This is a genomic window from Brevibacillus fulvus, from assembly GCF_016908525.1.
Classification (GTDB): domain Bacteria; phylum Bacillota; class Bacilli; order Brevibacillales; family Brevibacillaceae; genus Brevibacillus_G; species Brevibacillus_G fulvus.
Genome location: NZ_JAFBEB010000001.1, coordinates 116,206 through 171,499, shown reverse-complemented (window position 1 = coordinate 171,499; position 55,294 = coordinate 116,206). Strand labels below are relative to the sequence as shown.

66 protein-coding genes and 2 riboswitches (1 of these 68 cut by a window edge) are annotated in these 55,294 nt (G+C 50.9%); of the genes, 16 read left to right on the top strand and 50 right to left on the bottom strand.

The window, feature by feature from the left end; genetic code table 11:
* Positions 1-79 precede the first annotated feature (79 nt).
* The 24 genes from JOD01_RS00935 to JOD01_RS00820 form a co-directional block, all read right to left on the bottom strand.
* On the bottom strand, positions 80-901 hold the full coding sequence (locus JOD01_RS00935) for a TlyA family RNA methyltransferase (protein WP_204516341.1): 822 nt from the start codon (positions 899-901) through the stop codon (positions 80-82).
* A 5-nt stretch (positions 902-906) separates the two neighbouring features.
* Positions 907-2,787: a 1-deoxy-D-xylulose-5-phosphate synthase gene (dxs, locus tag JOD01_RS00930; RefSeq protein WP_204516805.1), complete on the bottom strand. Its 1,881-nt coding sequence runs from the start codon at positions 2,785-2,787 to the stop codon at positions 907-909.
* A gap of 184 nt (positions 2,788-2,971) precedes the next feature.
* Positions 2,972-3,868 (bottom strand): polyprenyl synthetase family protein, encoded by an 897-nt coding sequence (locus JOD01_RS00925; protein ID WP_204516340.1) that lies wholly within the window; start codon positions 3,866-3,868, stop codon positions 2,972-2,974.
* Complete coding sequence (gene xseB / locus JOD01_RS00920) at positions 3,868-4,122, bottom strand: exodeoxyribonuclease VII small subunit (protein WP_204516339.1); 255 nt, start codon at positions 4,120-4,122, stop codon at positions 3,868-3,870. Before xseB ends, JOD01_RS00925 begins: the two co-directional genes overlap by 1 nt.
* The gene (gene xseA, locus JOD01_RS00915) at positions 4,103-5,470 is read right to left on the bottom strand and encodes an exodeoxyribonuclease VII large subunit (protein WP_204516338.1); all 1,368 of its coding nucleotides are present in this window, start codon (positions 5,468-5,470) and stop codon (positions 4,103-4,105) included. Before xseA ends, xseB begins: the two co-directional genes overlap by 20 nt.
* Positions 5,471-5,484: 14 nt before the next feature.
* Complete coding sequence (folD, locus tag JOD01_RS00910) at positions 5,485-6,339, bottom strand: bifunctional methylenetetrahydrofolate dehydrogenase/methenyltetrahydrofolate cyclohydrolase FolD (RefSeq protein WP_204516337.1); 855 nt, start codon at positions 6,337-6,339, stop codon at positions 5,485-5,487.
* Positions 6,340-6,428: 89 nt separating this feature from the next.
* A complete protein-coding gene (locus JOD01_RS00905) occupies positions 6,429-7,391 on the bottom strand; it encodes a tRNA (adenosine(37)-N6)-threonylcarbamoyltransferase complex transferase subunit TsaD (RefSeq protein WP_204516336.1) in 963 nt (320 codons plus the stop codon).
* 14 nt (positions 7,392-7,405) lie between these two features.
* Positions 7,406-7,810: a transcription antitermination factor NusB gene (gene nusB, locus JOD01_RS00900; RefSeq protein WP_204516335.1), complete on the bottom strand. Its 405-nt coding sequence runs from the start codon at positions 7,808-7,810 to the stop codon at positions 7,406-7,408.
* Between the two features lie 14 nt (positions 7,811-7,824).
* The gene (locus tag JOD01_RS00895; RefSeq protein ID WP_204516334.1) at positions 7,825-8,037 is read right to left on the bottom strand and encodes a DUF2273 domain-containing protein; all 213 of its coding nucleotides are present in this window, start codon (positions 8,035-8,037) and stop codon (positions 7,825-7,827) included.
* Positions 8,038-8,050: 13 nt separating this feature from the next.
* On the bottom strand, positions 8,051-8,617 hold the full coding sequence (gene amaP, locus JOD01_RS00890; RefSeq protein WP_204516333.1) for an alkaline shock response membrane anchor protein AmaP: 567 nt from the start codon (positions 8,615-8,617) through the stop codon (positions 8,051-8,053).
* 162 nt (positions 8,618-8,779) lie between these two features.
* Positions 8,780-9,202 carry an Asp23/Gls24 family envelope stress response protein gene (locus tag JOD01_RS00885; protein ID WP_204516332.1) on the bottom strand — a complete coding sequence of 141 codons (423 nt, stop codon included), beginning with the start codon at positions 9,200-9,202 and terminating at the stop codon, positions 8,780-8,782.
* Between the two features lie 71 nt (positions 9,203-9,273).
* Positions 9,274-10,626: an acetyl-CoA carboxylase biotin carboxylase subunit gene (gene accC / locus JOD01_RS00880; protein ID WP_204516331.1), complete on the bottom strand. Its 1,353-nt coding sequence runs from the start codon at positions 10,624-10,626 to the stop codon at positions 9,274-9,276.
* Positions 10,627-10,641: 15 nt separating this feature from the next.
* Positions 10,642-11,136 (bottom strand): acetyl-CoA carboxylase biotin carboxyl carrier protein, encoded by a 495-nt coding sequence (gene accB / locus JOD01_RS00875; RefSeq protein WP_204516330.1) that lies wholly within the window; start codon positions 11,134-11,136, stop codon positions 10,642-10,644.
* 217 nt (positions 11,137-11,353) lie between these two features.
* Positions 11,354-11,995 (bottom strand): SpoIIIAH-like family protein, encoded by a 642-nt coding sequence (locus tag JOD01_RS00870; protein ID WP_204516329.1) that lies wholly within the window; start codon positions 11,993-11,995, stop codon positions 11,354-11,356.
* 12 nt (positions 11,996-12,007) lie between these two features.
* Complete coding sequence (gene spoIIIAG, locus JOD01_RS00865; protein WP_204516328.1) at positions 12,008-12,643, bottom strand: stage III sporulation protein AG; 636 nt, start codon at positions 12,641-12,643, stop codon at positions 12,008-12,010.
* Positions 12,644-12,650: 7 nt separating this feature from the next.
* A complete protein-coding gene (spoIIIAF, locus tag JOD01_RS00860) occupies positions 12,651-13,340 on the bottom strand; it encodes a stage III sporulation protein AF (RefSeq protein WP_204516327.1) in 690 nt (229 codons plus the stop codon).
* A 10-nt stretch (positions 13,341-13,350) separates the two neighbouring features.
* On the bottom strand, positions 13,351-14,529 hold the full coding sequence (gene spoIIIAE, locus JOD01_RS00855) for a stage III sporulation protein AE (RefSeq protein ID WP_204516326.1): 1,179 nt from the start codon (positions 14,527-14,529) through the stop codon (positions 13,351-13,353).
* A gap of 13 nt (positions 14,530-14,542) precedes the next feature.
* Positions 14,543-14,932, bottom strand: coding sequence for a stage III sporulation protein AD (gene spoIIIAD, locus JOD01_RS00850; RefSeq protein ID WP_204516325.1), 390 nt, complete (start codon positions 14,930-14,932; stop codon positions 14,543-14,545).
* Between the two features lie 11 nt (positions 14,933-14,943).
* Entirely contained in the window at positions 14,944-15,147 is a 204-nt protein-coding gene (spoIIIAC, locus tag JOD01_RS00845; RefSeq protein ID WP_204516324.1) for a stage III sporulation protein AC, read from the bottom strand.
* A 15-nt stretch (positions 15,148-15,162) separates the two neighbouring features.
* Positions 15,163-15,681 (bottom strand): stage III sporulation protein SpoIIIAB, encoded by a 519-nt coding sequence (gene spoIIIAB, locus JOD01_RS00840; RefSeq protein ID WP_204516323.1) that lies wholly within the window; start codon positions 15,679-15,681, stop codon positions 15,163-15,165.
* Entirely contained in the window at positions 15,675-16,637 is a 963-nt protein-coding gene (spoIIIAA, locus tag JOD01_RS00835) for a stage III sporulation protein AA (protein ID WP_204516322.1), read from the bottom strand. Before spoIIIAA ends, spoIIIAB begins: the two co-directional genes overlap by 7 nt.
* Positions 16,638-16,837: 200 nt before the next feature.
* Positions 16,838-17,335: a CD1247 N-terminal domain-containing protein gene (locus tag JOD01_RS00830; protein WP_204516321.1), complete on the bottom strand. Its 498-nt coding sequence runs from the start codon at positions 17,333-17,335 to the stop codon at positions 16,838-16,840.
* A gap of 84 nt (positions 17,336-17,419) precedes the next feature.
* Positions 17,420-18,442 (bottom strand): NADPH dehydrogenase NamA, encoded by a 1,023-nt coding sequence (gene namA, locus JOD01_RS00825; RefSeq protein ID WP_204516320.1) that lies wholly within the window; start codon positions 18,440-18,442, stop codon positions 17,420-17,422.
* Between the two features lie 147 nt (positions 18,443-18,589).
* On the bottom strand, positions 18,590-18,853 hold the full coding sequence (locus JOD01_RS00820) for a DUF2619 domain-containing protein (protein WP_204516319.1): 264 nt from the start codon (positions 18,851-18,853) through the stop codon (positions 18,590-18,592).
* 182 nt (positions 18,854-19,035) lie between these two features.
* On the opposite strand from JOD01_RS00820, the gene comA reads away from it, so the two are divergent.
* The 3 genes from comA to JOD01_RS00805 are packed head-to-tail and all read left to right on the top strand — an operon-like array spanning position 19,036 to position 21,067.
* The gene (comA, locus tag JOD01_RS00815; RefSeq protein ID WP_204516318.1) at positions 19,036-19,863 is read left to right on the top strand and encodes a phosphosulfolactate synthase; all 828 of its coding nucleotides are present in this window, start codon (positions 19,036-19,038) and stop codon (positions 19,861-19,863) included.
* Entirely contained in the window at positions 19,854-20,570 is a 717-nt protein-coding gene (locus tag JOD01_RS00810; RefSeq protein WP_204516317.1) for a 2-phosphosulfolactate phosphatase, read from the top strand. The genes comA and JOD01_RS00810 overlap by 10 nt, the downstream gene beginning before the upstream one ends.
* Positions 20,571-20,605: 35 nt before the next feature.
* Positions 20,606-21,067 (top strand): DUF441 domain-containing protein, encoded by a 462-nt coding sequence (locus JOD01_RS00805; protein WP_204516316.1) that lies wholly within the window; start codon positions 20,606-20,608, stop codon positions 21,065-21,067.
* Positions 21,068-21,140: 73 nt separating this feature from the next.
* On the opposite strand, the gene efp is transcribed toward JOD01_RS00805, so the two are convergent.
* The 4 genes from efp to JOD01_RS00785 all read right to left on the bottom strand — a co-directional run bounded on the left by efp (position 21,141) and on the right by JOD01_RS00785 (position 23,824).
* A complete protein-coding gene (gene efp, locus JOD01_RS00800) occupies positions 21,141-21,698 on the bottom strand; it encodes an elongation factor P (protein ID WP_204516315.1) in 558 nt (185 codons plus the stop codon).
* A gap of 42 nt (positions 21,699-21,740) precedes the next feature.
* Positions 21,741-22,808, bottom strand: coding sequence for a M24 family metallopeptidase (locus JOD01_RS00795; RefSeq protein ID WP_204516314.1), 1,068 nt, complete (start codon positions 22,806-22,808; stop codon positions 21,741-21,743).
* A 36-nt stretch (positions 22,809-22,844) separates the two neighbouring features.
* Positions 22,845-23,291 carry a type II 3-dehydroquinate dehydratase gene (gene aroQ, locus JOD01_RS00790; protein WP_204516313.1) on the bottom strand — a complete coding sequence of 149 codons (447 nt, stop codon included), beginning with the start codon at positions 23,289-23,291 and terminating at the stop codon, positions 22,845-22,847.
* Between the two features lie 68 nt (positions 23,292-23,359).
* Positions 23,360-23,824 (bottom strand): YqhR family membrane protein, encoded by a 465-nt coding sequence (locus tag JOD01_RS00785; RefSeq protein ID WP_204516312.1) that lies wholly within the window; start codon positions 23,822-23,824, stop codon positions 23,360-23,362.
* Positions 23,825-23,948: 124 nt separating this feature from the next.
* Here JOD01_RS00785 and JOD01_RS00780 point away from each other — a divergent pair, with 124 nt between their 5' ends.
* Positions 23,949-24,887 carry a DUF1385 domain-containing protein gene (locus JOD01_RS00780; protein WP_204516311.1) on the top strand — a complete coding sequence of 313 codons (939 nt, stop codon included), beginning with the start codon at positions 23,949-23,951 and terminating at the stop codon, positions 24,885-24,887.
* A 32-nt stretch (positions 24,888-24,919) separates the two neighbouring features.
* Complete coding sequence (locus JOD01_RS00775; RefSeq protein WP_204516310.1) at positions 24,920-25,267, top strand: hypothetical protein; 348 nt, start codon at positions 24,920-24,922, stop codon at positions 25,265-25,267.
* 106 nt (positions 25,268-25,373) lie between these two features.
* Here the strand turns inward: JOD01_RS00775 and JOD01_RS20020 are convergent, their stop codons facing one another.
* The 3 genes from JOD01_RS20020 to mntR all read right to left on the bottom strand — a co-directional run bounded on the left by JOD01_RS20020 (position 25,374) and on the right by mntR (position 27,183).
* On the bottom strand, positions 25,374-25,550 hold the full coding sequence (locus JOD01_RS20020) for a zinc-binding dehydrogenase (protein WP_420829063.1): 177 nt from the start codon (positions 25,548-25,550) through the stop codon (positions 25,374-25,376).
* Positions 25,551-25,641: 91 nt separating this feature from the next.
* A complete protein-coding gene (locus JOD01_RS00765) occupies positions 25,642-26,589 on the bottom strand; it encodes a patatin-like phospholipase family protein (RefSeq protein ID WP_204516309.1) in 948 nt (315 codons plus the stop codon).
* Between the two features lie 165 nt (positions 26,590-26,754).
* On the bottom strand, positions 26,755-27,183 hold the full coding sequence (gene mntR / locus JOD01_RS00760; protein ID WP_204516308.1) for a transcriptional regulator MntR: 429 nt from the start codon (positions 27,181-27,183) through the stop codon (positions 26,755-26,757).
* 186 nt (positions 27,184-27,369) lie between these two features.
* Between mntR and JOD01_RS00755 the strand changes: the two genes are divergently transcribed.
* Both JOD01_RS00755 and dat read left to right on the top strand, forming a co-directional pair.
* Positions 27,370-28,386, top strand: a complete 1,017-nt coding sequence (locus tag JOD01_RS00755) for a hypothetical protein (RefSeq protein ID WP_204516307.1) — start codon at positions 27,370-27,372, stop codon at positions 28,384-28,386.
* A gap of 79 nt (positions 28,387-28,465) precedes the next feature.
* On the top strand, positions 28,466-29,317 hold the full coding sequence (gene dat, locus JOD01_RS00750; protein WP_204516306.1) for a D-amino-acid transaminase: 852 nt from the start codon (positions 28,466-28,468) through the stop codon (positions 29,315-29,317).
* Positions 29,318-29,437: 120 nt separating this feature from the next.
* Here the strand turns inward: dat and JOD01_RS00745 are convergent, their stop codons facing one another.
* The 4 genes from JOD01_RS00745 to gcvT form a co-directional block, all read right to left on the bottom strand.
* Complete coding sequence (locus JOD01_RS00745) at positions 29,438-30,268, bottom strand: lipoate--protein ligase family protein (protein WP_204516305.1); 831 nt, start codon at positions 30,266-30,268, stop codon at positions 29,438-29,440.
* A 146-nt stretch (positions 30,269-30,414) separates the two neighbouring features.
* Complete coding sequence (gene gcvPB, locus JOD01_RS00740; protein ID WP_239565143.1) at positions 30,415-31,845, bottom strand: aminomethyl-transferring glycine dehydrogenase subunit GcvPB; 1,431 nt, start codon at positions 31,843-31,845, stop codon at positions 30,415-30,417.
* A 22-nt stretch (positions 31,846-31,867) separates the two neighbouring features.
* Positions 31,868-33,220, bottom strand: a complete 1,353-nt coding sequence (gcvPA, locus tag JOD01_RS00735; protein WP_204516303.1) for an aminomethyl-transferring glycine dehydrogenase subunit GcvPA — start codon at positions 33,218-33,220, stop codon at positions 31,868-31,870.
* Between the two features lie 19 nt (positions 33,221-33,239).
* Entirely contained in the window at positions 33,240-34,346 is a 1,107-nt protein-coding gene (gene gcvT / locus JOD01_RS00730; protein WP_204516302.1) for a glycine cleavage system aminomethyltransferase GcvT, read from the bottom strand.
* 115 nt (positions 34,347-34,461) lie between these two features.
* A riboswitch (glycine riboswitch) is annotated at positions 34,462-34,547 on the bottom strand.
* Positions 34,548-34,549: 2 nt separating this feature from the next.
* Positions 34,550-34,643, bottom strand: a riboswitch (glycine riboswitch).
* Positions 34,644-34,864: 221 nt separating this feature from the next.
* Here gcvT and JOD01_RS00725 point away from each other — a divergent pair.
* The 3 genes from JOD01_RS00725 (at position 34,865) to JOD01_RS00715 (ending at position 38,647) form a co-directional block, all read left to right on the top strand.
* Complete coding sequence (locus JOD01_RS00725) at positions 34,865-36,565, top strand: DEAD/DEAH box helicase (RefSeq protein ID WP_204516301.1); 1,701 nt, start codon at positions 34,865-34,867, stop codon at positions 36,563-36,565.
* 14 nt (positions 36,566-36,579) lie between these two features.
* Positions 36,580-37,674 carry a YqhG family protein gene (locus JOD01_RS00720; RefSeq protein WP_204516300.1) on the top strand — a complete coding sequence of 365 codons (1,095 nt, stop codon included), beginning with the start codon at positions 36,580-36,582 and terminating at the stop codon, positions 37,672-37,674.
* 121 nt (positions 37,675-37,795) lie between these two features.
* On the top strand, positions 37,796-38,647 hold the full coding sequence (locus JOD01_RS00715) for a hypothetical protein (RefSeq protein WP_338028499.1): 852 nt from the start codon (positions 37,796-37,798) through the stop codon (positions 38,645-38,647).
* A gap of 41 nt (positions 38,648-38,688) precedes the next feature.
* On the opposite strand, the gene JOD01_RS00710 is transcribed toward JOD01_RS00715, so the two are convergent.
* The 7 genes from JOD01_RS00710 to JOD01_RS00680 all read right to left on the bottom strand — a co-directional run bounded on the left by JOD01_RS00710 (position 38,689) and on the right by JOD01_RS00680 (position 45,108).
* Positions 38,689-38,943, bottom strand: a complete 255-nt coding sequence (locus tag JOD01_RS00710) for a YkuS family protein (protein ID WP_204516299.1) — start codon at positions 38,941-38,943, stop codon at positions 38,689-38,691.
* A 22-nt stretch (positions 38,944-38,965) separates the two neighbouring features.
* The gene (locus JOD01_RS00705) at positions 38,966-39,127 is read right to left on the bottom strand and encodes a YqzE family protein (protein ID WP_204516298.1); all 162 of its coding nucleotides are present in this window, start codon (positions 39,125-39,127) and stop codon (positions 38,966-38,968) included.
* Positions 39,128-39,199: 72 nt separating this feature from the next.
* Positions 39,200-41,041: a stalk domain-containing protein gene (locus JOD01_RS00700; protein ID WP_204516297.1), complete on the bottom strand. Its 1,842-nt coding sequence runs from the start codon at positions 41,039-41,041 to the stop codon at positions 39,200-39,202.
* 161 nt (positions 41,042-41,202) lie between these two features.
* Positions 41,203-41,967, bottom strand: a complete 765-nt coding sequence (locus tag JOD01_RS00695; RefSeq protein WP_204516296.1) for a LamB/YcsF family protein — start codon at positions 41,965-41,967, stop codon at positions 41,203-41,205.
* A gap of 143 nt (positions 41,968-42,110) precedes the next feature.
* Complete coding sequence (locus tag JOD01_RS00690) at positions 42,111-42,461, bottom strand: YlbG family protein (RefSeq protein WP_204516295.1); 351 nt, start codon at positions 42,459-42,461, stop codon at positions 42,111-42,113.
* A 171-nt stretch (positions 42,462-42,632) separates the two neighbouring features.
* Positions 42,633-43,091, bottom strand: a complete 459-nt coding sequence (locus JOD01_RS00685; RefSeq protein WP_204516294.1) for a YlbF/YmcA family competence regulator — start codon at positions 43,089-43,091, stop codon at positions 42,633-42,635.
* Between the two features lie 85 nt (positions 43,092-43,176).
* Positions 43,177-45,108 (bottom strand): hypothetical protein, encoded by a 1,932-nt coding sequence (locus JOD01_RS00680; protein ID WP_204516293.1) that lies wholly within the window; start codon positions 45,106-45,108, stop codon positions 43,177-43,179.
* Between the two features lie 56 nt (positions 45,109-45,164).
* Here JOD01_RS00680 and JOD01_RS00675 point away from each other — a divergent pair, with 56 nt between their 5' ends.
* A complete protein-coding gene (locus JOD01_RS00675; RefSeq protein WP_204516292.1) occupies positions 45,165-45,590 on the top strand; it encodes a protease complex subunit PrcB family protein in 426 nt (141 codons plus the stop codon).
* Positions 45,591-45,646: 56 nt separating this feature from the next.
* Here JOD01_RS00675 and JOD01_RS00670 read toward each other — a convergent pair whose 3' ends face one another.
* From JOD01_RS00670 to JOD01_RS20015, 4 genes are all read right to left on the bottom strand, one after another.
* Positions 45,647-46,057: a hypothetical protein gene (locus JOD01_RS00670; protein WP_204516291.1), complete on the bottom strand. Its 411-nt coding sequence runs from the start codon at positions 46,055-46,057 to the stop codon at positions 45,647-45,649.
* A gap of 62 nt (positions 46,058-46,119) precedes the next feature.
* Positions 46,120-46,809, bottom strand: a complete 690-nt coding sequence (locus JOD01_RS00665; protein ID WP_204516290.1) for a thermonuclease family protein — start codon at positions 46,807-46,809, stop codon at positions 46,120-46,122.
* Positions 46,810-47,219: 410 nt separating this feature from the next.
* Positions 47,220-47,663 carry a CBS domain-containing protein gene (locus JOD01_RS00660; RefSeq protein ID WP_204516289.1) on the bottom strand — a complete coding sequence of 148 codons (444 nt, stop codon included), beginning with the start codon at positions 47,661-47,663 and terminating at the stop codon, positions 47,220-47,222.
* 239 nt (positions 47,664-47,902) lie between these two features.
* Positions 47,903-47,983, bottom strand: coding sequence for a putative holin-like toxin (locus JOD01_RS20015; protein WP_420829066.1), 81 nt, complete (start codon positions 47,981-47,983; stop codon positions 47,903-47,905).
* 236 nt (positions 47,984-48,219) lie between these two features.
* Here JOD01_RS20015 and JOD01_RS00655 point away from each other — a divergent pair, with 236 nt between their 5' ends.
* Both JOD01_RS00655 and ftsW read left to right on the top strand, forming a co-directional pair.
* Complete coding sequence (locus JOD01_RS00655; RefSeq protein ID WP_204516288.1) at positions 48,220-48,564, top strand: YugN family protein; 345 nt, start codon at positions 48,220-48,222, stop codon at positions 48,562-48,564.
* Positions 48,565-48,631: 67 nt separating this feature from the next.
* Positions 48,632-49,786, top strand: coding sequence for a putative lipid II flippase FtsW (ftsW, locus tag JOD01_RS00650; protein ID WP_204516287.1), 1,155 nt, complete (start codon positions 48,632-48,634; stop codon positions 49,784-49,786).
* 52 nt (positions 49,787-49,838) lie between these two features.
* Here the strand turns inward: ftsW and JOD01_RS00645 are convergent, their stop codons facing one another.
* Complete coding sequence (locus JOD01_RS00645; RefSeq protein ID WP_204516286.1) at positions 49,839-50,177, bottom strand: Asp23/Gls24 family envelope stress response protein; 339 nt, start codon at positions 50,175-50,177, stop codon at positions 49,839-49,841.
* Between the two features lie 62 nt (positions 50,178-50,239).
* Positions 50,240-51,877 carry a thiamine pyrophosphate-binding protein gene (locus JOD01_RS00640; protein ID WP_239565102.1) on the bottom strand — a complete coding sequence of 546 codons (1,638 nt, stop codon included), beginning with the start codon at positions 51,875-51,877 and terminating at the stop codon, positions 50,240-50,242.
* 170 nt (positions 51,878-52,047) lie between these two features.
* Between JOD01_RS00640 and sleB the strand changes: the two genes are divergently transcribed.
* A complete protein-coding gene (gene sleB / locus JOD01_RS00635) occupies positions 52,048-52,821 on the top strand; it encodes a spore cortex-lytic enzyme (protein WP_239565140.1) in 774 nt (257 codons plus the stop codon).
* Positions 52,822-52,865: 44 nt separating this feature from the next.
* On the opposite strand, the gene JOD01_RS00630 is transcribed toward sleB, so the two are convergent.
* Positions 52,866-53,120 (bottom strand): hypothetical protein, encoded by a 255-nt coding sequence (locus JOD01_RS00630; RefSeq protein WP_204516285.1) that lies wholly within the window; start codon positions 53,118-53,120, stop codon positions 52,866-52,868.
* A gap of 164 nt (positions 53,121-53,284) precedes the next feature.
* On the opposite strand from JOD01_RS00630, the gene cax reads away from it, so the two are divergent.
* On the top strand, positions 53,285-54,328 hold the full coding sequence (gene cax / locus JOD01_RS00625) for a calcium/proton exchanger (RefSeq protein ID WP_204516284.1): 1,044 nt from the start codon (positions 53,285-53,287) through the stop codon (positions 54,326-54,328).
* Between the two features lie 33 nt (positions 54,329-54,361).
* On the opposite strand, the gene JOD01_RS00620 is transcribed toward cax, so the two are convergent.
* Entirely contained in the window at positions 54,362-54,646 is a 285-nt protein-coding gene (locus JOD01_RS00620; RefSeq protein WP_204516283.1) for an Fpa/YlaN family protein, read from the bottom strand.
* Positions 54,647-54,871: 225 nt separating this feature from the next.
* Between JOD01_RS00620 and JOD01_RS00615 the strand changes: the two genes are divergently transcribed.
* A protein-coding gene (locus JOD01_RS00615) for a molybdopterin-binding protein (protein ID WP_204516282.1) crosses the window boundary here: on the top strand, positions 54,872-55,294 show its 5' portion. Its footprint extends 81 nt past the window's final position; 423 of the gene's 504 nt are visible here — the first part of the coding sequence; the start codon lies at positions 54,872-54,874; its stop codon lies off the right edge, out of view.

Genomic DNA, 55,294 nt, shown 5'->3' with positions numbered 1-55,294 from the left:
ATCTTATTCAATTATACAACTTCTCTTGCATAAAGAAAAAGCCCCGGTTTTCACCGGAGCCTTTTTGTCCCTTCCCGCTTCAAGGACGCAACTCCTGATGGGCCGTCCGTACGACTGCTTCCATCTGTTTCAACCACTCATCAGGAGCCATTCCTTGGTTGGCAGAACCTTTGCCAAGGTGCAGTAAAAACTCGATGTTCCCCTCTCCGCCGGTAATTGGCGAATAGCTGACGCCCTTGATCTCATAGCCGATCGTCGCCGCAAATCCGGCAATATCCTGGAGCACATCGAGATGAACGTCCGGATCGCGAATAATCCCGTTTTTGCCCACTCGTTCCCGCCCTGCTTCAAACTGCGGTTTCACCAGAGCGACCACATCGCCGTTCTCTTTCAAAAAGCGGTAGAGCACTGGCAGAATGATTTTCAGCGAAATGAAAGAGACGTCGATCGAAGCGGCATCCGGCATTTCATGAGGAAACTCCGCCGGATCGAGGTGGCGGAAATTAGTCCGTTCCATAACGACAACTCGTTCATCTTGGCGCAGCGACCAGGCCAACTGCCCGTATCCGACATCAATCGCATAGACCCGTCTGGCGCCGTGCTGCAAGGCACAATCGGTAAATCCACCGGTTGATGAGCCAATATCCATCATCACTTTGCCATTCAAGTCAATCCCGAATGTTTTCAACGCTTTTTCCAACTTGAGCCCGCCGCGGCTGACATAAGGATGCACCTCGCCTTTGACCGTCAACGCTACATCCTCGGCAAACTTCGTTCCCGGCTTGTCACAGCGTTCACCGGCAACCAGCACGAGTCCAGCCATCACCGCCGCTTTCGCTTTTTCTCTGGTTTCATAGAAACCGCGTTCTACCAGCAATACGTCTAGTCGTTCCTTTTTCATGCCGTTTATGCCCTCTGTTTCGTTACAGGTAATATCGCACGAACGCTGGCCGCGATTCGTTCGGCAGTCAAGCCCACTTCCTGCCGCTGTTCCTTGACGCTGCCATGTTCGACGAAGTAGTCCGGTATGCCGATTGTTTCCACCGGTACCGTATGATAACCATTGCGCGCGTAAAACTCCAGAACGGCGCTGCCAAAGCCGCCGCTGACCGCTCCTTCTTCAACGGTAATGATCTCATACCCTTCCTTGGCCAACCGCAGCAACAGTTCTTCATCAAGCGGTTTGCAAAACCGCGCATTGACCAGCATCGGAAAAATCCCTTCGCTGTTCAGCTGATTTACGGCTTGTTCGGCCAGTTCGAAGACATGTCCGAAGGAGAGGATCGCGACCCCCGTCCCTTCTTTGACAATTTCCGCCTTGCCGATCGGCAGGACGTGCATTTCTTCATCCATCTTTACGCCGGTAATGTTCAGCCGCGGATAGCGGAAGGAGATCGGGCCGTCATCATACGCCATCGCCGTTTGCATCATGTGCTGCAGCTCGTTTTCGTCTTTCGGCGCCATGATCACCATATTGGGGATTGCCCGCATGAAGGCAATGTCGTAAACCCCCTGATGGGTTTCCCCATCCGCGCCAACCAGGCCTGCGCGGTCGACCGCGAACACGACATTCAGCTTTTGCCGGGCCACATCATGAATCAACTGGTCGTAAGCGCGCTGCAAAAAAGTGGAGTAGACGGCAAAGACCGGTTTTAGTCCTTGTGTGGCCAGTCCGGCAGCAAATGTGCAGGCATGCTGCTCGGCAATGCCGACATCAAACAGCCGATCCGGAAACCGTTCGCCAAATTTGAGCAAACCAGAGCCGGCCGGCATCGCCGGGGTAACCGCCACAATCCGTTTGTCCTGCTCGGCCAACCGAATCATCGTATCGGCAAAAACCGAAGTATACGTCGGTGCCGACTTGGCAGATTCCCCTGACTCGATCTTGTAAGTGCCGATCCCGTGCCATTTGACCGAATCCGCTTCCGCCGGAGCATAGCCTTTTCCTTTTTTCGTGATGGCATGAATCAATACCGGACCGTTGGTTTGCGAAGCGGTACGCAATGCCGCCAACAACAGTTCGATATTATGCCCGTCGATCGGACCGATATAAGTCAGTCCCAATTCTTCAAACAAAACGCCGGACACCAGCAAATACTTCAGACTGTCTTTGATTCTTTCCGCAAAATGGGCCAGTTTGCCGCCGACCGCCGGAATCGATTTCAACAGACTTTCCAGTTCATCCTTGGCACGCTGATAATTGTTCGCTGAACGTAGTTTGCCCAAATAGTTATGCAAAGCACCGACATTTGGCGCAATCGACATTTCGTTGTCATTTAACACGACAATCAGCTTTTTCTTCTCGTGTCCGATGTGATTCAATGCTTCCAAGGCCATGCCGCCGGTCAGGGCACCATCCCCGATTACGGCAACCACGTTGTGTTTTTCGCCTTTCAAATCGCGGGCCGTGGCCATCCCCATCGCCGCTGACAGCGAGGTGCTGCTGTGTCCAGTCTCCCATACGTCATGCGGACTTTCACTCATCTTGGGGAATCCGCACAATCCCTTGTATTGGCGTAAAGTCGGAAACAAATCGCGACGTCCCGTCAAGATTTTATGTACGTACGCTTGGTGTCCAACGTCCCAAATCAACTTGTCCACCGGACTGTCAAACAGGTAGTGCAAGGCGACGGTTAATTCAACAACCCCGAGGTTGGGCGCAAGATGCCCACCCGTCTTGGCCAAATTCTCCACGAGAAACGAGCGGATTTCACTTGCCAGTTTATTTAACTGCGGAATCGTCAACTTTTTTAAATCTTTCGGGCTATTGATGTTTGCAAGCAACACGTAACCCCTCGCTTTCATCAATATCAGACTCTTGCAGCACTATTTTGATTACTTTTGCACTGGTGCTTGCTTCATTATAAACGTTTCCATACTAAAACTCCACTTTCCAACGAAAAAAGAAGTCCATCTTCAACAAAAATCCCCATTTCAGCCAAATTGTGCCAATGGGGATTTGCCTTTTTTTCTATTTTTTTCGTTTCATCACATATTCTGCTAATGGGAGCAGAGCGGAATGTTCCAGTCCGATTTCCGCCAACGCTGCCTTTGCTTCCGCGATCAGCGCATCCAGCTTCCGCTTTGATTCCTCCATTCCGACCAAAGCAGGGTAGGTGGCCTTTTGCCGCTGTTCGTCGCTGCCAACCGCTTTTCCGAGCAAGCTGGCATCCCCTTCCACATTCAAAATATCGTCTTGAATCTGAAAAGCCAGCCCGATAGCCATCGCGTAGCGGGTCAGCGCCGCCAATTGTGGAGGTGTCGCATCGGCCAGATAGCCCCCGCCGCGCAATGCCGCCACCAGCAAATCGCCGGTTTTGTGGCGATGTATGTACTCCAACTCGGTCAGGCTGAGCGTTCGTCCTTCCCCTTCGATATCGGCCATTTGCCCGCCGACCATGCCGGTGGAACCGGCACGTTTGCCCAGTTCGGCGATTAATTGCACCGCCACTTCCGCTGACACTTCGGGATGCCGCCAATAAGCTTCGGCAATCAAAGCAAAGGCGCGGGTCAGCAAAGCGTCCCCGGCCAATATTGCCGTGGCCTCGCCGAATACTTTATGGTTGGTCGGTTTGCCTCTGCGCAAATCGTCGTCATCCATCGCCGGCAGGTCGTCATGGATTAACGAATATGTGTGGATCATCTCCAGCGCAACCGCATACGGGATGCCCTTTTCGAGCGGCTGATCGAACGCTTCCAGCACAGCGAGAACGAGGATCGGGCGCAAGCGCTTTCCCCCTGCCATCAACGAATAGGCCATCGATTCGTACAGGTGTGGAGGAACGCCATCCCGCTCCAAAAACGCCGGCAATTTCTCTTCGATATAGCTGATTTTTTCCCGAAGGTATGTTTCAATCGACGCTTGCATCAGACTTCCCCTTCCGGACGAAATGGCTTTTGCTTCAATTGGCCGTCCTCTTCCAGCAGTTGCGTGATTTGCGCTTCGATCGCTTCCAGTTTCAAACCGCAGATGCGGGACAGCTTCATTCCCTCTTGATAGAGCATAATTGCTTCTTCCAGCGGGATGTCGCCCGATTCCAGCCGATTGACCACTTCTTCCAGCCGTTTCATTGCCTCTTCAAAGGTAAGTTCCGTTTCCGTCTCATTTTTCTTGCGAGCCATTTGGTTTATCCTCCCGCGTAATTTCTGCTACTCTTGTATCCACGGTGCCATCTTGCAAGCGAATGACAAGCGGCTGTCCCACCGTAACTTGCTTCACCGATTTGACCAGTTCCCCCTCGCGATACACAAGGGAAAAGCCGCGCTGCATCACTTTTAGCGGGCTGAGTGCATCAAGCTGGGCGATTTTGGCGATCAATGCCAGCTCTGCCTGGTTGACCTGTGTCTGCATCGTTTTTTGCAGGCGCTCCTGCAAGCGAACGATCTGCTCTCTTCGCTCATTCACCTTTTGTCCGATCCGGAAGCGTTCCACTCGCTGATGCACCAGCGTCAGCTGTTCCCGGCGGCGATTGAGCAACATCCGCATGGCAGCGGCCAATTCCATTTGCAGCTTGTCCAGACGCTCCCGGGTCTCCTCAAAACGGCGCAGCGGTTGGCGCAACACATAAGACTGGCGCAAACGCTGCAAGCGATTGCGCTGGTCGGCCAATTGGTTCTGCACGGAGCGGCGAAGCCGGCTGTCCAGATCTTTGACCCGCTCCTGCAATTCCAAATAGTGCGGAACAGCCAGCTCTGCTGCCGCCGTCGGTGTAGCCGCGCGAACGTCTGCCACAAAATCGGCGATGGTAAAATCGGTCTCGTGGCCAACGGCAGAAATCACCGGGATGCGTGAGCTGGCAATGGCCCTTGCCACCTGCTCATCATTAAACGCCCACAATTCCTCAATTGATCCGCCTCCGCGGCCGACGATCAGCACATCGATGTCCATTTGCCGGTTCAACAAGCTGATCGCGGATATAATCGAGGAAGGAGCCTCAGTCCCCTGTACGATTGCCGGAGCGATTACGACAGCTGCCTGGGGAAAACGGCGCCTGATCGTGGTACAAATGTCGCGGATCGCTGCTCCCGTCGGCGAGGTTACGACGCCGACCCGCTTGGGAAAGCGCGGCAATGGACGCTTGCGCTCCGTGGCAAATAGCCCTTCTGCCGCCAGCTTTGCTTTTAGCTGCTCAAACGCCAAATAAAGCGAGCCGATGCCATCCGGCTGCATCTCCCGCGCATACAGCTGATATGTGCCATCCCGCTCAAAGGCAGAAATGGAACCTCGCACAATCGCTTTGGTCCCATCCTTCGGCATAAACTTCAAAAAGCGATTGTAGCTGGCAAACATGACGACGCGAAGCCGTGATTCCTTATCCTTTAACGTAAAATACATATGGCCGCTCGAGTGATGAACAAAGTTGGAAATTTCCCCGCGAATCCAAATGTCCGCCAGGCGTTCCTCGCGTTCCAGCACTTGTTTGACCACTCTGTTCAATTGGCTGACCGACCAAATTTCTTCGGATCTCATCTCATCACTTCACTTTACAGATTTGCCAGTCTCTTCGCCGCCTTGACTGTGTTTTGCAGCAACATCGTAATCGTCATCGGACCGACACCGCCAGGGACAGGGGTCAGATAACCTGCTATCTCTTTGACCTCATCAAATTTGACATCGCCAACCAGTTTCCCGCTTTCAATCCGGTTGACACCGACATCGATGACAACCGCTCCCGGCGCGACGTGCTCTTTGCCGATAACATGCGGTTTGCCGATCGCGACAACGAGAATGTCGGCCTGTCGGGTCAGCTCCTGCAGATTTCGGGTACGGGAATGACAGATCGTAACCGTGGCATTTTCACGCAACAACAGGGACGAAACCGGTTTGCCGACAATATTGCTTCGCCCGATCACCACCGCATGTTTGCCGCTGATCTCTGTACCCGTGCGCTTGATCAGCTCGATAATCCCATACGGCGTGCATGGCAGCAAAGTATCATTGCCGATGACCATATTGCCGATATTCACCGGGTGAAATCCATCGACATCCTTCGCTGGATCAATGGCCTCAATGACCGCTTCTTCCGCAATGTGCGGCGGCAAAGGCAATTGCACCAAAATCCCATGAACGTTCGGATTTTCATTCAGTTCCGCGATTTTCGCCAACAGCTCGTCCTGACTGATCGTGTCCGGGTAACGAATCACTTCCGAGCTGATGCCGATCTCCTGGCTGCCTTTTTCTTTCCCTTTGACATAGGAGTGAGAAGCAGGATCGTCTCCGATCAAAATGACGGTCAGATGGGGAGTTAACCCCTTGTTTTTCAATTCCGCCACTTCTTTGGCCAGTTCCTCGCGAATTTGTTTGGCTGTCTCTTTCCCGTCGATAACGATAGCACTCATCAAAAAATCCCCCCTGGCTAATCAACATACCTTTAAGTGTAGCGGTCGAAACTTTCGATGTAAAGGCGAATTTTATAGGCAACCAAAGTTCATATCATTCGGCTTTTATGGTACTTCCACCCCAACATCGCTACACCGTAGGCATTGTCGCCGGAATAAACAGGATCGCAAAAATACAACTTTCCTTTTATCGCCGGATGTTCCAGCCGCTTGATCAGCCGTTCGCGAATATATTGATTTGCCGCCACACCGCCGACAATCAGAATCTCGCGGGGGTAGCCCTGCTCAATTGCAGTGCGCAGCGTTTTCTCCAGCGTATTGGCAATACACTGTTCAGCGGCCCGCGCGATTTCCGCAGGAGAGTGATCGCCTTGCTCGATGGCGCGCAGCAAAGAATTTTCCGGTCCTGACAAACTGAACGCCAATCCGTTCACAGCAGAGGGAACGCGAAAGCTCCCTTCCGCTTGCTGGGCCAATTCTTCCAGCAGCGGACCTGCAGGAAACGGCAGCCCCAGCGCAACCCCCACCCGGTCGATTAACTGACCGGCGTGCAAATCGATTGTGCCGCCGATTTTTTCGATTTCATAGCCTCGTTCGCGGCGGGTGCAGCGCAAGATCTCACTGGTCCCCCCCGACAAATGTACGGCAAGAAACTGGTCTTGCGCCGGACGCCTCTCCGCTGTGTGCTCCCCTGCCGCGATATGTCCTTCCTGATGCGTGGTTAAATAGCAGGGAACCTTGTGAAATACCGCCAAAGACTTGGCCAATCCTTCCCCCACTTTAAAAACGGGCATATACGATTGACTGACCGGTCTTGGTTTCTCGCTGGCACAGACGGCCACTACCTGCCAGCTTTCCAGCGACATTTGATCGCTGAGCTCCGGCAAGTTCATCACATGCTGAAAGACGGCTTCCGATTGCTGCAGCCCCCGTTTGCCTTCCTTTACTTTCAGCAGGCGTTTCGCTTCCGCAACAATTTGGCCGTCTTCGTTCACCAAACAAAGTGATGTACGGTAATTGCTTGTATCAATTCCTAACAAAACTTTTTCCATCCGCTTCACCTGTTTCAAGCCTCGGTTGTCTGGCGGGTTTGCAAAAAGCTGGACAGAACCCCGTTTATGTATCGATAGGACTGATCGTCACTATACAGCTTGGCCAATTCAATCGCCTCGTTCAGCACAACCTTGTCGGGCATTTCGTCTTCAAACATGATTTCGAAAAAAGCCAGCCGCAAAATGGCCCGGTCTACATTGGCAATCCGCTCCAATTCCCAACCGCGCAGATATTTTTTGATCTCCGCGTCAATTTGCGGGAGGTGTTTCAAAGTGTTGTCCAGCAAGTAGCGCATGTAGCCGGTGTCATCCTCGCCATCTTCCGTGACCAGGGCGATCGCATCATCCACGTTCACTTCTGCCATATCGATTTGGAACAAGCATTGTACTACTTTTTCTCGAGCAGTTCTGCGTTTCATGTTCTGACCACCTACTATTTAAATTTGCCTGGTAAAATCCGGTCTAAAATATCGCGTAAATCTTCTTTTTGGTCCAGTTTTCGGCCGATGTAGTAACCGCTGCCGATAAAGATGACAAAGACAAGTGTATCCCAAAACCCGACGATTAAGTAGATAATGCCAAAGAGCAGTCCGGCCGCTATCCCCAGCAGTTTCCCCTTATGTTCCCATAATAATTCCCAGATCATATTCTCTCACCTACTACTCTACCCGCCGGCTGCGGGCTGGGCTGTTTTCGCGGGAAATGACTTCGTTGACGACCACTGCGACCTCGGTAATCGTCACACCGGCGATCGCCTCCACTTGTTCTTTGACATTGAATTGCAGCTGCTGCGTAATCTCCGGAATCGATGTTTCCCCGTCCACTCCTACGCGCAAGGAGATGAGGTTGCCGCTTTCCAGCGCCTTGACCGTCGTTTTTAAGTCGAGCACACCTTTGACTTTGCGGGCTGCGCGTTCGGCAATCGTTTGAATCGTGTTGATCGTAATATTGACTTCGCCCAGATCGGTTCGCTGTCTGATGCCTTTTTCCTTCCGCGGTTTCGTTCTCGTAAAAGAACTGAAAAAGAAACGAAGGCTGATCAGGAAAAAAATGAGCGCGACGATCAAATATGGCCAATTCACTTGTCCAGGGATGAAAATGGATTGGGCGGTATTTTGCACGTACGAATAGGGGATGAATTGAGCGAAGACACCGATCGCAACGATGGAAATCACAATGAGGGCAAAACTGTATAGGGTCAAAATAAAACGATCAAACAAATTCATCGACATCTCTCCTTCGCGGAAACAGCTTGTTCACGCTTCAAGCGGCGAACCGATTGTTTCCGGCGGCCTGTTCAAGCAAATTCGCATTTCATCCATTCATCCAAAATACTGATACCAGATGAGGAAAATGCCCCCGTTACAGGGGGCATTGCTTCACTTCCATTACCGTAACCGCTGAATTTCTTCGGCTGTCGGCGGCGCAGTTGCCGGCGCTTTATCCTCCGATTTCAGCTCAACATCGATAATATGTACGTTTACCTCCACTACGGAGAGTCCCGTCATACTCTCAATCGCATTGCGCACACTGTCCTGAATATTGCGAGCTACCTCAGGAATCCGGTAGCCAAATTTCACAATAATCGATACGTCCACCGCAGCTTCTTTCGTGCCGACTTCAACACGGACACCGCGCGCCACATTTTTGCGGCCCAGACGTTCCGCTATATCTCCAACGAAGCCACCGCTCATCTGTGCAACTCCGTCGACTTCGGAAGCTGCCATCCCCGCGATTACTTCCAACACCTCGGGAGCGATTTGAACTTTGCCCAACTCCGTTTTCTCCAAATCCGGAATGTATTCTTCCACCCTGTGCACCTCCCCTTAGGATTTATATTCCATTATAGCAACAGCACCGTCAAATGACAACGAAACGGCCACTATTCATCCAGGTTCAGTTCGTACAGTTCCAGGAATTTCGTATCAAAATCACCGCTCACGAACACTTCATGCTCCATCACTTTCAGATGGAACGGTATCGTCGTGGAAATTCCATCAACGACAAATTCGCTCAACGCCCGTTTCATACGGTTGATTGCTTCTTCCCGCGTTTTTCCCCAGACGATCAGCTTGGCGATCATCGAGTCATAGTAAGGCGGAATCATATAGCCGGTATAGGCGGAACTGTCGACCCGCACACCAAATCCGCCCGGCGGCAGGTAGTTGGTGATACGTCCCGGCGACGGCATAAATCCTTTGGCAGGATTCTCCGCATTGATCCGGCACTCCATCGCCCAACCGTCGAGGACAATATCTTCTTGTCCAAAAGACAGCGGGTTTCCGGCAGCCACGCTGATCTGTTCTTTCACCAGATCGATGCCGGTTACGAGTTCGGTAACCGGGTGCTCTACCTGGATGCGCGTGTTCATTTCCATGAAGTAGAAATTGCCGTATTTATCCAGCAAAAATTCGACCGTGCCCGCACCGTGGTAATTTACGGCCTTTGCCGCGGCTACCGCCGCTTCGCCCATTTTTTGGCGAAGTTCCTGACTCAGAGCAGGAGACGGCGCTTCTTCGATCAACTTTTGGTGACGGCGTTGAATCGAGCAATCCCGTTCGCCCAAATACACAACATTGCCAAACTTGTCAGCCATAATTTGAATTTCGACGTGGCGCGGTCCTTCCACAAACTTTTCCAGGTAAACGCCGGGGTTGCCGAAAGCGGTTTTCGCCTCGTTTTGTGCCTGACGAATCCCTTTTTCCAAATCCTCGTCATTTACCGCCACGCGCATCCCTTTGCCTCCGCCGCCGGCCGTTGCCTTGATCATGACCGGATAGCCGATCAATTGCGCGGTGCGGATCGCTTCTTCCATATCTTCAACCAATCCTTCGGTTCCGGGAACGGTCGGAACGCCGGCCGTTTTCATTGTTTCTTTGGCGGTCGATTTGTCCCCCATCTTGATGATCGCTTCCGGGTCAGGACCGATAAACGTAATGTTGCAAGCGGCGCAAATTTCCGCGAAATCGGCGTTTTCTGCCAGAAAACCGTAGCCCGGATGGATGGCATCTACTCCCACCTTGGTGGCAACGCTCATGATGGTAGCAATATTCAAGTAACTGTCTTTTGATGCGGTCGGCCCGATGCAATAAGCTTCGTCAGCAAGTTTGACATGCAACGCGTCGCGATCCGCTTCCGAATAAATCGCTACGGAACGAATCCCCAGCTCCCGACAAGCACGAATAACGCGGACAGCAATTTCACCGCGATTAGCAATTAAAATCTTTTGGAACATCCCGCTCTCCTCCGATTATTCTGGCTTTACTAAAAATAGCGGTTGACCGTATTCGACCAGTTGGCCGTCCTGAACGAGGACTTTAACAATCTCCCCGGTTACTTCTGCTTCAATTTCGTTGAACAGTTTCATTGCTTCCACAATGCAGACGACTTTGTTTGGTGTTACCTTATCGCCGACTTGTACAAAAGCGCTCGCTCCCGGTTCTGGCGCGCTGTAAAAAGTCCCGACCATCGGCGACAAAATTTGATGCAGGTTTTCTTCCGGCACTTGCGTATTCGCTGCAGGCTGAGCGGCCGGCTGAACAGGAGCGGCTTGCGCTGCCGGTGCTGGCGCTGCTGCAACAGGTGCTGCTGGCGCTTGAGCGACAATCGTTTGCACTTTTTCTTCCACGACCCCGCCGCTTTTTTTAATCGTCACTTTGGAGCCTTCAATTTCTAATTCAAACTCTTTGATCGAAGACTGATCGATAAGCTTGATAATTTCTCGGATTTCATGAATTTTAAACACGAGTAAGCACTCCTTCGCATTATCTCTCTGACCTTGGCTTTATGGTAAGACGAAGTTAGAGAAGCCAGTAAGAGCAGGTCATAACTATCATGGTAGCTTTTTGCCATGCCAACGTCAAGAAAGGATTTCCTTCGGCTCTGTTGCCAGAAACAAAGGAAATCCTTACAATCATTCCCTTATTGCCATCGTTTTATAAGAGCGGCGTCTCTGTTCGATTTCAGGAATTTTTGAACTGTACGGTGATGTTGGTCGCCGGAATATTCAAATGCTGTTTCACCTGGGCGATAATGTTGACTACTTCATTGGGCTGGAGTTTGTCCTTTTGCACCAACACGGTCGCTTTGTTGTTTTGTACCGAAATAACCGCATCTTTGTAACCGCTGGCCTTCAGCAGCTCTTCGACTGACAGCGTAGCGTTTTCCAGATTGGACAATTCTTCATACTTCGCCTTCGCTTCGGCAACCGCCTGCGGGGTTGCATCAGCGCTGGACATAATCGACAGCTGTTCGTCTTTTTGTTGCTGCATCATGGCTTCCCGTTTCATTTTGTATCCTTGAAACAAATCGCTGACCGAATCGGGAAGCGTGCTGGCCGCATTGGCTTCCTGTGTTTTCTGCTCATCCGTCTTGGCCGTTGATTGTTCGGCATTGTCTGTCCCCTCAACCGGCGTCGCATTCGGGATGTCTTGTTGCGATTCTTTTGTTTCTACCTGCACATTGCTCAAGTCGTCCTCCTGGGTCTGTTGCTCGCCAATGGCGGGTACCTGTCCGGCAGGTCCTTTGACCAGATAATAACCTGACAAGACGACCATCACCGCCAGCATTGTCAACAGCCATACCGTTTGTTTGCGCAGCATCATGGAAATAACCTCCTAACCTTTTTTGGGCAATATTGAAATTTTATACAACGGCACATCCAACACTTTATTGACTGCTTCTGTTATCCATGCTTTGACCTGTATATTCTCAGCCCCCTTGGCAACAACCAGCACCCCTCTCACTTTCGGTTTCAGCGTTTTCACCACAACCGGCTGCTCCTGTTTTCCCTGAATAACGACTACCTGTTCATTGCGCGACTGCTCCGACTGGTTGCGGGTTGCTTTTTCCTTGTCAGTTTCCTGTGTCGTTGCGCTGCGTGAATCGCGGTTTTTTTCCACAATCATCTCCGGTGTCGAATCAAGATTTACCATCACCTCCACTTCTCCGACTCCGATTACCTTTTCTAATATCTCTTTCAACTGTGTTTCATAACGGTTTTCATATTCGGCAATCACATCGTTTCCCGCGGAATTGCCGAAGGCAGGAACGGCAGGCTCACCCTCACCCCCTCCGGGAAAGGCAAGCGCGCTGCTCGTTTCCTCTGGGGGCTGGTCAGGTTTGACCTCAAGAAAATCGGTCAAAATCATAAAGGCGATGCCGACTCCAAGCAAAACGATAAAATAATGGATCGGGCGCAGCTTTTTGGTGGCTTCGTCTTGTGCAAACCATTTCTTCCATTTGTCAAACATCCTTTTCTCACCTCGGTTCGGCGTTCCGCATGATCGGCTCCGCTGTCGTCTGCTCATCGGTAATCACAATTTGCTCCGGCGTTAGCTCCCATTGTTTGGCGAGCGATTCCGCCACTGCCCGGTATCGGGAATCTGTTTCCGCAATACCTGCGGTTTCCGCTGCCTCCTGCTGCTTTTCCGCCGTTTGCCCGACTGTGATCACAACCGGTTCGATCGGCGCGATTGGCTTTATCCATTGTTCATCGGAAGAATCCGAATCACTTGGGCCGATCGCCAGCTGAATGGCGGTAATTTGCGGCTGTTGGCCGTCCCTCTGCTCAATTTTCACGTCGACCTTGTCTACGTCCAGGCCAAATTGCTGTTTGACCTGACTTTGGACGGCCGTTTGCACCTGCTGTTTGACATAGTGGTCAACCTGTTGATCCTGTTCGCTCAACAATTTGTCCGCCAGCGCTTTCCATTCCGTCTGATCCGGTCGATTGATTTGCTGTTGATAACGATCCAGCTTCAGGGCCAGTTCGTCCACCGGCAAATGGAACAAGGAAAAAACCGGTGAAATAATCGTCATTAACAAAATCAACCCCATCACCATCCTGACGTAGCGTTGCATCGTCGTGTTGGGCAGGATCAGATCCAAAAAAGCGGCCAAAAGCACCAACAAAATGATTTTTTTCAGCCAGATTGTCAGCCATTCCATAGCCTGTCACCTACCGAACCATCAAGGATATGTTGCCGGCTGCAATAATAATCGTGATCGCGAAGAAGAACATCAACCCGACGATGGCCAAAGCGGCAAATACGAACAGCAAGCTTTTTCCGATCGTCCCCAACGCGCTGATAATCGGACTTGAACCCAGTGGTTGCAGCACCGCGGAAGACAGGTTGTAGATGAAGGCCAGCACGAGAATCTTCATCGCAGGAAAGGCGCAGAGCAACAGCAGGATGATCACGCCGGCCAACCCGACGGCATTTTTGACCAGCATGGAAGCGCTCAGCACCGTATCGGCAGCATCGGAAAACATCCGCCCGACAATCGGGACAAAGTTGCCGGTGAAATATTTGGCCGTACGCAACGTTACGCCATCGGTCACCGCCGAGGTCGCTCCATGGATGCTGATGACCGATAAAAAGATCGTAAAAAACGAACCGAGCACGCCCATCGCGATATTGCGCAACAAGGTGGCTAATTGGGTAACCCGATACCGTTCCGAGAACAAGCTGGCAATCGACAGCAACGCCGAGAGGAACAGCAAGGGAAAAACAACGGTCGAGATTAAAATACCGCTTGTGTTGATCATGAAAATAATCAAGGGATGAAACACGGACGCTGAGACGAAATTGCCGACGGAAGCCAACAGCGCGATGACCAGCGGAATCATCGCCAGCATAAAATCGGACATATTGCCGATCGCTTCTTTGGCGTATGTGATCGCAACGTGAAAACTGTTAATCGCCAGGACCATCAGCACCAAATAGGTGATTGAATAGGCGACGACCGTCACCGTGTTGCGTTCAAACGCGTTTTGCAAAGCTTCCAGAATCATGGCGATAACGGTAATGATAATAATGGAACTGAGCAGTTTGGCGTTGGTTAACACTTCATGCAGCGCAAATTTAAGCAACCCCTTGAGAACTCCCGCAACGCTCAGTTCTCCTTCTTGCAGCAATAATTGCACGAACCCTGGCGATTGCAGATCAGGCAAATAGCCCTTGTACTCTTGCAATGTTTTCTGCCAAAACTGTTCCACCCGATCGGTATTGAGTTGCTCCACTTGCTGGCGAATCATTTGATCAAGCGGTCCGGGAGAGGCGGGCTCAGCCGCGTATGCTTGTGCAGGGAAAAGCAGCAAAATCGCAATCAGTAACACCCAGCCCAGTCGAGCCACTGAAGACCCCTCCTCAAGTCGGCAGCAAGTGCAGCACCGTTTCAATAATGATCTGGATTATGGGAACGGCCATCACCAAAATCAGCACCTTGCCGGCCAGTTCGATTTTGGAAGCGATCGCGCCTTGTCCGGCATCACGCGTCATTTGCGCGCCAAATTCGGCAATGTAAGCTATTCCGATAATTTTCAGGATGGTCTCCAGAAACACCATATTGAGGTTGGCTTGTACCGCCAGTCTTTCCAAAACCCGGATCACTTCCGAGATTTTACCCATCAGGAAGTAAAAGATAATCGCGCCGCAGGCAATTGCCAGCAAGAAAGCGAACAGCGGCTTTTGCTCCTTGATGACTAATGCCAGAATGGTAGCAACCAAGCCCAAACCAACAATCTGGACGATTTCCATCGCTTGCCCTCCTAACTGAACAGGAAGACCCGCTTAACCTCTGCAAACAGATCCCCCAGGTAATGCGCCACCATGAACAGCACGATGATAAACCCGACCAATGTAGCCCAATGCGCGATCTCTTCTTTCCCTGACTGCTTCAAGACGGTTTGGATGATTGCCGTGATAAATCCGACTCCGGCGATTTGAAATACGGGAGTCAAATCAAAGTCCACGTGTAACACCTCGTTTCAGTACATCAAGATAACGACCAGCAATCCCCCGAGAAACCCGAGACTTTTGTACATTTTTTCATACTTTCCCTGCTCAACTCTCGCCTCTTCTTCGAGGGCGTGCAGATGGGTGATCGCCAAACGCAAATGCTTTTGCTGATCTTCTACATCGGAACTTCCCAGAACAAAAGCGAGACTCGATAAAACATCGCGTTCATCTTTGCGCAGCGCCGTTTGCGGCCAGTGCTTGTCAATCGCGGCCTGCAAGCAGGCTTGTGTGGATAATTCCCGGGCAGTTTGCAACAATTCGGCAGCTGTTTGAAACAAATTTCCGATTTCCCGCGGCACTCTTTGTCCAATCTTGACAAATGCACGATTGAGAGGTGTCAATCCAAATACAATTTCCGTCTCCAGCATTTGCAATGCCAGCAGAAGTGCGCGAAGCTGACTTGACCGGTTGGCATAGCGCCTGCCCAATTGCCAGCCTACCATCGATGCGGAGAAGAGAACGAGGATGCAACCGATCAGTTTTACCATGCAACCTGCGCCCTTTCCAACCGCTTGAGATTTTTGTCGTATATCCCCTGAATGGTTCCCGCACCGTTTGCTCTGCTCAACACCACATAACGGTGAAAAGCTCCGTGCTGGATCAGCTTGCCCAACATGGGGCGCTGCGCCACTTCCAGCAAATCGTTGCCGTGCGCGGAACAAACAATCGAGACTCCGGCGTGGATCGCTTCCCAAACCGCCTCCCCGTCCTCGCTGCGGCCAATTTCATCTGCGATGATCACATCCGGCGACATGGAACGTATCAGCATCATGATTCCTACGGCTTTGGGACAAGCATCAAGCACATCGGTTCGCGGTCCGACATCTCGTTGCGGGACACCGTGCAGGCAACCGGCCAATTCGGAACGCTCGTCCACAATGGCCACTTTGCGGCTGGCGGCCCACTCGCTCCCATAGCTGAGCATGCGCGCCAAATCTCGCAGCAAAGTGGTTTTGCCGCATTGTGGCGGGGAAATAACCAAGGTATTGCATATCCCTTTTCCCGGTGCATCGCACAAATAGGGAAGAACCTTACCGGCAACTCCTTTTTTCTCACGGGCGATCCGTATATTAAAGCTGGTAATCTCGCGTATCCCCTTCACCTCACCGTGTTCCATGACAATGCGGCCAGCGATACCGATACGGTGGCCGCCGACTACGGTAATATAGCCGCGTTTCAATTCTTCCTCAAAGGCATATAGCGAGTGTTGACTAATCTGGTTGATCAGCTTCTGCCTGTTTTCTTCCGTAAATACCCAGCCAAGTCTGGAATTTGAGGTTAACTGTCCGCTAGCCGTCACATAACTGGCTTGCTGCCCATACCGGATCTCGATTGCCTGATTTTGCCGTAACCGCACTTCTTCCAAGTTGTCACGAACAGCGGCAGGCAAGCTGTTCAGCAATGTGCGAATCGGGGCTGGCAGTACCGCAAACAGCTCATTCACTTGGCCTCCCTCCTTCCATTCCTGCATAGATCGAACTTCGATTGCGGGTACTTTGTCCACACAGACTTAACACCATCCTATGCGCCAAGGGACGAGTTTTATGCCTGTTCTTCCCCGAAAAAAAAGCCCGCTCATGCAAAAAAGCTTGCTGCGTTTATAGCAGCAAGCTTTTTCCCGCGTAACGGCTTGTTTTCCTGGAATCAGGTCGGGTTGACGACTTCCGCATCCGCATCGTACGGTTCAATCACATAATGGTGATAGCCTTCGTCGTCGGTACCTTCATGCAAAAAAATGATTTCCCGGCATGTCGGGCATTCAATCTCATAGGAAGTGTCAAATTCATCGTTTTGTTGATTTTCAAACGTATAGGCAGTTTCGTCGTCATCCAAGTCATAAAATTGGTCGACATTGTCATCAGCAAGCTCATCATCACAATCGTCAACCATCTCATACAGATCTTCGTCATCTTCCGCATCGTCATAGAGCAACAGTTCAAGGTCTTCCAGATCTTCATCCACAGCTTCGACGTATTCCTCGGTTTCCTCGATGCGCGCATGAAGTTCCCGCAGTTCTCCATACATGTCATCCAGCAGCTGAATGACTTCCTGCAGGATTTTCCCTTCTTTACTGTTGCTGCCAACATCCATCCCATCAGCCAAGCCTTGTAAATAAGAGATTCGATTCTCCAGCTTCTCCATCGAGTTGATCCCTCCTCAATCGTTGACACCGTTATTGTCCCCAGATTGCACGAAGTTACGTTGGAAAAAGATGCGTTTGCTGGCTTATTTTCTGCGGTGCCATGCCCGCAGGTATTGGGTCGGCAAATCGATTTCTTCCCCCAGCTCGAGCGCTGCCTGCTGCGGCCAGTACGGTTGCCGCAACAGCTCCCGTCCGAGGAAAATCAGGTCGGCCCGTCCATTTTGCAAAATTTCCTCCGCCAGTTCCGGCGTTCTGATCAGGCCGACTGCTCCGGTTGCCACATTTGCCTCCTGCTTGATTTTTTCCGCAAACGGGACTTGATACCCCGGAAAATCCCGGACCGAAACGGGTACGACCCCGCCAGAAGAGACATCAATCAGATCCACTCCGATCGCTTTCATCCATTTGGCAAATTGAACGGTTTGTTCCAGGCGGTTGCCTCCCTCGGCATACTCATCGGCCGAAACCCGAACAAACAGCGGACCGCTCCAGACTGCTCTTACAGCCAAAATAATCTCTTTCAGCAAGCGGAAACGATTTTCCGCCGATCCGCCGTATTCATCTTCCCGCAAATTGCTCAACGGCGACAAAAACTGGTTGATCAGGTAGCCGTGAGCCGCGTGCAGCTCTATCACGTCAAATCCGGCTGTTTTGGCGCGAATCGCGGCCCGTTGGAAGTTTTCTACCAGTTGCGCGATTTCTCCGATGCTCAAAGCTGCCGGTTTCGCATAATCCGCGGAAAACGCCACCGCGGAAGGCGCTTCAACCCTGCCGGTCGCCCGTGATTTTCGGCCGGCATGCCCCAACTGGATGCCGATCTTTGCTCCGTGCCGATGGACCAATTCCGCAATGCGCGCCAGTCCCTCGACTTGTTGATCGTCCCAAATTCCCAAATCCTGATCGGTGATTCTCCCGTTTGGCTGCACCGCCGTTGCTTCCATAATTAACAAGGCCGCACCGCCGATCGCCCGCGCCGGGTAGTGCAGCAAATGCCAATCATTCACTTTTCCATCCTCAGCGGCGGAGTATTGGCACATAGGCGACATGACAATCCGATTTTTCAGCGCAAGCTGCCCTATTGTAATTGGACGAAATAACTGGCTCATCGCTCATCTTTTCCCCTTTACCATAACTTGTCTACTTCTCCATCTTAGCTTTCGCCCAATTTCCCGTCAAAAACAGAAGCGCACATCCTGCATGGTTCCATGCAAAATGCGCGGCAAAACGGACACTATGTAAGTTTGCAAATAGCGTTATTTACGGACACCGATGAAGATACATGCGATGCCGGCGAATATCCACAAAATTTTGGCCAGGCTGATTCTGTCCGACATACCCAAGAGACCAATCGTCGTGGTCGTCAACAAAACCAATGGTCCGACAATGGCCAGGCTCGAGTTGACCAACAACGCTTTCTCCACTTGGTTTAGTTTCAAGATCAGCAGGGCTGCCAATATTTCGATCGTCCCCGACATCATCCGCAAGGTCGCCATTCCGATGATCGCTTTCTCCAGCATTCCCGTCCCCCCTCTTGTGTCCACTCTATGCCTGTACCGGTCGTTTTAGTCTTGCCATTTTCGACAACATGCGTTTGGCAGGCAAGTTATCTCCTCCGGCGATTCCCCGGCTTTTTATACACCCGCTGACGGGTATCCGGCATATACCTATAAACAAATGCATCAAGAAATGAGGAAGAGACATGAAGAAAAAACCGCTTTATCTTGGCTGGCCCCACAACTGGAGCGATCCCTCCGCCCGGCGCGAAGGAAAACCACGCAACAGAGGCGTCAGCATGGTGATCGACAAAGGCTTGGGGCTTATGCAAATGCATGATTTGCTCAATGTGGCAGCCGACCATATCGACTGTTACAAGCTTGGCTTTGGCACGTCCGTGCTGTATCCCCTGAAAATTTTGCAACAAAAAGTGGAGATGGCTGTAGAAAGCCGGATCGATATTATGCCAGGCGGGACGTTTTTTGAACTGGCGTCGCTTCAATCCCCCTTTGCACAATATTTGCAAATGATTCGCCAACTCGGTTTCAACGCAATTGAAATCTCGGATGGCACGTTTCCGCTTGGGCGGGAGGAACGAACGAAAGCGATTTCGCTGGCTGCCGAGGCGGGATTGACCGTATATGCCGAATTTGGCAAAAAAGCGGCTGACTTCCGGGCGGAACTGGCACTCCTTGTCGAAACGGTAGAACAAGATTTGCAAGCTGGAGCCGCCTATGTGATCGTGGAAGGCAGAGAAAGCGGAACAGTGGGGATTTATAACGAAAAAGGGGAAACGGATGCCCGATTTTTGCAGCAGGTGGTTGAGGCGGCCGGTCCTCTCTCTGAGCGCCTGATTTGGGAAGCGCCGAAAAAAGAGCAGCAGGTTGCGCTCATTCAAACGTTGGGGACGGATGTCAATTTGGGCAATATCGCGCCCGCTGATATTTTATCGGTCGAGTCGCTGCGCCGCGGGCTACGCTCCGATACAGCCCCGTTCGTCCTGCAGGAAAGGAAAAACGGTTCATGCGACTAGACATCGTGCCGATCGTGGAGGAGACGCATCGCGAGCTGGTTGAAGGGAGGATCGTCGTCGTGATCGATGTGCTGCGGGCATCCAGCACGATTGTCACCGCCTTGGCCAGCGGATTTGCCAGCGTCATCCCTGTCGACTCCGCGGAACGCGCCTGGCAACTGCGCTCACCCGCGACAGTTCTGGCTGGAGAACGCTTCTGTGAAAAAATCCCGCATTTTGACTGCAACAATTCCCCTACCGAGTTGTTGGCCCGCTCCGACCGGGGAAAACAGCTTGTGTTGACGACCACCAATGGCACACGGGCGATCGAGCAAGCCAGGCTGGCGCACGCCGTGTTAATCGGCTGTTTTCTGAACGCCTCGGCAACGATTCGCCATGCATTGTCCTACCAGCGGGACATCACGTTGCTCTGCGCAGGCACACGCGCTCAGTTTGCATTGGAAGACGGGTTGGCCGCCGGCTGTATGACTGATCGGGCCAAGCAGCTGTTGCCGCAATTGTCGGTTTGCGATTTCGCCGAAGCAATGTCGGCCAGCTATTTGTACGAACGCGAGCGATTACGGGAACGTCTTGAGCAAACGACAACCGGCAGACGGTTGTTGCAGCATGGATTTACCGCCGATCTCGATTACTGCAGCCAGTTGGACCGCGTTGACTTGGTGCCGCTGGTCAAGGAAACAAGCATACTCCCGCACCTTGTCTCATAGAGTAGTAAAAGATTAGGGACAGGGGTTCGATCAGGATGCATGTATTCACGGGAGAAGTAATGCTTGTTATTCTTATTGTGGTAGGATTAATTGGGCGGTCGCCGATCATCGCTACCGCTGCCAGTATTTTGTTGGTCCTGAAACTGACATCGTTGGAGCGCTTTTTTCCTGCCGTGGAAAGACGAGGGCTGGAACTTGGCTTGCTGTTTTTAACCATTTCCGTGCTCGTCCCGTTCGCCAGCGAAAAAATTACCTGGAAAGATGTTACGCCGCTTTTTACAACCGTCATCGGTGTTTTGGCTTTAGCTGGCGGAGCCATCGCCACCTGGATGAACGGGAAAGGCCTCGATATGTTGAAAACAGAACCGCATTTGATTGTCGGCCTGGTGATCGGTTCCATATTTGGCATCGTATTTTTGCGGGGAATTCCCGTTGGGCCATTGATGGCTGCCGGCCTCACTGCTTTCTTCATCAAAATTTTCGACTGGTTTCGGTGAAAAGACCGCAGCCGGAACAGCAAAAAGCCCTGACACCATGGTCAGGGCTGCTTTGTTGCTTCTCCGTTTTTCGTTAAGCGCGAGAAACGTATTGTTCGGTGCGGGTATCAATGATCAGTTTGTCTCCTTCATTGACAAACAAAGGAACGTTGACGACAAAACCGGTTTCCAGGGTAGCTTTTTTCGTTGCCCCGGTTGCGGTATCGCCTTTGATGCCCGGTTCGGTTTCGGTTACAACCAGTTCAACTGTGTTTGGCAATTGAATTCCGATTGTTTCTCCGTTATACTGCATAATTTGCACATTCATGTTTTCCTTGAGGAATTTCAATTCGTGTTCAATCTGGCTGCGAGTAAAAGTAAGCTGTTCATACGTTTCTGTATTCATGAAGGTGTACTCGTCACCACTTGCATACAGATATTGCATGGTACTGGTCTCAATCCGGGCTGGGTTTACTTTTTCACCGCCGCGGAAGGTCGTTTCCGTTACGTTTCCATTACGCAGGTTGCGCAGTTTCGTACGAACGAACGCAGCCCCTTTTCCCGGTTTTACGTGCTGAAACTCAATCACTTGGTAAATGTTTCCATCTACTTCGATGGTTAAACCAGTGCGAAAGTCGTTTACTGAAATCATGTTCGGCCTCCTAAAAGATCAATAACCATTCAATAGTATAAATTAGACAGACAAAATGAGCAACTCTTTCGTTGATTTCGTCAGTATCTCACAGCCATCCGCGGTAATCAGCACGTCATCCTCAATCCGGACGCCGCCAAGCCCGCTGACATAAATGCCTGGTTCAACAGTAACGACCATGCCCGGTTCCAACACGGTACTGCTGACGGTCGACAAAGCCGGTCCCTCGTGCACTTCCAGACCGATGCCATGTCCCGTACTGTGGCCGTAAGCTTCTGCGTATCCGGCGGCCGCAATGATATCGCGGGTCAATGCGTCCCCTTCCTTGCCGGTCATTCCCGGTTTCAGCTTGTTTACGCCATTTAACTGCGCCTGCAACACAATATCGTAGATTTCTTTCATCTTGGGATCTGGTTCCCCAACCGCAAACGTACGGGTCACATCGGAGACATAGCCGCGATACAATGCACCGAAATCAATCGTCACCATTTCCCCTGCCTCAATCCGCTTCTCGCTGGCCCGGCCATGCGGCAGCGCACCGCGCACTCCGGATGCGACAATCATGTCAAACGCCGAAGCATCTGCTCCGTGTTTGCGCATGAAGAATTCCAGTTCGATGGCGACATCAATTTCTCTCATGCCCGGTTTGACAAACCCGAGAATATGTTCGTACGCTTCGTCGGCAATGCGCGCTGCTTGCCGAATCACCTCGACCTCCGCCGCTTCCTTAATCATGCGCAGTTGCTCAATCAAGCCGGATACAGGGACAAGTTCGACGCCCGCGAAGCTTTTTTGCCACTGGTCGTAAGCAGCGAAGGAAATCGATGTTTCAAAGGCAAGTTTTTTTACTTGCAACTGCTGCAGCTGCTGGCGAATCGCCTCCAGCGGCTGCCGTTGGTTATTGATGATCGTGTAACCATGACATTGCTCTTTCGCCTGATCGATATAGCGAAAATCGGTGACAAAAAGCGCTTGGTCCGCGGTTACGATGACCCAGCCGGTCGATCCGGTAAACCCGCTTAGATAACGGCGATTCTCCGCTTTTTCGGTAATAAAGGCATCCGCTCCCAATTCTTTCAGCTTCGCCCGCAGCCTTTCCATGCGACTCATTTCCATCATCTCTCCTCTGGCCGAACGGTTTCTCCGTTACGCTGTTTGATCTTGCAGTTTGTGAAGCAACGCGCGCAAGGCCAATTGGTAGCCCAACGTGCCCAAACCGACGATTTGCCCCAATGCCACCGGGGCAATCACGGAATGATGACGGAACGACTCGCGCGCATGAACATTGGAAATATGTACTTCGATCACTGGCAAAGACACTGCAGCAATCGCATCCCGCAATGCATAACTATAGTGAGTAAATGCTCCGGGGTTAAATACGATTCCCTGATGAACGCCTTTGGCCTGGTGAATCGCGTCAATGAGGTCACCCTCATGATTGGATTGCACATGCTGCAAAACACATCCCGCGGAAGCAGCCACCTTTTCCAGCTCAGCGATCACATCTTCCAATGTTTCGTGACCGTATACGTCGGGTTCACGTTTGCCCAGCATGTTCAGATTGGGTCCATTTAAAATCAATATCGAAGTCATTTGCGCAGCACCTCGCCATCTTTTTCGAAAATATTTTACCATATGCGGCGAAAATGCTTGAACAGAAATTACTCGACATCAACTTTTTCAATCAAAACCGACATGCCGATGAACAGCCCATAGGAGAGAAACCAGACAATTTCTGTGCTCATGGTGGTGTCGCCCCAAGTACCCGCACGGAAAAACAGAGCGAACAACAGCAAAAACACCAAACCGTACGCCAGTCCGAGCCACCATGCATGGATACGGGCGAACAGCGTGGCGTACAACCAGGTAGCGACGATGGTGACGGCAAACAGGATCAAGGCTCCGGTAACGATGCCGATTGCAGAATTGTCAGCGGTTGTTCCGTAAATCAACCGAGAAAAAGAGCCGACCGTAAACGGCGTAAAAGAAAAATAGTTGGCGAGCAACCGGACAATCCCCCACATGACCGTCCCCCAGAAGGAGATCTCAAGCAGTTTTTGCAGACTCAACTGTTTGGTCACGACTTTCTGTTGTTTGGCTTGTTTTGTTTTGACCATTCCCATCATTGATCACCTCCATTCTAGTATGCGCGATTGCTGTCAAGCTTAACGATCGTCAAACAGGATCTGCTTGTAGCTTGTCATGCTGCTTTGCGGTAAAATAAGATTCAAGAATAGGAAGGTGATACTGTTGGCAGAGCAAAACATTCCCGTATACGGTGGTCAAGCAGTCATTGAAGGCGTGATGTTTGGCGGAAAAAAAGTAACCGTAACGGCCATTCGCAAAAAAAATCAGGAAATCGAATACTTTGAATCTCCTCGAACGCAATATAGCTGGGCCACGAAACTGAAAAAAATTCCGGTGGTTAGGGGTATCGTCGGTTTGATCGAAGCTTCGGCCAATGGCGCGAAACATCTCAATTTTGCTACCGAACAATACGGCAAGGAGCATGAAGAAGAGGGAGGAAAAAATGAGCCGTCCCGTCTGACGATGATCCTCGGTGTGGCGGTCGTCGGCATATTGTCATTCCTGTTTGGCAAACTCGTCTTTACGCTCGTTCCTGTCTTCTTAGCTGAAGGTTTGCTGGGCAAATGGGTGCCAGATGGAATTCCGCAAAATCTGGCCGAAGGGGTCATTAAAATCATCTTGCTGCTCGGCTACATTTCGCTGTTGGCCCGTACGCCGCTGATGAAAAGGCTGTTTCAGTACCACGGCGCTGAACATAAAGTGATTAACGCGTTTGAAGCAGGGGTAGAATTAACAGTAGCGAATGTACAAAAATTTTCCACCTTGCATTATCGCTGCGGAAGCAGCTTTTTGATCTTTACCGTATTGGTCGGTGTCGTTGTTTATTCCTTCTTCACGTATGAAACGTTATGGGAACGCGTTCTCCAGCGTATTGTATTACTACCAGTGGTCATCGGGTTATCGTATGAAGTCTTGCAATGGACGAACAGCTTGCGAGACATTCCGGTTTTGCGCTACCTGGGCTATCCTGGTTTGTGGCTGCAGAAGATCACCACGAGAGAACCTGAAGATCACCAAGTGGAAGTAGCAATCGCCGCCTTCCAAAAAATGCGTGAGCGAGACCGCTCTTTCGATGAAGGTCAGGTTGCTTCCATCGGCTAAGTTCATGTCCGATTAAATTTGAGGTGAAGCCAATGAACCGAATTCCTGCGCTGATTATCTGGATCATATTGGGGTTGGCGGCATACGGCTTTCTGCTGACATTGATCAACAACCCCATTGATACTCTGCTCATTATTGCGATGTCTGCTCTGTTGATTTACTTCGTCCGCAACTATTTGCGAACCGGCCGCTTCCTTCCGAAATGGAGCGCGTTTAAAGGAAAAAACACCTATCAGACAAAGTCGCTGCGGTCATCTGTCAAGAAAACGAGCAAGACGAGCAAAACCGAGCGCAGGGAGCACCCGTTTCGGGTGATTGAGGGGTACAAAGGAAAGCGAAAAAATAGACAAAATGATCAAGACTCCAACATTTTGCATTAATTGTGCTTTGGAACACCAAAGGTGGAGAAAGTGCACGAACACTACTGCCGATAATAGGAAAGAGGTTGGTCATCTGGACCAGCCTCTTTTTTTGTTTTACTTGTTCTTATTTAATTTGTACAACCAATTTCCCATTCGTATGCTTGGTTTCAATCAGCGTATGGGCTTCGATCAGGCCCCTTTCAGTCAGCGGGAACAAGCGGTTAATCTGAAGCTTCAGCTTTTTGTCCTGCACCCATTCCGCTATTTGATTCAGTTCGCTTTGACCAGGCTGAACGATCACAAATTTCGCGTCTGCATCATACGCTTTGGCGATGTCGGCGATGTTGGGGGTAGCATCAGCGATTGTTGGAACGAATGGTGGCTGACCAGTGTTACCTGATCAAAGGAGCCTTCTTGGCATCTTCCGGCTCTTGTTTCCGGAATTCCTCGATATATTTGTCAAAATTCCATGTTTCCAGAAACTTTTTCGCTGCGGTTTTTCCCGCTTCGAAGAGAAGGGCGCGTTTTTCTTCGGCCAAGTCAAAATCGGTCGTCTTGACGTCCAGCGTGGGAATAAAAATGGTGCGTACCGCATGCGCCTTCTCGACATACAAACGATCGTGCGCTTCCAGCATCGTCGTAAACAAAGCTTTGGTCAAGGAAAACACACTGCGGATTCTGGTCGTCGTCAGATCGGCCTGGGGACCGCGCAACCGAAATCCAAAAGTTGGCCATCGCGGGATTTCCCGAACATCGAAAAGCCAGACAGGAAAATTGCTCAATACCGCCCCATCCACAATATAATGGCGTTCCTTTCCGTTTTTCAGCAAAAACGGTTGAAAAAAATACGGAATCGATGAGCTCATTTGTACAGCCCGCGAGATTGGAAATGAAGCCGGATTAATGCCAAAAGAGGGCAAATCATCGGGAAAAACGATCATTCTTCCTGCCGTCAGATCGGAAGCAATAATCTTCAGCTTATCGGGCGGCAAATCTGCAAAGGTAACGATTCCTTTCTTTTTCAGCAGTTCTCCGACAAACCGCTCCAAGGCGTTGCTGGAGTACATCCCTTCGTGGACAAGCAAGTTGTACAGGGGACCGACAAATTTCAACTTGCCCATTCCGGTTCGTTCCAACAGGGCAATATAATTGAACGTTTGAAAAACTTCCAATAGTTCCTTGCTGTGATACCCCGCAGCAAGAAGTGCGGCCACAATCGAGCCGGCGGAAGTACCTGCCAGCCTTTCCCACCGGTACCCTTTGGCTTCCATTTCACTAAGCGCGCCGATAAAGGCGATTCCCTTGACGCCTCCACCCTCAAAAACTGCATCGGCCTTCATCGCAGTGCCCCCTTCCTCTCTACTATATATAATAGTTTTTTCACCTTCATGCGCAGAATTGAAGAACCCCGCTCCTTACAAGTTCCCAAGTTCCCGGTCAGCCGAGCGGCAATTTCCGGAATAAAAAACACAGGCGATCTGTGGACTTCGCCTGTGCAATCAACGCTATGTTTGTTTCTGTTCGTCCTCCAGCTTGATCCGCTTCAGTTCTTCAATTCGGCTTGGATCTTCCTGAAAGTATTGCAAAAGGTATTCCAGGCAGGTAATCGATTCCCAGCTCAGGTGATGTTCGATCCCTTCCACATCATGGTAAATATGCTCTTCATTCACACCAATCAAACGCAAGAAATTTTCCAACAGCGAATGGCGATCAACCAGCCGCTTGCCGATTTTCTTTCCTTTTGGCGTCAATACCAGTCCGCGATATTTTTCATAGACCAAATAGTTGTCTTTATCCAGCTTCTGGACCATTTTGGTCACGGACGAAGGATGTACTTCCAATGCCTCAGCAATGTCAGATACCCGAGCGTACCCCTTTTCTTCGATTAAGTTATAAATTCTCTCCAAATAATCTTCCATGCTAGGCGTTGGCATGTCCATTCCTCCACTCAAGCAATATAGCCAAAAAGCACATAAAAACATAATACCTTGTAAAACCAGCTCGTTGCAAGGGAAAACCTCATTCATTTCTGATAACTTTTACTGCGCTCTTGCAAACTTGTTCTGAAAAACCTCTCCTCATTCATACACTTGTACCATCTATGAAAAGGGTGATGTTTCATGCAGCAAACGGCAGCCTGGCGTTTTGCCATGTTATACGTTGCCTCCGCGCTTGGAGGGATGTATCTCTACGGATATGAATGGTTACGGTTTTTCACCTATTTCGGTTCCTGGGGAACAGTCGGCCTGTTCCTGTCCATTGCCGCGCTCTATACGCTGGCATACGTCCTGATCAAATACTGCCGCGAGCAGCAGATCGATTCGTTGGCTGAACTTTGCGCCCGCTTGACCGGGGCCAGTCTGGGTACAGTTTTCCCCTGGCTGCTGTATGTGGGGTTACTTGCTTATTGCGGAACTGTACTTGGTCAATACGCAAAATTGCTTCCCAATTTTACTACTTCCTTATTTTTCTTGTTTCTCCTGCTGCCTTGTGTGTTGTCTTTTTGGTTTATCGAGCAGATCGCTGCCCGTTTCGTGTGGCTCATCCTCGTCTGCTGGGGCTGCTTTGTCTGCCTGATGATTTCTACAATTGCCAGTCAAGGCCATGTCCCGGTGCCGGTTCTCACATATCAACTTAACACCCAATGGTTGTGGCATGCTCTGTTCTATCTCGGACTCCACTTCATTTTGCTGCTAACGTTATCCATCCCTTTGGCGAGACGCAGTGAATCCTTCTTCAACATCCGCGTGGGATTGCTGTCCGCTGGCGCGCTGCACTTGGCAACCGCTTTGCTGGGACATTTGGCGTTATTAAGTTACTGGCACGACCTCAACGGCTCTCCCGTCCCTTTTTATGAGCTGTTCAGCAAATGGGGCACGAGCTACGCCCTCTTTTATGGGCTGCTGTCGCTTGGCCAAACGATTGTGACTATCAGCTGCTGTCTGTACGGAATGGCCGTGCCGTTAAGCGAAAAATTCGAGCTTCGCCAATCGTCGCTGCTGGTGGTCATGTTGACGCTGACGGTGGCTGCCGGCATGCTTTCCTTGCAGAGTCCTTCTTTCGGTTCGATCGTCCAGGCCGTAATTACCTATGCCGGATTCGCTCTTTTGTTTTTATTTTATTGGAAACGACGTTGACCCTTGCTCATTCCTCTGCTATGTTTGAAAGAAAAGATTACATATCGATAGCTGTTGCTTAAGACGAGGAGGATGGAAGATGCTTTATGTGAATGGCAATTGGGTAGAAGAAGGAGAACCGTCCATACAGGCGGAAGATCGCGGCTACAACTTTGGCGATGGCATTTACGAAGTAGCCCGGATTTACCAGGGAAGACTGTACCAATGGGAGGCGCATCTTGCCCGCTTGTTTCGCAGTGCCCGGGAAATCAGACTGGACCTTCCGTGGAATTCCGCACAATTGAGTGAGATTGCGGCACAGTTAATGGCTAAAAACGGAATCACTTCCCAGGATGATGCCATTCTTTATTTGCAAGTCAGTCGCGGCGCTTCCCCGCGTCAACACGATATTCCCCAATCATCCGAGCCGGTTTTGACGGCTTTTGTCAGACGAAAAGAGCGTCCGCTCGAACAACTGAACAACGGGATTTCCGCCAAATTGGTTGCCGATATCCGTTGGTTGCGTTGCGATATCAAGACATTGAATTTGCTGGGCGCCGTGTTGGTAAAAGAAGAGGCTAAAGATGCCGGGGCTGCCGATTGCATCCTGCATCGCGACGGTATTGTCACCGAGTGCAGCGCATCCAACTTCTTTGCCGTAAAAGATGGACAACTTTACACCCACCCGGCGAACAATCTGATCTTGCACGGGATCACGCGGCAAACCGTTATTGATTTGGCATTGAAAAGCGGCATTCCTGTTCAGGAAGAGGCGTTTTCCATCGATTTCGTCAAACAGGCTGATGAGCTGTTCCTCACCGGGACCACTTCGGAAATTACCCCGATTACCAGCGTGGACGGCCAGCCAGTCGGCAACGGTCAAGTCGGACATGTTGTCAAAAAGTTGCAGGCTCTCTTTGAAGAAAACATCCGTATGCAGGTGTCTGTCTAACAAAAACATCCCCCCTCTCTTTTCGGAGAGGGGGGTGTCTGTTTGCAGACAAACGGGTTTAACGCGGCAAAGACTGTTTCTTCCCCGATCGGGTCACTTGGCTTCGGTCTTCTCCACCCTTTATCGACGCAAATTCCATTCATCCGTTCCATAACGGGTTTCGGCCAGCTCAGCTGCCAGTTGCTGTTCCTCTTTGCTCAACTGTCCTGGAACAAGCTCAATTTCCAGTCCAGAAGCAAATCCTTGCCGAAAGGCGGCAATCGCTTCGGACAGACTGACCGGCGTCGGGCTCACTTCATTGATCGTCACCGCTTTTTGCCGGAAACTGTCCATCATTCTCTGTTTGACACGTTCCGAGGGAAATTTCAGCAATGAAAACAACAGTTCTACATCCATCTCCAACAAAATCGAGCCATGCTGCAAAATCACGCCTTTTTGCCGTGTCTGGGCGCTGCCGGCCACTTTTTTCCCTTCGACGACCAGCTCATACCAGGATGGCGAATCAAAGCAAGCAGACGAGCCGGGCGAGCTGTATTTCTCCTTCTCCGCTTCCGTGGCGAGCGAAACCATTTCCGCTTGCAGCGAAAGCGCCTGAAACCCGTGCAACAGCCCCATGCTAATTACCTTGTACGCTTCTGTCACGCTCGAGGGCATTTTCGGATGCTGTTCAGAGACAATTACACTGTATGTAAGTTCCTGATCGTGCAATACGGCCCGTCCTCCGGTTGGGCGCCTGACAAAACCCAAGCCGCGCTCGCGCAAAGCAGCAAAATCAATTTCTTTTTCTGCCTTTTGAAAGTAACCGATCGACAGCGTCGCGGGATTCCACGTATAAAAGCGCACCGTTGGCGGGACTTTCCCTTCGCTGTGGCGGATTAAAATCGCTTCGTCAATCGCCATATTCATGGCAGGCGACATCGGTTCCGTTAACAAAAAACGCCATTGTTCCATCGAAAAACCTCCTCCAAACCCACTCTCGCCTGTTCATTTTACGCCTACTCGGCCTCGGACGGCAAGCCGGAACATTTTTTGCCTGCCGCTTGCAACCGATGGAAAAAAGAGGAGAACACTCTCGGTGCTCTCCTCTTGCTGCTCGTTTATGAACGCTGGTAACGCAAAATTGGCTTGCGGGCGGCAGTTGCTTCGTCCAGTCGTTTGACTACCGTCGTGTGCGGGGCCTCCTGAACGAGTTCAGGGTTTTCTTCGCATTCGCGGGCAATTTGCAGCATCGCATCAATAAATTCATCCAGTGTTTCCTTCGACTCCGTCTCTGTCGGTTCGATCATCATACATTCCTCAACGATCAACGGGAAGTAGATCGTCGGCGGATGGTAGCCGAAATCGAGCAAGCGTTTGGCAATGTCGAGCGTGCGAACCCCGAGTTTCTTCTGCCGCGTGCCGGAGAGCACAAACTCATGTTTGCAGACACGATCAAACGGCAGTTCGTATGCCTCGGCCAACCGCCGCATCATGTAGTTGGCATTGAGCACAGCATTTTGCGATACTTGCAGCAAGCCTTCCGCCCCCATCGAGCGAATATAGCTGTAGGCGCGCAACAAAATGCCAAAGTTGCCGTGGTAACCTTTGACCCTCCCGATTGATTGCGGGCGCTCGCTGTCCAGATAAAAGCTGCCATCTTCGCGCTTCGCTACCGTCGGCGTCGGCAAGAACGGGAGCAACAGCGATTTCACCCCGACCGGACCGGCACCTGGTCCGCCCCCGCCGTGCGGACCGGTAAATGTTTTGTGCAAATTCAGGTGGACGACATCAAAGCCCATATCCCCCGGGCGGGCAATGCCAAGGATCGCATTGGCGTTGGCCCCGTCGTAATACAGCAATCCGCCCGCTTCGTGAACGATTTTGGCCATCTCCACAATATCTTCCTCAAACAAACCGAGCGTGTTCGGGTTTGTCAGCATCAAGGCTGCCGTATCCGGCCCGACTGCTTCGCGCAGCGCGTCAATGCTGACCAGCCCGCGTTCGTCAGAAGGAATGGTGATCGTTTCCAGGCCGGCAATCGTCGCCGAAGCCGGGTTGGTTCCATGCGCGGAATTCGGGACGATGACTTTGGTCCGCTGCTGCTCGCCGCGGCTTTCATGGTAAGCGCGGATCAGCATCAGACCGGTCCATTCGCCCGCCGCTCCGGCAGCCGGCTGCAAGGTGACGGCGTCCATGCCGGTAATCTCCGCCAAATCTTGCTGAAGGTTGTACAGCACCTCCAACGCTCCTTGAACAGTTTCCTCCGGCTGATACGGATGGGTCTGCGCGAAGCCGGGCATCCGGGCGACATCTTCGTTAATTTTTGGATTGTATTTCATCGTACAAGAGCCAAGCGGATAAAATCCGTTATCGATGCCGTGGTTGCGCCGCGACAATTCAGTATAATGGCGCACGACTTGCAACTCGGAAACTTCCGGCAATTCAGCCGGCGTTTCCCGGATCAAATGCTTGGGCAAAATATCTTCCAGCTTGACCTCGGGAACATCGAGTGAAGGAAGATTATATCCAACCCGACCGGGTTTACTCATTTCAAAAATCAGCGCTTTTTCCTTAGCCACGGTTGATCGCCTCCAATTCCTGCACCAAACGGTCGATGTCTGCTTTTGTACGCAATTCCGTTACGGCGATCAGCATATGACCAGCCAATTCCGGATAAGCCAAGCCCAAATCAAACCCGCCGATGATGTTTGCCTGAAGCAGCGCGCGATTTACTTCCGCAATCGGTTTCGCGAAGTTCACAACAAATTCATTAAAAAACGGTCCGGTAAACGTTACTTCAAATCCTCGCTCGGCGAAAGCCTGTTTGGCATAATGCGCCTTGCTCAAATTCAGCAACGCCATCTCCTTCACACCTTGTTTGCCAAACGCGCTGAGCGTAATCGAGGCAGCCAGCGCCAGCAGCGCCTGGTTGGAACAGATGTTGGAAGTTGCTTTCTCGCGGCGAATATGCTGTTCACGCGCCTGCAACGTCAACACAAAGCCGCGTTTTCCGCTTTCATCTTTGGTTTGCCCGACAATGCGGCCCGGCATTTTGCGCATCAGCTTGCTGGAGGCTGCGAAGTAACCGCAATGGGGTCCGCCGAAAGAAGCGGGAATCCCGAATGGCTGCATGTCGCCCACGACGATGTCGGCGCCCAGTTTGCCTGGAGCTTCCAGCGCGCCCAATGCCAACGGATTGGCAGAGACGATGAACAGCGCGCCTTTTTCGTGAACCAGATCGGCAAATGCCTGGAGATCTTCAATCTGACCGAAGAAGTTTGGATACTGCACGATCACGGCACCGGTTTGTTCGTCCAACATCGCCTGCAAAGCGGCCAAATCGGTTCCGCCAGCCTGGTCGTAGGAAATTTCTCCAATTTCTACTCCCTGTCCCTTGGCGTATGTGGCGAGCACTGCGCGCGCTTCCGGGTGAACGGTGTGCGAGACGAGCACTTTCTTTTTCCCGGTGTGGCCAGCCGCCATCATCGCCGCCTCGGCCAACGAGGTCGCACCATCATACATCGAGGAGTTGGCCACTTCCATGCCGGTCAGCTCACAGACCATCGTCTGAAATTCAAAGATTGCTTGCAGCTCGCCCTGGCTGATTTCCGGCTGGTAAGGGGTATACGCCGTAAAAAACTCGCCGCGGAGCAGCATGTGGTTGACCACGCTGGGAATATGATGCTGATAAACGCCAGCGCCAAGAAAGTTGGCATGGGTGCTGAAGTTGGCGTTTTTATTGGCCAATTTTTGGAAATAGTCGATCAGTTCGGGCTCGGACAACGCCTCCGAAATCTGTAATTCCCCTTTAAACCGCACTTCTTCCGGAATATCGGAAAAAAGCTCCTCGACGCTTTCGATTCCAAGCGTATCCAGCATTTCCCGCTGGTCTTGACTGGTCATAGGCAGGTAACGGTATTTCACCAGAGGATTCCTCCTTCAATTAACTGTTTTTTGCTCGTTTGTAAAATGGGGTGGCCACAACTTGCGCTTTGACCCGTTTTCCGCGAATTTCCACTTCGACTTCCGTCCCGAGCGCGGTGTAGTTTGTTTGCAGCAGTGCCAGACCGACATTTTTCTTCAACGTAGGTGACTGCGTGCCGGTCGTCACTTCGCCAATGCGCTGTTCGCCCAGGAAAACCGGGTAATGACTGCGCGGAATCCCCCGTTCGATCATTTCAATCCCGACCAGCTTGCGTGGTGCTCCTGTTTCTTTTTGGGCTTTCAAGACATCGTGGCCAATGCAAGGGATCGCTTTGTCAACCTTGACGGCAAAACCGATACCTGCTTCGATCGGCGTAATCTCTCGGCTCAATTCCTGACCATAGAGCGGCAGTTTCGCTTCGAACCGCAGCGTATCTCGCGCTCCCAGGCCACAGGGCAGAAGTCCATCTTCTCGGCCGACTGCCAGCAGCTGATCCCAAAGTTGCACCGCATGGTCAGCAGCCAGATACAGCTCAAATCCGTCTTCACCGGTATAACCGGTACGGGAAACCAATACCGGCACCCCCTGAATGTCAACATCTTGTTGAAAGCGGAAAGAGCCGATTGCCGACAGGTCGGCCGACGTTAACCGCTGCAGGATCGTCTCGGCAAGCGGCCCTTGAATCGCCAACTGGGCAATCTCGGCGGAACGATTGGTGATCTCCACTTCCCCGGTTGCGTTTTCCTGCATCCAGGCAACGTCCTTGTCAATGTTTCCCGCATTGATGACGAGCAAGTAATGATCGTCGGCGTATTTGTAGACGAGCAAATCATCAACGGTGCCGCCGTCTGGATAGCACATCGCGCTATAGTGCGCCTGACCGGCTTCCAACTTGGAAACATCATTCGTCGTCAGCCGCTGCAAGTACAAAAGCGCGTCGGCCCCTTTCACTTCAACCTCTCCCATGTGCGAGACATCGAACAGTCCCGCCTTGGTGCGCACAGCCTCATGCTCCTGCACAATTCCGGAAAATTGCACGGGCAGCTCCCAGCCGCCAAAATCGATGGTTTTTCCGCCATACTTGGCGTACACCGGATAAAGTGGAGTCCGTTTCAAATCTGACATGGCGTTTGCCCCTCCTGTAAATAACCAACTGGTTTTCATGGACTGCCAAACAGCAAAAAAGGACAGAGAAAGAAGAAAAGCAAACAAAGGATCATCGTCCATGTTTTTTCTTCTTTCTCTGTCCTCGGTACCTGAGAGTTACCTTGCCAGCCTTGCTCAGCAAGTTTCCCCTTTGGTGGCTCATTGAGCTCTCTCCAGAGATGCGTCCGGCAGAGGTACTTTTGCCTGAGAGATTCACCCGTCGCGGGTTTGCTCCTTCGGCGCCGTATCGAAACGGTCTCTCCCTGCTACCATCATTCGCCTATTCTTTTTTTTACATAATTTGTTGCCAAAAACGGCATACTAGCAAAACGAACTCTTGCCACTTCTATCCTAACACGGCGGCCGAAAGTTGAAAACAAGAAAATCGCATTTCCCAGAAAAATACTTAACGAAACTTATTTCAAAAACAAAAATTGTTAGCATTTACATAAACAATAAGGAAAATAAAGCGGTTTTTTCGTGGAAGGATGAACTTTATGGCGAACATTCCACTTAATATCGACGTTTCTTGGATTGAGCCTTTGCAGCAGCTGCTGGAGCAAGATGGTCCGTGGAATAAATGGGAGCTGTTCCAATTGGCGTTGGCCGCGGAGGAAGCGCTGGCAGTCCGCGATTTCGACCAACTGCAGTGCCTGAAATATCTGCATCAAATTGAACCGCTGCCGCATCAGCGGGAAACAGCGGAGCGTGTGCTGAATGAAATGCGCGGCCGCGCCATTCTGGCTGATGAAGTCGGCTTGGGCAAGACGATTGAAGCCGGACTGATCATGAAGGAATATATGGTGCGTGGTCTCGCCAAAAAAATTTTGATCCTGGTTCCCGCTTCCCTGGTCATTCAATGGACGAAAGAATTGAATCAAAAGTTTGGCATTGCCGCGGTCGCGCAAAAAAAGGAATACATGTGGCGGCAATACGACGTTGTGGTTGCTTCCATCGATACGGCCAAGCGCGATCCGCATCGGCGTCATGTGCTCGATATTGACTATGATATGCTGATTATCGATGAAGCGCACAAACTGAAAAACAAACGGACGCGCAACTACCAATTCGTCAAGGAAATCAAGAAAAAATACTGCCTGTTGCTGACCGCAACCCCGATCCAAAATGAAATGGACGAACTGTATAACTTGATCAATTTGCTCAAACCCGGTCATCTGGGCCACAGCACTACGTTTTCTTCAAACTATGTGGAAGGAAAACGTCAAGCCAAAAACAACGAACGGCTGAAAGGCGAAATCGAAAAGGTGATGATTCGCAACCGGCGCAGCGATGGCGGTGTCCATTTTACGAGCCGGCATGTGCAATCGATTCCCATCCAGCTCTCCCCTGAGGAGATGGAATTATACCAAGGCGTCAGTCAATTTGTGCGGGATCATTTTCGCTCCGGACTTGGCGGTGTCAATTCGCTCGCGTTGATAACGTTGCAGCGAGAAGTTTGCTCAAGCCGTGAAGCCGCTTTTATGACGCTCTACAATATGTATCAGCGGACCGCGGAAGACTCACCGGCCCGTCAGGAGATCTTGCGTCTGGTCGAGATGATCAAACAGATCCAGACCCATTCCAAAGCAGCCAAGACAGTCGAATTGCTGAAACAGATCAATGACAAGGTGATTATTTTTACGGAATACCGCGCGACCCAAAACTACTTGCAAAAATATTTGAGTGAACACGGGATTACTTCGGTTCCGTTTCGCGGCGGATTTAAACGCAGCAAGAAAGACTGGATGACCGATCTGTTTCAAAACCGCGCCCAGGTGTTAATTGCCACCGAAGCGGGCGGCGAAGGGATCAATCTGCAATTTTGCAACCAGGTGATCAACTACGACATGCCGTGGAACCCGATGCGAGTCGAACAGCGCATCGGCCGGGTTCATCGGCTGGGGCAACAGCGAGATGTTCACATTTACAACTTGTCGACAGTAGGGACGATTGAGCAGCATATTTTGAACTTGCTCTACGAAAAAATCGATTTGTTTGAAATGGTGATCGGCGAATTGGATGAGATTGTGGAACGGCTGGCCTTGTCCAACAGTTTGGAAGAAAATTTGACGCAAATCATTATGGAGTCCCAGTCGGAAAAAGAGATGGCACTCAAATTGGACAATATGGGAGAAGTGATCCGTTCCATTCGGCGTAAGGAAGAACCGAAGCAGATCCTGACACAATTCTCGAGATAAAGGAATGATCGCGTTTGAACCAGCTGGAAGTACGCCAGTATGTCGAAAAATATTTCGCCGCTTTCTCCGCGCATGTGATAGAGGCTCATCCCGATTATTTGACGGTTAAACTGCCGCCAGAAGTGGACAAGGATATCGGAAATCGCCCCTTCTATTGGAGCTGGGTGGAAAAGATGAACATTACGCCGCAGCCGATGATTCTCACCTTTCTTTTCCATCCGGACCGCCCGCCGGAAGGGATTCGCCACGAACCGCTGCAATTCGGTTCGGCCAGACTGCTGCAAATTTTTCAATCTGCCGCCAAACACGGCCGGTTTGTGTGTCTCTATGAACAAGGACAGGCTCAGCCGGGTTTGACGCGTCGTTCGACAGCATTAACCCCATGGCTGGGGGTCAACTTGAAACTGTCTTTTATTTGTGACAAAAAACGGGACATCCTGCTGTATCTGGGAGTGAATCTGCATCAACCGCGGATTGTTCATCACTTTTATCCGTTTTTGCGGACACGCCTCCTCTCTCCCGCCATTCCCGACTACTACTACACATTGGAACGGAACATCGATTTGCAGCAGGCAGCTGCCATGATCCGGCAGGAAGTGGAACACGTCATCGCCCAAGAAGATGCGCAATGGGCCGCGGAAGCGAGGAAGCGCCTGCAAGAAGAGTTGGATATCCTCGAAGCGTACTACGCGGAATTGGCTTTGCGCGAAGCGGAGGTCGATGACGAACCGCCGAAGGAACAAGAAGTTGTTGAGCACAAACCGTCCCCAACGGCCGATTCACTGTCTCCCCAGGTCTCGCCACAAATTGTGCGAAACACCCATGCAGAAGAAGCAGTCCCGGAAGCGGTCGATCTGGAACAGTTCCGCACCAATGGCGGGCGGATTCTCGACTTCTTGCGCCAAAACGGAATTCCCGAGTCTGTCCCGACGGATCAACCGCAGCCAGAATGGAAAAAAAGCACGCCCGAAGAAGAAAAGGAACGGCGGATCGCAGAACTGCGCTGGCAATATGAACCTCGGATTGAAGTGAACTTGATCAACGCGGGTTTGTTTTACCTGCAAAGCTCCCCAACGGTAGTTGCTGACAATCTGCGCGGAAATATGTAAAAGAAGAGCGAGAAAAAAAGGGCTATCCCTGACAATATGCAACAAATCTTTTTCTTAGAACTGGTTACAATAGGCGTAGTAGCACAATTAACCATATCTAAGAAAAGGATGGTGTATTCGCGTGGGCATACTCATGCGATACTTGGCTTACCTGCTGATTCTCACCGTTTTGCTGCAGGCGCAACCGAGTTTTGCCAAACAGCCGAACTGGAATGATGCCTTGCAAAAGCAGATACAGGAATGGATAAACGATATTGCCCAGCAAGATCCCCAGTTTTTCAACTGGCGCCAGGCAAGAACAGAAGTGCAAACACTCGGGGCTAACCAGCACCAATGGCTGGTCTCGCTGCAAAAAGCCGGGAAACAGGTGGGGTATCTGGTCGTGGCGGAAGCTGAGCAAAAGGAAAACGGGCAAAAACCGAAGTTTGTTTTGCTCGAGTACGGCGTAGGAGAATTTATTCTGTTTGACGACACGTTTGCTCCGAAAAATGTGGCGGCTGAGCCGGTCTATGACGGATTTTCTTCTTACTGGCGGGTTGCGCAAAATGACTCCATGCGCTACGTGGACGCCAAAACAGGCGAACGTTACCCCGCCACTTCTCAACCCGATCCGTATTTGATGGACTCTTTGCCGACGGAAGAGTTGGCGGAAAGCGAGATGAAACTGACGAAGACACGCCTCTTGCTCTCCCAAGAGACCAACCCGTTTGACCAGATTGGCTGGATTCAGCAATTAAACAGCGGGCAAGGCTCGTCAGCAGTCAGTTGGCAAACCTTGCTGCAAGAACCGAGCAACAAACCGGTTGTGTTAAATGTGTTTTTGTTTCAAAAACAAGTAATGGCTCCTTTCACCGTCGGTTCTGTCCATCTTTGGGACAAGGATGCCGCCTATATCGGCGTTTGGGACGAAGGACTCCGCTTCTTGCCGTTTGCTTACACGCAAAAAGTGGGAACCTATCTGTTTAACGAATAAAAAAAGTGCCGCAGCAGACGGCACTTTTTTTATGGACGCTCTTACCGATGCGGGTCCATCGTCAAACGGGTATGTACAGCGTGGAAAATTTCCTGCGCAGTCATCCCGTCCGCATTGATTACGGGAGCTCCGGTTTTGGTTTTGCTTTGATCACTTAAAACGTTTTGGTCTTGTCCGGTAATGACGACAGCATCAACCATCTGCTGCCAATTGCCCAATTCCACCACATCATAGCCGTTATCGCGGAGCATTTTCCGAACCTGGCTTAAGGAACCTTCAATCGCAACTCTTGGCATCTGATTTCCTCCGTCCAACTCGTTATTTTCGCCACAGCAGCTTGATCGACATGGGGATGGCGCCAAACCAGCGAGAAGTCCACTGTTCCCGCGCCGTTTTTCGTTGCGAGCGGGTTTCCGGCGGCAGCGCCATGTAGCTGACAACTTCTTTGGTCAAGAATTTGAGATACTCTTGAAAGGACATAAGCATTCCCTCCTTAAGAGTTAGTCTCTCCTGGACAGACGCTTTTCAATCATTGGCCCAACAGCCGTTCCTTTAACGCACGGCAATTTTCACCAACCGGGACTGCTGGTCGTACTGAACGCGATATTGCAAAATATCTTGAAATAACGCCAGCGGCACCATCGTTTGCTCCTGGTATTCCAGCAATGGTTGCGGCAAAGCGACATTTTTTCCATTCAGGCTGACCATTTTGGAACGTTGCTGCAGCAACAGATCATGGTTGCCCGCTCTGAGCTGAATGGCTCCCTTCTCGGCATTCCAGTCAATTTGGTAGCCTAACCGCTCCATTACTTCCCTTAGCGGCACATACACCGTTCCATTGATCAGACGAGCAGGCGTCTTCGGATAAAAGCTGACCTCGTTCAGCATCAGGTCAACATAGTATTGCACGCGCGGCGGCAAAAACGGGGCGCGGTTTAGCCGCTGCACGTTGGGAACGAAGTAATGGGCCTCGCCCCGCAGTGTTTGTCCCAGCGCCTGATCGAGATGTTGCGGCGCGATTACGGATTGCTTGAACATCGATTGGACCCGTTTCATAAATTCAACAAACTTGTCATCGCCGATTTGCTCCCGCAGATAATTGTATAAAAGCGCGCCTTCTCCATACCAGGTACTGTCAAACTCGTCATCCGTTTGAAACTGATGCAACGATTTGGCCAACTTGCCGTACGGATAATTTTTCTGCAGCCGTTCCAGCTTTTGCTTGTATTGGTTCAGCACCGAATCGGCCGCTGATTGTCCATAGCGATTTTTTTCATAGAAATAGACGGCCATCTCGGCCATTCCCTCGTCGATCCACCCGGTGTCGGCCTCCAGCGTTTCCACGTTGTTGTACCACCACATATGGCCAATTTCATGCGGGAGCCAGTGATCGATCAGATTTTTCGCGTACAAGTCTTTGCGGAAAATCGCCATGTTGGCATACTCCATCGCGTGGGTGTACGTGTTGACTTCGGCAATCGCCACATGCGGATAAGGCAACGGGCCAAATAGCCGGGCATATAAAGGAAAGACGGCGTCGGCAATCGTTTTGATCCGCTTCAAATTCCCCTCGACCGTTGAAGCCACATCGACGGTCAGGGAGCCGTATTTGAGTGTCTGCACATGGAACAAGGGGCTGCCGACCAAACTGAAATTGATCACCCGTTTGGCCTGATAATGCACTTCCTTGCGCCCTTGGTCAAGCTTTTTCGCCGTTCCTTGCCCCCATGTTGACACCCACTGATATCCTTCCGGTGACACAAAGGTCACATCGTAGTCGGCATAATGGTAAACAAACGGGTCTCCAAAGCCGATTCGTTTTGGCGGCTCGTACCATTTGTGCGCTTGATTGAGGGAACCGAGCATCGGGTACCAGGTGGTTAACGTCCAAATATCGTCTTTTACCCCAAAACGGGTTCCGCTTCTCGGCACAGCAGTCTGGAATTGCACCGCTAGCGACAGCCGGCTCGCCTTTGGCTGCGGATTTTGCAACACAATCACCGATCCGCTGCGTTTGAAAGGAAGCGACTGCTTGCCGTTGCGGATTGAACGGATTTGAATGGGACTGTCGGGATAATCATATACATAAAAACGTAAGTCGGCAGTACCCGGATTATCAAACGCAACCGTCATATTGCCGGTAATCGTTGCTTCATTCGTATGTAATTCCGAAGTAATCTTGTACGTCGGGTGAAGGTCCAATACCACTGAAGCAAGTGGCGGCTCCCGGTAAAAAGGGTCAACACTGCTTTCGGGAGCCTGGGTTGTCGCCGGTTTCTGTCCGGATTGCAACCATTGTTCGATCAAGGGCCATTTCAGGATAATGCCGCCTGATCCGAACACGACAACGAGTGCCATACAGATAAGCATGCTGGTTTTTTGAATTTTACGCATAACTTCTCCCAAAATCGTAAACGGTTTTCTGAATCTCTCGTTTATTGTAACAAAAGCGTGTTCAAATGAGTAGAAATTCCATTCAATCACCAGTTACAGCGCCAAAACCGGCAGGGCTAACCCGCGGCATGAAGTTAGCCCTGCTTGTTGACCGAATTGACTTACGCAAACTGGATCGGTTCGATACTGATCTCGTTCTGCTCAGCCCATTTGTGGAGTTCCACAAGAAATGGCAGAACATCCGGACTTTCATTATGGACGCAAAGCGTGTCTGCAGCCAGTTCAATGCTGCCCCCGTCCACTGTCTTCACCTGTTGCGTCAATACGAGTTGTCTGGTCTGCTCCATCTGTTCTTCTTTGCTGATCAATACGCTTCCTTCCAAATCACGCGGAGCCAGCCGTCCATTTGGCAAATACGCCCGATCGGCAAACACTTCTTCTGCGACCGACAGGCCGTACTCCAAGCCGATTTCCACCAGGGCACTGCCCGAAAGTGCGTACAGTGACAATTCTTCATTGAGATCGACGATCGCCCGGACAACTGCTTCCGCCATCTCCGGACGCTCTGCTGCTTCATTATATAGAGCACCGTGCAATTTGACGTGATGCAGCCTTCCGCCCAATGCACGCGTCATCCCTTCCAGTGCCGACACCTGATACAAGACCAGTTCGTAAACTTCTCTGACGGACATGTTTAAGGAACGGCGTCCAAAACCTTGAATATCCGGATAGCCGGGATGAGCCCCGATTTTCACACGATACCGCATCGCCGCCTCAATCAGCGAACTGATCATGTGGGGGTCCCCTGCGTGCATCCCGCAAGCGATATTTACCGAGGTAATCCATTTTAAGATGCCAATGTCCTCTTGCAAACGAGAGCGGGAAAATCCTTCGCCCATGTCACAATTTATGTCCAGCTTAATCATTGTTCTCCCCCACTTTTATCGAATTGACCGCTTATTGAAAGCGCATTCATTAGCCATCTTATTCTATTATGCAATTAAGCATACCATTGACGAAAGGCCAAAAAAACAGAAAGCTACCCAAAAAGGTAGCCAATTTATGAATTTTATGATTCCGCCGCCTTTGTTCGCGCTCCGTCAAAGTCATGTTCCTGCACATGCTCAACGATGGACAGCAGTTGACTTTTTTCACTGCGGTAATCGTATTCCTTCGCCTTATCCGGCTTGGCATTATTATAATAAATGGGAATTTCGTGGCGATGCGATCGCTCTACTTTGGTGACAAAATGAAGTCTCTCCATCGCGCGGATCGCTTCGTCAATCTCATCCGCATCGACATACATGGAAACGTAATTGAGTCGCTTGGAAACATAATGAATCGTACCGAACTTCCGCAAATTTTTGGCTGCATGTATATTTTTGACCCAAACAGCTACCCCTAACCGCTTTTCTCTCATGCCGAACAATGATCCCCTTCCCTAATCTTACATGGTCTCCTGCCCTATCCCGCTGGCTCATAAAAAAGCCCGCCTTCCAGCCGAAAAGCATAACGCTTGACCGGAAGCAGGCGATATGAAGATGCAACAAAGCAAATCAGCGTTTCCCGGCTTTCCTCTGCAGGAGCAACATCAGGATGTCTTTCTGATACTGCAACCGCAGCTTCCGCCAGAACCGCATCCGCTGGACTTGGCCTCCAAAAACGGATTGTTGCTGGGCACTTTAATCGTATCGGATACAGAATCGGCGATGATTCTGCTCACCTGGTAGAGAAGCGAGTCCAGTTTGTCTTCCGCCTTCTTAAATGCTTGGACGGAATCGAGCAGTTCAATTTTTCGCTTTAACTGACGAACTTCTGTAGAAATTTTATGGTAATCGGGATGATACTTCCCGAAGCGTTGAACGTCCTCAAAAAGTACTTTTTTCTTTTCAAACAGGGCGAACAGCTGCTGCGCTTCCGCATCTTCGTTCATGCGTCGTTTCGCTTGCAAGTATTCTTCCATTGGAGCCGATTGATTAATCATGGTCGATAATAGATCCGAATGTTTGATCAACTCGGCCATATCGACACTCTCCATCATCTCAACCATACTGTAAACCTCCTTCGCCCCAAAATGGGTCAAAGTTATTATAACATAACTCCAGCACTTTGGTGCACTTCGGATAACTGCCTATTCAAACCATCCCGTCAAAACAGGCCGGCAACAAAATTTGCAGGCGGGCGATGTCGTCCAGCAAAATTTCGCCAGCGGCTGTTTGGTTCAAACAAACAACTCGCCAGTAGCCATGCTCATTTTTGAGCTTAACCGGAAAACTGCGCTGTATTGTGCCCTGTTTGTTTTCCCAGCATATTTCCAATTCCAGCTGGATGGCTTGCGCCAGCATCGTTCGCAATGTTTGCGGATGATACGCTTGAAAATGGCGCGTCCACATCTTCGGTAACTTGACGATTTCCTCCAGCCCTTCATACCGGTCGGGAAAACGGGATTGGAATTGATAAGCGGGCCACGGCCAAGCCGGCGTCTCCGCTTCTTTCACATTACTAACGTTGCTACGCTGGCATTGCTCCCTCGACGACTCCGCTTCGCTGTTGCCGGCGCGGTCAATCGATCCTTCACACGTTAGCGGGTAGCCATGTTCCTTAACCGTTTGGCACCATTCGGCTTCCCATCTTTCCGGAATGAGAAATTCCGTTGGCGAGATTTGACTGTCGATCCATTGGCGCAGCGCGGGGATTTGTTGCAACTCTTCAGCCAGTTGCGGCGTGGCCAAGCGCACGCGAACGACTCGATCCAGCAAGATCGAACGGCTGTCCCGCTCCCACCGGCCAAGCAGGTCATGCACTGCTTCCGGCAATGGATGAGCGCATGATTTCTGCAAAAAATCGGCGATTTCTTGGGCGCTCTCCCCCTCGGCTACCGCTTGCTTTCCAGCGGCATCCGTCAATTGGCACGCCATGGCGCCAAGTTGAAAAGAAATTTCCCCATAGCGACTGACTTGCCAAAGTTTCGCCGACGTTACGTTCGGCGGCAGCGTCAGCACGCCAGCCGGATCAATATACCACCGCGCATCCGCTGCCTCCCCACAAATCGGCACGATTTGCACATAATTTCGTCCTTGCCGATCCCGTCCCAGCCGCACCCAGCCCAATCCAAGCAGCAAGTGCAGCCAGCGGTTCAGCAGGATCGTTTCCGCATCCTGCGGCAGCCGACACCCGAGCTCCGTCACTAGAGCGAGCAAGTCGTCAAGCGCGAACCATTCGTTTGGTTCGAGCTCTTTCATCAACATGGCGAACGCCTCTATCCAGCTTTCCAACGGCAGCCATTCGGCGAAGGCCACTTGCCATAGCTGCTCTCTCCGCTGCTCAACAGGCAGCTCCAGCCATCGCTCGCTCTGTTCGCTCAACACCAGTTGTTGTCCTTGCGCGTGAAGCAAACGCAACTGCTTGGCCAGATCGAGGACAAACATCACCGCAGCTTGTTCACTTGGCACCTCATCTTGCATCAGGTCGCGATGCAAATGGGCGGCTTGCAGAGAAATCCGGCTTGCCAATTTTTGCAAGGCTTGTCGCGCTACCCTGCCTTGTTTGGTCAACCGCAGCGGCTGTTGACGGACGGACAGCAAGACGGCAATCATATCCAGATGAATTCCCCGGCCGGACGGTATATAATAAGGGAGCGCTTGTTGCTGAAGATGAACGGGCGCCTTTTTAACGGAAAGTTTGGCGATACGCCATTTCAAGAAAGCTTGCCGCACCTCTTGCGGAACGACATAAGCTTGTTCCTGCTGTTGATTTTGCAGCAGATAAATGAACCCGAGGCGACGCAAGCCGGTCAAAGCGTAAGCGTGCTCCAGCCGCTTGCCCCGGCTTGCGGACGACCAGTCTCTTTGCGCCAGAAATCCCCGCGAGGCGTCTGTCAGAAACAGCGTCAGCACACGATGCTCCGTTTCGGACAAGCGCTCGAATAATGAAGTCAGATACGTAAAGTCAGTCAATTTTGACCATAAATCCCGATTGTCGGTTATCTGTAATCTGTTTGTCTGTTCCCGGCAAATTTCTGCCGCCACTGATTCATGGAGCTTATGCACACAATGTTGCACGAGCAAGCTGCATCACTCCCTGAACGGATTAAATTCAACCACCAACAGGAGGTTATACGAACATGAACTTGATTCAAACGGTCTTTTTGTCCGCTGTTTTGGCGCTGTTTGGGCAACCTGTTTCCCAGCTGGCCGATGACCAGCAACATCACGCGGTGCAAGTCCCCGCTTATGAAATTGTGAAGGGGCCTTATCCCGCTGAAGTGACGGAGGCTATGAAACAGCTTCGTCCATCCGGCGGCGATCGACTCGTTCGCGCTGATGGCAAATTTTATCTTGTGATCAGTTTGGGCCAACGACCGACCGGCGGATACAGTCTGCAACTGCAAAAGATGGATCAGCTGGCAAACGGTGAATGGCAAATTACCGTTGCCGAGCAAAAGCCGCAGCCAGGCATGATGACTACGCAAGTGATCACCTACCCAACATTGGTGATTGCCTTGCCGGATAACGGCCAACAGCCGGTTTATCACGTCATTGCCCAATAATTATTAGCGAAAAGCAGAGGAACCTTCTTCCTCTGCTTTTTTGTGTTCGAGCTTTTTTATTGGACGTGGATTTGAAAGCTTTTCTTGATGCCGTACGATTCGTGATTGTTTTTGGCCAACTCCACGACCATCTCATGGTGGCCGGCAGGAATATCTTTGTAAACAAACTGCCGATCAAAAATTTTCGCCACTTTTTTTCCATCCATATAAAGATGCACATGCCCTTCACCCGCTTTGTTCTCTTTGCCCATATTTTCCAAAGAGAAGGTGAAGTTCGTGACTGTTAATTGGAGATGCAAGTCTTTGCCGTGCAAGGCATACGTCACTTCCATACCAGGTTTTTGTTCGGCCTGCACGTCGACGGTACTCCCGGTTGGCTCCGCTTGGGTGGCATACATGTAAATGCCCGCACAAACGCTGAGCGCCAAAATGTAAAACAAGGCGAATTGCCACTTTTTGAACTTCATCAAAGGGTCACTCCTTGGCATTGTATTCCATTGTTAGAGTTCCCCACATGTTTCCGTTTTATTCAGCGGCGCGGCGAGCGAAACCCGGCTGCCTTTGCTTCCTCTTCGGTTTGAAACAAGACTTCAGCTTTTGTTTTGTCATAGTCTTTGCTGCCAGGCAGGTGATAGATCTTTTCTCCTTTGGAATTGATATTGCCTTTGATCAGTCCGGCTTGCGCTTCGTTCGCTCGTTTTTCATCCTGAATCGGCTTGTCCGGCTGCTCGTCTCCCCACAGTCCGCGTTTGTGTTCCCTCGCCTCGCGCTCTGCTTGCAAAAAGAGATCGGCATAGGCCACATTTGGCGGTACTGTCATGATACGGGCATACCCTTCCCGCACAAGTTTCTCGTTGAGAAATGTTCCATCCGGCAAATAGGCATAGGCCAGCAACCGTTGATAAGTATCGCGGGGTTCCACATCAAAGCGCAGCAATATTTGTTTTCCTTCAATTAACTTCTTGGTGTACGCACTGGCTTCCTTGCCATATGGTTGGACGGGAGTGTTGGGCTTTACTGTCTCCGGCGTATCCACACCGATCAGCCGTACCTTCTCCCCGTTGGAGATTTCAAACGTATCGCCGTCAACGACCCGCTTCACCTCTGTTTTCATCTCTCCGTTTGGCTGAATCGCCGGTTTGGCCGAACAGCCCCAGCAGCCGATGACAACGAGCAAGCAAGCGGAGAAGAGCAGCAATCTCGCTATTCGATGACTCATTCCAATTCAACTTTCCTTTCTGTTTCGCTTCCTTTCCACATCGTAACGGTTTGCCGGCATTCGTGCAAGTTGAAGCAGCAACGCCGCGAAAAGCAAAAACCTTCACCATTGGTGAAGGCTTGATCGCATAATCCGCACAAAATTTGAGTTGGCAACCTCTGCAGCTAGTCTCGCTCGCTGAACAAAAACAGCAGTACCACAACAACAATAATGATCCAGAGAAAATCCTCATTGTCCCGACTAAAAGAATCAAAAAAGCCCATGTCAAAGGCCCTCCTTTCCTTATCGCTAACAGCCTATGCACGCGCAAAAGAAATGTCATGCCAGACCGAGCCCAAAAAGGAAACGGACAGCCTTTTTCAAAAAAAAAGCGCATTCGCTCCAGAGAACGAATGCGGATCGTCATTCGATTAGTGGCGGGAAGCCGGTTCGGATATTTCCGACAGCGCGTCGCTTGCTTCATCAAAATGCGCCTGACGGACAGCCATGTCTCCCAAGGCAACAATCCCCACCAATTTGCCATTTTCCACGACAGGAAGCCGACGAACCTGATGCTCCGCCATAATTTTGGCCGCTTCGTCGACGGTCATCTCCGGGCGTCCCAGCACGATGTCACGGCTCATTACTTCAGAAATCGCTGCTGATCCTTCCCGTTTTTCCGCCAGTCCGCGAATCACAATGTCGCGATCGGTGATCACGCCGATGACATCGTTTTTCTCATCAACGACGGGAATCACGCCAACATTCCAGTCCCGCATTTTTACCGCCACTTCATACACATTATCCTTTAATGTAACCGTCGCCACATCTTTGGTCATGATCTGGCTCAAGGTTCGGTTTTCCACTTTGGCCAAGTTCGGTCTCCTCCTTTCGTGAGTAGCGTTTGTATTGTGACCGTTTCAGCAAATTTTCATACAGAACTATTCTTTCGTTAGTAGGTTTATGGTAATATATAGTGGTGAGCACTGAGAAGAAAAGACCATAAGGCGCCGCGAACGCCTTATGGCCAATGTTTCTCCCTGTCGGTCCCCACATGGGGCAGCTCACTTTTTACAAGGGAAGTAGGTCTTATGCGCCAATGGCACATAAGGGACTACTTCTTTTTTGTCGTCACCAGGATTACGACCAAAGTCCCGAATGCAATCATCAGACTCAACGCTTCGTAAACCGTCATTCGCATCTCCCCCTTCCTTGAGGGATTAGCCGCGCCCGTCCGGGGAGTTTTCTAGTCCTTTTAACAAATTATACCATATTTCTTTAACACAGGACATCATAATCCTGATTTCAGTTATGCATTGCACTTCCTGCTAAAACCTACTATCATAAGAGAGTAATCATCGACATACAGAACTTCTCAGATCCTGCAAACGAATACATCGAACCTGACAAGTAGCCAAGGAGGTCAAACGAATGGTTATCAAAGATACGGGCATTGCAGCAAAGCAGGTGTTACTGGCTGATCTGGATCATTATACCAGCGAAGCTGGTTTCGTCCGTTGGGCCTGGGATTATAACCACGCTACATACGATTTGAAATTGGAGGATAAAGGCAGCGTTTATTACCTGCGTATCCAAGCCAATGTCGTGGAAGGCAAAATTGAAGATCCACATACACTGTTGGAATTGGAAGAGCCTTACATGGGCAAACATCTGTTTCCACACGGACTCGATTATGACAGCCCAGTTCCGGACAATGTGCTGCAAACGGCAAAGCGCAAATTGCAACTTTTAAATGAAAAATTGGCCGCTTTGTAAAGGACAGCGGCACTGGCAAAGAGGGAACTCCCCTCTTTTGTTTCATGTGGAGAGGTGAGTTGAAACCATGAAATCCCGGGGCGTACCCGACTTTTTATTACTTCTGTTGACAGCATTGTTAGTCGGCTTTGGCATCACCATGGTTTTAAGTGCCAGCTCCATCTATGCGCTCACCAGCTTCACCGGTTATGGATGTGATGTATGCAAAGGGGACGAGCTCTATTTTGTGAAAAAACAGCTGATGTGGGCAGGCATCGGGCTCATCGGCATGCTGGTGGCCATGAATATTCCGTTCTCTTTTTACAAACGTCACTTCTTGATGATTGCCTTTCTCAGCTTTGTCTCATTGCTGCTGGTACTTATGATCGGACCGAAAATTAACGGGGCCCGCTCCTGGATTATGCTCGGACCGGCCAGTATTCAGCCATCCGAGTTTGCCAAGCTGGGCTTGATCTTATATTTGGCGGCGATCATTTCCAAAAAAGGCGAAGCTTTTCGCAATTTTAAAAAAGGGCTGATTCCGCCGCTCGTTGTGACAGGGCTCTTCTTCCTGTTGATCATGGCTCAGCCTGATCTCGGGTCTGCAGCCATTTTGCTGGGGATTGCCGGTATCATGATGATATGCGGAGGAGCACGGATTTTCCATCTGTTTATGCTTACCGTCCCGGTATTTTGTCTGTTTTTTCTGCTCTACGTCTTGTTCCACCCCCATGCGCTCTCCCGGATATTGTCGTACTTGAATCCGTGGGAAGATCCGCGCGGCATTAACTACCATTTGATTCAATCGCTTTATGCGTTTGCACATGGTGGCCTATCGGGAGCCGGATATGGAAAAAGCATCCAGAAGTACCTGTATCTGCCAGAGGCGCATACGGATTTTATTTTTTCGATCATTGCCGAAGAACTGGGCTTGATCGGCACCATTGTCTTTTTGCTTGTCTATTTAATGTATTTGCTTCGCGGCATCTTTATCTGTTTAAGATGCAAAGACACGTTCGCCAGCCTGGTTGGCATTGGTACCGTGACGATGATTGGCTTTCAGGCATTGATCAACATCGGCGGTGTTACCGGAACGATTCCCTTGACCGGGGTGCCGTTGCCGTTTATCAGCTACGGCGGTTCGTCGCTGATGGTCAGCCTGATCGGTACGGGAATCCTGCTGAGCGTTTCACGGGAAGTCAGCAAGCAAAAAGCAATGGAGCAGCTGCAACAAAGCGGTTAGCTCACGGGATAAAAAACAGCCATCCTGGTCGGGATTGGCTGTTTTTTCTTGCCTATGAAGTTAGCGCTTCGACTCGTACATCTACCGCTTCGACCAGCAAACCAGTCAGCTCTTCCACCTGATGTTTCACAGTCTGCTGCAACAACCGGCAAAGATCATGAATCACGGTTCCATAGGGGACGGATATCGTAAAGAGCAGACTGATTTTCCCTTCAGTAATTTTGACGTTGACACCTTTCGCATATCCACCTCCCTGGACACGCTTGGTCAAATCCTGGTAAAGCCCGCTTGATCGCATAGTAATGCCCTCGATTTCTTTCGCTGCCTTGGCAGCGATCACAGCGATTACATGATCGGCAATATTGACCTTTCCACGCGCCCACTCCCCCATGAAACTCCCTCCTTACCGGATGGCATCCCATTCCTTGCTTCTTTGCTTATATTATAAAGAGCCTAGGCTTGGTTTTGAAAGATAAAATCTTGCTTCAATCTCGTTAAGGTGGGGGCCGTGCAAACAACTTCCAACAGTGCCGCTCCCGGAAGCTCAAACAGCTCGTTCAGTTTTTCCATCAGTTCCCCAACCGTGCGGGCTCGCAGCGCCGTTATGCCGAACGCCGTAGCCAGTTGCACGAAATCGGGGTTCTCCAGCTGTGTGCCAAACGGTTCATAACCTGACTGTTTCATTTTTACCTCTTCCAGCCCCAGCGTGCCGTTGTTGACGACAACGATCTTGATCGGCAAGCCCCGTTCTTTAATCGTCATCAGTTCGCCGACATTCATTAACAAGCCGCCGTCTCCGACAATCGCCACGACTTCTTTCTCCGGTTCATTCAATTGCGCCGCGATGGCAGCGGGAAGTGCGTACCCCATTGTCCGCCATTTTCCTGAAAAAAGCGGAACTTGTCTCATGGCCCGAAAAGCCCGGTTAAACCATAACGTATGCTCCCCGGTGTCGAGCGCCACGATCGCTTCAGGAGGGGTAATCTGTCCCAACCGGGCCAACAGCGTTTCCGGCTTGACCTGTTCTTCTTCCGATTGTCGAATCAGATTTTCTGTCTCCTGCCAAAATTGTTGGTGCAGCTGCATGAGCTTGCTGCGCCAGTTTTTGTCCGGTTTTTTCTGCTCCAGCCGTTTTTGCAAAAACGTCACCGCTTCTTCCACGTTCGCCGTAACCGGAACGAGTTTCGGATCATGATGAAACGCTTCCGGATTTTCGTCGATTTGAATCAGCGGCAGTTCTGCCGGGATGTGGGAACGCGGAAACCAGCTGGCACCGAAGATGACGAGCAAGTCGGCATCCCATAATGCCTGCAGCCCAGCTTTGCTGCCTCCTTCCCCCAAGCCCCCCAGCACAGCGGGGTGCGAATCGGAAATGGCGCCCTTCGCACCGAGGGTCAACAGCAAACCCGCGCCGAGCTGATCGGCCAACTGCGCCAAATGGCGAGTCGCCGAGCGTGCGCCGGTTCCTGCCAGGAAGAGCGGCTTTTTCGCTCGCTCGATCACTTCCGCCGCTTGTTCCAATTCGATCCGCTGGGCGCGAACTTGATGATGGACTTCGGGAAGAACGTTTACCACCGGACTGCTCACCCATTTGCCAAATACATCCTTGCTGATCGCCAAATGGGTGACGCCCTTGCGTGTGGCGGCAATCATAAAAGCTTTCTGAAGCACCGGTCCAATCGCTTCCGGATGCGCAACAAGCGTGCTGTAATGAGAGATCGCCGACAACAGCGGCTCCTGTTGGACATACTGCTTGTAATCTCCCCCGAGCTTTTGTGTTTCGACCTGACCCGTAATCGCGACGACCGGCACCCGGTCCATATGGGCATCGGCCAATCCGTTTAACAAATTAAGCGTTCCCGGACCGCTGGTAGCCGTGCAGACAGCGGGTCTTCCCGTCAATTTCGCTTCGGCGGACGCCATCATCGCCGCCGCCGATTCATGCCGACATTGAACAAACTCGATTTGTGTCTGCTTGCCCATCGCATCCATCCAGGGTAAGATCGCGTCACCCGTTACCCCATAAATTCGTTTCACGCCCCAACTTGCCAGTTGCTCAAGCAAATATTCGCTGACGAACCGTGTTTTCAAAAGTGCTCATCCTTTCTGTTACAACTCACGATTAGTGATGTGCAACTCTCCAAAAATTTACTCTCGTGCCCGCAACTGAAATTTGTAACAATGGGACACAATATCCCCAATGAAAGAGTAAAAAGGAGGTTCAAGCATTGAAACTTTTCTGGAGGAAAATGCTGCTGGTCATGGGAGCGTTTCTTTGCACTTCCTCGGCCTCAATGATGCTTCCGTCCCCTGCTGCCGCGTTTAGCGAGCGGGTGCTGGAAGTCGGTATGACAGGCAAAGATGTCCGGGAGATGCAAGGAAGATTAAAATTTCTGGGGTTCTATTATGGAAAAGTAGATGGCGCCTTTGGCTGGAGCAGCTATTGGGCGCTGCGCAACTTTCAGTACGAATTTGGCCTGCCGGTTGATGGTGTTCTCGGTCCTGATACGAAAGTAAAACTGTACAATGCGACAACACAGTATCGGCCGACAGCGGAGGAACTGGGAGTTGCTCCGCAAAACCAAAACCGCGGCGGTGGCGGTGGAACGGCCGGAGCGGCCACCCCCGGCGGTCAGCAGGCTGCAGCGCAACCGACAACCGTTCGCCGCTCGACCGGTTTTTCTGACAACGACATTCGATTGATGGCCAATGCCGTTTATGGCGAATCGCGCGGGGAACCGTACGAAGGACAAGTGGCTGTCGCTTCTGTCATTCTTAATCGCACCCGCAACCCCAATTTCCCCAATACACCTTCCGGGGTAATCTTTGAACCTTTGGCCTTTACCGCTGTGGCTGACGGACAAATCTGGCTGACCCCGAACGAACGGGCGAAAAAAGCGGTTCGCGACGCGATCAATGGCTGGGACCCCACCGACGGATGCATCTATTATTTCAATCCGGATACCGCCACTTCGGCCTGGATTTGGAGTCGTCCGCAAGTCAAGCGGATTGGCAAGCATATTTTCTGCCGTTAAGGGGCAAAAAACAGGCACGCTGCAAAAGCGTGCCTGTTTGTCCATTACCGTCCGACTTCTTGATGCTGCGCCATTTTCACAAAGCGTTCCTCACGCTCAGTCGTGCCGCAAACACCGCATTGGACCAAATATGCTTCTCCTTTGTACGGCTGGTGAAACGCATCAAGCTGTTCGGCTGTCAGTTCAGCGGCGATTTCGCCCGTTTGCGGATGGAGACGGACATAATGCGGAATCTGCTCGATGATCGTAAAGCGCATCCGGTTTGATTTGCAGGTAGGGCAAAGATAAGGGCTTGTCATGAAGGGACACCTCCGGTAAATAGTCAGTTGCTGCACCCTTTAGTTTCCTCCAAGCCGTTGTGTCTCTATACGTCTGGAATCAAATTGTGAGAGAGATGGCATATTATGGTTGATTCATATAAACTATAGGTTGTATAAAATTCCCATTGAACAGAGGTGTCAGAATGAATAAACGTCTCTTCTTTTTGTTGATCGGAGCCTCCGTTGTGCTCGCTGCTTTTTCACACTACTTTTTGCAAAATGAAATCATCCGATTTATAACCGCATCTCTGGCGATCATTTTTCTCGCGGCTTGGCTGGGAAAAGCGACAGAGAGTGTCGCCCACTATGCGGGCAACCGCATTGGCGGTTTTTTAAATGCCACCTTCGGTAACGCGGCGGAACTGATTATCGCCTTCTTTCTGGTCAAAGAAGGGAATTTCGATATGGTAAAAGCTTCGATTACCGGTTCGATCATCGGAAACGTGCTGCTGGTCCTTGGATTAAGCGTGCTTTTTGGCGGATTGAAATTTAAAGAACAAAAATTTAACGGACGTCTGGCCGGCTACAATGCATCGCTTATGACCCTTGGGGTCGTCGCGCTGTTCATCCCCGCCGTCTTTCTCGGTGAATTGCCGTTGGAACGCATACAGACACTGAGCATTGTCATTGCGGTAATTCTGATCATCGCTTACGTGCTGTGGCTTATTTTTTCGCTCGTGACCCATAAAGAATTCTTGGCCGACACCGAACAAGAGGAAGGAGAACCGCTCTGGTCAAAAGGGGTCTCGATTATCATGCTGATTGTAGCCACCGTGTTTGTCGCGGTCGTTTCGGAGTGGCTCGTACATAGTGTCGAAATCGTCTCTCATACGCTGGGATGGTCGGAACTGTTTGTCGGCGGATTCGTGATTGCGATAATCGGCAACGCGGCGGAGCATAGCGCAGCCGTTTTGCTGGCGATGAAAAACAAAATCGGCGCGGCCGTGGAAATCGCGATCGGCTCCAGTCTGCAAATTGCCTTGTTCGTAGCGCCAACCCTCGTTCTGGTCAGCTTGCTGTTCGAACATCCGATGAATATCGTCTTTAGCGTGTTTGAACTGGCGGCAATCGCTGTCGGCACGCTGATCGCCATTTCGATTTCACGTGACGGAGCAACGAACTGGTTCGAAGGTGTTCTGCTGCTGTCCGTCTATATCATCATTGGTACCGCCTTTTACTTCGTATAATGAAAAAAGTAGCGGGGAAGCACTCCTCGCTACTTATTTTTTAATACTATAGGCATCATGGAGATCAGCCAGCTTGCGCTCGAGTTCCCCCAAAATTTCCCGACCGGTTTCCTCTTCGATTAACCCTAAACGTACAGCAAAATCTATTTCACGGGACAAGCCAAACATCTGGGTGTCCAATACTTCCTCATACAATGGGCATTGCGGCATATTCAAATTCTCCATTTGGACATCAATCAGTTTGTAAATTTTATCCGCATCAGCGCGCAACAGAGCGAGCGCTTTCGTCATCAAGTCGGGAACTTTCATCTCAGTCAAAACCTATCCCTCCGTTTGCCTCCAACCATCTATATCTTACATACTACGCCATTCTGGCCTGTTTGAAAAGGGGAGAACCGGTTCCAATATGCAATCCGTCTCTAAAAATACGATTATAACGCCTGCCTAAACATGATTTCATTATGACTTTTGTGGTTTGCCGCCTGGTAGTTTGTGGGGTAAAATAAATGGATGGTATTTTGTTTATCGACGGGAGGGAACTGAATGTCAGATGTGATTGTATGTAAAGGAGCCATCTCCTATCCGATTACGCTTGATCCAAGCGTGTGGATTTTTGATGACCGGAAAATTAACTTGGCAGACTATAACGGTGAAGAAGCGGACGATACGGAAAATTCGACGCTCACCTTTATCAAAGGAACAGGTGCCCAATGGGATAAAGAACTGCGGGAAGGGGCCGCTCTGCCTTCAGAACGGCCAAGCCTGACAGAGCAGCGCAAAGCCCTGGAAGGGGACTATGCGATGCGACTTGCCTATTTTATTGAAAACGCGCAGCCTGATCCGTCCGTTTCCAAAATGGTCATTCACCGCGAACAGGGAGACAAGGTTACGCTGTCGTTAGCCGATGCCAAGCGAGCCATCTTGCAGTTTTCCAAAGACGGAAAACCGATTCGGGAAGGCGGCCCT

Excerpts from the sequence above, each read along its gene's own strand:
- JOD01_RS00925 (WP_204516340.1), bottom strand. The coding sequence starts at position 3,868 with ATGCAAGCGTCGATTGAAACATACCTTCGGGAAAAAATCAGCTATATC.
- JOD01_RS00820 (WP_204516319.1), bottom strand. The coding sequence starts at position 18,853 with ATGCTGGAGAAAGCGATCATCGGAATGGCGACCTTGCGGATGATGTCG.
- aroQ (WP_204516313.1), bottom strand. The coding sequence starts at position 23,291 with ATGACTTCGATATTGATTTTAAATGGACCCAATCTGAACATGCTGGGC.
- gcvPB (WP_239565143.1), bottom strand. The coding sequence starts at position 31,845 with ATGAGTAAACCCGGTCGGGTTGGATATAATCTTCCTTCACTCGATGTT.
- nusB (WP_204516335.1), bottom strand. The coding sequence starts at position 7,810 with ATGAAACGCAGAACTGCTCGAGAAAAAGTAGTACAATGCTTGTTCCAA.
- JOD01_RS00830 (WP_204516321.1), bottom strand. The coding sequence starts at position 17,335 with ATGGAGAAGCTGGAGAATCGAATCTCTTATTTACAAGGCTTGGCTGAT.
- JOD01_RS00935 (WP_204516341.1), bottom strand. The coding sequence starts at position 901 with ATGAAAAAGGAACGACTAGACGTATTGCTGGTAGAACGCGGTTTCTAT.
- ftsW (WP_204516287.1), top strand. The coding sequence starts at position 48,632 with ATGAAATCCCGGGGCGTACCCGACTTTTTATTACTTCTGTTGACAGCA.
- JOD01_RS00685 (WP_204516294.1), bottom strand. The coding sequence starts at position 43,091 with ATGGTTGAGATGATGGAGAGTGTCGATATGGCCGAGTTGATCAAACAT.
- JOD01_RS00870 (WP_204516329.1), bottom strand. The coding sequence starts at position 11,995 with ATGATGCTGCGCAAACAAACGGTATGGCTGTTGACAATGCTGGCGGTG.
- JOD01_RS00700 (WP_204516297.1), bottom strand. The coding sequence starts at position 41,041 with ATGCGTAAAATTCAAAAAACCAGCATGCTTATCTGTATGGCACTCGTT.
- JOD01_RS00895 (WP_204516334.1), bottom strand. The coding sequence starts at position 8,037 with ATGATCTGGGAATTATTATGGGAACATAAGGGGAAACTGCTGGGGATA.
- JOD01_RS00805 (WP_204516316.1), top strand. The coding sequence starts at position 20,606 with ATGCATGTATTCACGGGAGAAGTAATGCTTGTTATTCTTATTGTGGTA.
- JOD01_RS20015 (WP_420829066.1), bottom strand. The coding sequence starts at position 47,983 with ATGACGGTTTACGAAGCGTTGAGTCTGATGATTGCATTCGGGACTTTG.
- JOD01_RS00655 (WP_204516288.1), top strand. The coding sequence starts at position 48,220 with ATGGTTATCAAAGATACGGGCATTGCAGCAAAGCAGGTGTTACTGGCT.
- JOD01_RS00670 (WP_204516291.1), bottom strand. The coding sequence starts at position 46,057 with ATGAAGTTCAAAAAGTGGCAATTCGCCTTGTTTTACATTTTGGCGCTC.
- namA (WP_204516320.1), bottom strand. The coding sequence starts at position 18,442 with ATGAGCCAGTTATTTCGTCCAATTACAATAGGGCAGCTTGCGCTGAAA.
- JOD01_RS00755 (WP_204516307.1), top strand. The coding sequence starts at position 27,370 with ATGCAGCAAACGGCAGCCTGGCGTTTTGCCATGTTATACGTTGCCTCC.
- JOD01_RS00690 (WP_204516295.1), bottom strand. The coding sequence starts at position 42,461 with ATGAGAGAAAAGCGGTTAGGGGTAGCTGTTTGGGTCAAAAATATACAT.
- JOD01_RS00745 (WP_204516305.1), bottom strand. The coding sequence starts at position 30,268 with ATGGAACAATGGCGTTTTTTGTTAACGGAACCGATGTCGCCTGCCATG.
- comA (WP_204516318.1), top strand. The coding sequence starts at position 19,036 with ATGAAGAAAAAACCGCTTTATCTTGGCTGGCCCCACAACTGGAGCGAT.
- xseA (WP_204516338.1), bottom strand. The coding sequence starts at position 5,470 with ATGAGATCCGAAGAAATTTGGTCGGTCAGCCAATTGAACAGAGTGGTC.
- amaP (WP_204516333.1), bottom strand. The coding sequence starts at position 8,617 with ATGAATTTGTTTGATCGTTTTATTTTGACCCTATACAGTTTTGCCCTC.
- JOD01_RS00810 (WP_204516317.1), top strand. The coding sequence starts at position 19,854 with ATGCGACTAGACATCGTGCCGATCGTGGAGGAGACGCATCGCGAGCTG.
- JOD01_RS00905 (WP_204516336.1), bottom strand. The coding sequence starts at position 7,391 with ATGGAAAAAGTTTTGTTAGGAATTGATACAAGCAATTACCGTACATCA.
- mntR (WP_204516308.1), bottom strand. The coding sequence starts at position 27,183 with ATGCCAACGCCTAGCATGGAAGATTATTTGGAGAGAATTTATAACTTA.
- JOD01_RS00665 (WP_204516290.1), bottom strand. The coding sequence starts at position 46,809 with ATGAGTCATCGAATAGCGAGATTGCTGCTCTTCTCCGCTTGCTTGCTC.
- spoIIIAG (WP_204516328.1), bottom strand. The coding sequence starts at position 12,643 with ATGTTTGACAAATGGAAGAAATGGTTTGCACAAGACGAAGCCACCAAA.
- efp (WP_204516315.1), bottom strand. The coding sequence starts at position 21,698 with ATGATTTCAGTAAACGACTTTCGCACTGGTTTAACCATCGAAGTAGAT.
- JOD01_RS00675 (WP_204516292.1), top strand. The coding sequence starts at position 45,165 with ATGAACTTGATTCAAACGGTCTTTTTGTCCGCTGTTTTGGCGCTGTTT.
- JOD01_RS00630 (WP_204516285.1), bottom strand. The coding sequence starts at position 53,120 with ATGACAAGCCCTTATCTTTGCCCTACCTGCAAATCAAACCGGATGCGC.
- sleB (WP_239565140.1), top strand. The coding sequence starts at position 52,048 with ATGGGAGCGTTTCTTTGCACTTCCTCGGCCTCAATGATGCTTCCGTCC.
- JOD01_RS00765 (WP_204516309.1), bottom strand. The coding sequence starts at position 26,589 with ATGAAGGCCGATGCAGTTTTTGAGGGTGGAGGCGTCAAGGGAATCGCC.
- JOD01_RS00645 (WP_204516286.1), bottom strand. The coding sequence starts at position 50,177 with ATGGGGGAGTGGGCGCGTGGAAAGGTCAATATTGCCGATCATGTAATC.
- JOD01_RS00775 (WP_204516310.1), top strand. The coding sequence starts at position 24,920 with ATGAACCGAATTCCTGCGCTGATTATCTGGATCATATTGGGGTTGGCG.
- folD (WP_204516337.1), bottom strand. The coding sequence starts at position 6,339 with ATGAGTGCTATCGTTATCGACGGGAAAGAGACAGCCAAACAAATTCGC.
- JOD01_RS00710 (WP_204516299.1), bottom strand. The coding sequence starts at position 38,943 with ATGCCAAGAGTTGCGATTGAAGGTTCCTTAAGCCAGGTTCGGAAAATG.
- cax (WP_204516284.1), top strand. The coding sequence starts at position 53,285 with ATGAATAAACGTCTCTTCTTTTTGTTGATCGGAGCCTCCGTTGTGCTC.
- spoIIIAF (WP_204516327.1), bottom strand. The coding sequence starts at position 13,340 with ATGGAATGGCTGACAATCTGGCTGAAAAAAATCATTTTGTTGGTGCTT.
- JOD01_RS00725 (WP_204516301.1), top strand. The coding sequence starts at position 34,865 with ATGGCGAACATTCCACTTAATATCGACGTTTCTTGGATTGAGCCTTTG.
- dat (WP_204516306.1), top strand. The coding sequence starts at position 28,466 with ATGCTTTATGTGAATGGCAATTGGGTAGAAGAAGGAGAACCGTCCATA.
- JOD01_RS00785 (WP_204516312.1), bottom strand. The coding sequence starts at position 23,824 with ATGATGGGAATGGTCAAAACAAAACAAGCCAAACAACAGAAAGTCGTG.
- JOD01_RS00705 (WP_204516298.1), bottom strand. The coding sequence starts at position 39,127 with ATGTCCTTTCAAGAGTATCTCAAATTCTTGACCAAAGAAGTTGTCAGC.
- xseB (WP_204516339.1), bottom strand. The coding sequence starts at position 4,122 with ATGGCTCGCAAGAAAAATGAGACGGAAACGGAACTTACCTTTGAAGAG.
- JOD01_RS00695 (WP_204516296.1), bottom strand. The coding sequence starts at position 41,967 with ATGATTAAGCTGGACATAAATTGTGACATGGGCGAAGGATTTTCCCGC.
- spoIIIAB (WP_204516323.1), bottom strand. The coding sequence starts at position 15,681 with ATGGTAAAACTGATCGGTTGCATCCTCGTTCTCTTCTCCGCATCGATG.
- gcvT (WP_204516302.1), bottom strand. The coding sequence starts at position 34,346 with ATGTCAGATTTGAAACGGACTCCACTTTATCCGGTGTACGCCAAGTAT.
- accC (WP_204516331.1), bottom strand. The coding sequence starts at position 10,626 with ATGTTCCAAAAGATTTTAATTGCTAATCGCGGTGAAATTGCTGTCCGC.
- JOD01_RS00795 (WP_204516314.1), bottom strand. The coding sequence starts at position 22,808 with ATGAGTCGCATGGAAAGGCTGCGGGCGAAGCTGAAAGAATTGGGAGCG.
- spoIIIAD (WP_204516325.1), bottom strand. The coding sequence starts at position 14,932 with ATGGAAATCGTCCAGATTGTTGGTTTGGGCTTGGTTGCTACCATTCTG.